The sequence below is a fragment of the Rummeliibacillus suwonensis genome (genome assembly GCF_007896435.1).
GTDB lineage: Bacteria > Bacillota > Bacilli > Bacillales_A > Planococcaceae > Rummeliibacillus > Rummeliibacillus suwonensis.
The window spans coordinates 2,564,120-2,621,790 of the sequence record NZ_VCBL01000001.1; the positions used below are offsets into that span (position 1 = coordinate 2,564,120).

Consider the following 57,671-nt stretch of genomic DNA (forward strand, 5'->3'; position numbering starts at 1 on the left):
CATAAATATGCTTGCAGCAGATAAACAATAGGTAAGCGGCCCCAATCGCCTGTACCCACCACCAGTTAACCAAAAATGTGATCAAGAACAGCGCTCCGAAGCGCAATACAAACGCACCTAATAAACCATAAAACAACGCCTTTTTCTGTTCTGTTCGTGGTAAATGTTTTACCATAACTGCCATAACTACAGCATTATCAGCGGCTAATAATCCTTCCAAAACAATAAGTACTAATAATACCCAACCATATTCCAATAATATCGTTTCCATCCATTTTCCTCCTTTTTATTCAAAAAATAAAAGACCTCTGCCTATAAAGGCAAAGGTCTCGCTTAGCAATTGTTAAAAGTAATCTTGCTCTCATAACCGATGACAGTTAAGCCATGTAATGACGATTATGAGGTAGGTTTCCCTATAGCTACTCCCCTTTGACAACCATGTCAAAAGTATTTATCTGTAAACCTAGTATATCGGATAATAACCTAAAAGTAAACTAAAATATCAGGCACTTTGATTAGAAAAAAATCAGGATGACCATAATAATTTCCTATTGTTCATTTATATGGCCGGAAGCAAAGGGTGCTCGAATCCTCTAAAATATATACCCATTGTGTAAAATTTTACTTTATTTCGATTTGATGATTCTTGTCATTTTTATATTCCTTATAATACTTGACAATAGTCGGAATGATGCTGATAAAATCTGGACACTTAATGCCTGAACCTTTTAACAAAGTAGTTGCAACTGTTGTGTCGAAGCTAGCATTCCATGTTAGATAGTCTAACGCCTCATGTTCCACACCCAGTCTTTTACGGATCGTATATATACTTAGCGATGCTTGCGCAAGATTTAAGGGAATACGTCCTTTCGGTGTTCTACCTGTAATTTCTTTCACAAATGCACGATACACTTCTTGTACTGGATGAGGATTTGGATCTGTTAGATGTAAGGTTGCCCCTCTCGCTTCCTCTAACTCACTTAAATATAGGGATGCACGATATATATAATCCACAGGAACTATGTTGATTCGGGCATCTGATTGGCCTATATAAGGTAATATAGGTAGCTTTTTCAGTCTATCGATCATATTAAGTAGAAAATAAGGTCCATCAAATTTAATCGTTTCCCCCGTTTGTGAATCTCCACAAACGATACCTGGTCGAATAATCGTTACTGGTAGATGATCTTTCAGCTTATCAACCAATAATTCTGCTTCGAACTTTGTTTCCTCATAGAAGTTTTTAAAATTGTCTGGAGCAGTAAGTTCTGTTTCCAACAAATTTCCTTTACGAGTTCCCGCAACATATGCAGTACTAAAATAAATATACCGTTTTAAATGTGGTAAATCTTCAACAAAAAGATTCATCATCTCCGTACCATGGACATTGACTTTCCAGGCAATTGGCCGTGGTACCGCTAAATCATAAATAGCCGCTAAATGCCACACAACCTCCACCTGATCTTGTAACATAATAACCGTCTCATCATTTAAATCTAATTGTGGTAAAGTAATATCCCCCTCTATTATTACAATCTCTTTATCCGGAAATTGCGATAGAATTTCTTCCTTTTCCTGTTCCGCTTTTTCCAATTGAGTGGCTAAAACAATCGTATAAACTCGCTCATAATGATCATTTGTAAACCCCTCGCTGATAATTCTGCTTGCAATAAACCCCGGAAACCCTGTCAAAAAAGCTGTTGTCATTCATTTACCTTCTTTCTATCTATTTGAAATCAGAATGGCGACATATTTACATCCGTTTATCATAATTTTATCAATATATATGCGTTGTTATATGGTTTTAACTTAATCTTTACAAATCTTCAATAAAGCTTAATGAAAAAAGAGCACAAAATACTGCAATAGTTTAACAGCATTCTGTGCTCCTCACATAGGGATGGTATTTCTTTGAGATTTTCAACAGAGTTTATTCCATAAGTCACTTTTTCTTAAGAAACAACAAATATTTTTATGGTTTATATTTTGTTGAAGAGCCTAAGAAAAGGATAGTTACCCTTTATAGTTTCTCTTCAAACGCTTAGATGATTAAAGTAAACTATACAATTTAATATCTGGATTTTTATCATGGAACCAGCGCATTGCAAATTCATTTTCAAATAGGAATACAAGATTATCAAATCGGTCATGCACTAGTACGCTTCGTTGACTTGACATGGATTCCTTGACATCTTCCTCATTTTCGACCCAACGAGCTATCTTATTGCCGATTGGCTCCATGCGTACTTCAACATTGTATTCGTTTTTCATACGATTTTCGAACACTTCAAATTGTAATTGACCAACAGCACCAAGAATAATATCTTCGGTGTGCAATGTTTTGTAATATTGAATTGCCCCTTCTTGTACAAGCTGCTCGATTCCTTTATGAAAGTGTTTTGATTTCATTACATTTTTCGCTGTTACTCGAACAAATAATTCAGGTGTAAACTGTGGCAACTTTTCAAATTGGAATGTTTTCTTACCACCCACAATAGTGTCCCCGATTTGATAGTTACCAGTATCATATAACCCAATAATATCGCCTGCAACAGCTTCATCCACTGTTTCACGATCATCCGCTAAAAATCTTGTCGATTGCGTAACTTTAAAGGACTTGTTGGTACGTGTTAAAGTCACATTCATACCCCGCTCAAATTTACCTGAAACAATACGTACAAAAGCGATACGATCACGGTGTGCTGGATTCATATTGGCTTGGATTTTAAACACGAACCCTGAAAATTCATCTTCTAAAGGGTCTACCGTATTCCCATCTTCTGTTAAACGTGGTTGCGGTGTTGGCGCAAATTGTAAATACGTTTCTAAAAATGTTTGAACACCAAAGTTTGTTAAAGCAGAACCAAAGAAGACAGGTGTAAGTTTTCCTTCAATAATCTGTTCCCTTGAAAAGTCATTTCCAGCTTCATTTAAAAGTGCAATATCATCCATTGCTTGTGAATAATAAGATGTTTTTTTCATATCATGCTCAACAGCAAGTTCCCCATTTTCATCTAACGGCAAGAAACGATTTTCCTCTTCTGTACGGAATTGTTCGATACGATGATTGTATCGATCATAAATGCCAAGGAACTCTTTTCCCATACCGATTGGCCAATTCATCGCATAGGCTTGAATCCCCAAAACTTCTTCTAATTCTTCAATTAGCTCTAACGGTTCTTTCCCTTGGCGGTCTAATTTGTTGATAAAAGTGAAAATAGGTATGCCACGCATACTACAAACTTTAAATAGTTTTAGTGTTTGTGCTTCAATCCCCTTTGCAGCATCGATAATCATGACTGCACTATCTACAGCCATCAAGGTACGATACGTATCTTCGGAGAAATCTTGGTGTCCAGGTGTATCTAAAATATTGACGCGACAGCCATTATAGTCAAATTGCATAACAGATGACGTTACAGAAATCCCACGTTGCTTTTCGATTTCCATCCAGTCAGATGTTGCAAATTTCCCGGTTTTTTTGGCTTTTACAGTACCCGCATCACGAATGGCACCACCAAAGTATAATAATTTTTCAGTCATTGTCGTTTTACCAGCATCCGGGTGAGAAATGATGGCAAACGTACGACGTGTTAATATATCTTGTTCTAGCTTCGAGCTCATGTTTTTTCTAACTCCTCTATAAAATTCTGATTTTATATAAGTAAAACTTCATACAATGGTAAATCATCTTCCTCTCCCACTGTATGTTCGTTAAACCATTTGGCATCTACAGGCAGTCGATCTCGCTGTTTGATTCTCTTTCTTACTAAAAGCTCTTAAAAGGATCTTATTGTCTGTTCATGCGATATAAAATATCTAACTGGTAGCTTTTTCTACACTGGCTATCACATTCCTCACTATTTTAAATGTCGATTTATCTATTTTGAACAATTATTTTCAACTTCAAAACTTAACCTTTCAATTATAACAAAAAAAGTGGGGATCGTAATACCCCCACTTTCTAAGAATACTATTTTTTTACGATAAGTTTTTGCCCGACATAAATCAAATCGGATTTTAAGTTATTCCATGTTTTTAGATTGGCTACTGATACACCATATACTTTGCCAATAACTGATAAAGAATCACCACTTTTAACAGTATAATTCTTTGCCCCTGTCGATTTTGTTGTAACCGTTGAAGCAGTTACAACCTTTTTCTTGTTTTCGATTTTTATTTTTTGCCCAATGTAAATCGTGTCTGTTTTTAAATGATTCCATGTTTTTAAATCAGCAATCGAGACATTGTATACTTTTGCGATAACATACAATGAATCACCCTGTTGAACTTTATAAGTAATGGTTGAGCTAGTTGAACTAGATGACACAGGCGTACTGGTTTTACTTTTCGTTGTTGTCTTTGTAGTGGATGCAGTTTTACTTACATATAATTTTTGGCCTACATAGATCAGATCGGATTTTAAGTTATTCCATTTTTTTAAATTGGATACAGTCGTTTTGTACTTTTGAGCTATCCCAGATAGTGTATCACCTTTTACCACTTTGTATGTTTTGCTATTTGTTGTAGTGGATACGCTTGCTGTTTTTACAGGCGTTTTTGTATTATTGGTTGTTGTCGTTGTTTTACTTACATATAATTTTTGGCCTACATAGATCAAGTCGGATTTTAAGTTATTCCACTTCTTTAAATTAGCCACGGTCGTTTTGTATTTTTGGGCTATCCCAGATAGTGTATCACCTTTTACCACTTTATATGTTTTGCTACTTGTTGTAGTGGATGAACCAGATGTTTTTACAGGCGTTTTTGTATTATTAGTTGTTGTCGTTGTTTTAGTTACGTATAATTTTTGGCCTACATAGATCAAGTCGGATTTTAAGTTATTCCACTTCTTTAAATTAGCCACGGTCGTTTTGTATTTTTGGGCTATCCCAGATAGTGTATCACCTTTTACCACTTTATATGTTTTGCTACTTGTTGTAGTGGATGAACCAGATGTTTTTACAGGCGTTTTTGTATTATTAGTTGTTGTCGTTGTTTTAGTTACGTATAATTTTTGGCCTACATAGATCAGATCGGATTTTAAGTTATTCCACTTCTTTAAATTAGCCACGGTCGTTTTATATTTTTGGGCTATCTCAGATAATGTATCACCTTTTACCACTTTGTATGTTTTGCTACTTGTTGTATTGGTTGTAATAGGTGTATTGTTGGATGTCGGCACTACCACTTGAGAGGATTTGCTGACTATTATCTTTTGTCCTACATAGATCAAATCAGATGTTAAACCATTCCATGCCTTCAAATTTGACACAGTCGTATTGAACTTTTGAGCGATTTTGGATAATGTATCTCCAGAAACAATTATGTAAGTATTTTTGGATGTATCATTCGAACTAGTTGATGGTTTAGTTGAACCTGTAGGAGTTTCATCACCAGATGTATCAGTTTCAGGATTACCAGTATCGTACTTCGTTAAATTATAGGTTTCGATTAAATTGTTCAACTTTGTCGCATAAAGCGTATCAGTAGCATATGTACCTGTTAATGCAGCTGTGGCATCTCGATAAGATCTTGTATTAACGACCCAAACGTTTTTATAAAAAGCATGATTCCAAGAAAGGCCATTCTTTATGAGATTCACATAATCCTGTAATGATTGTTGATAGGATGGATACTTTCTAAATTTAGCATTTATTTGAGAATAATGCCCTGTACCATCGTCCTCTAAAGTAGGCATCAGAACATAATTTCCGTTATATGTACCTTTCATACCAAACAAATTATAATTAGGTGCTGATGCTAAACTACTTGTCCCATAAGCGCTCTCTAAAGTTGCCTGTGCAATCATTACTGATGCATATAAGCCATTTTGAGAGGCTAAAGTACGAGCAATCGGCGCTATCCCGTTAATAAAAGAATTGACAGAAAAAGTCCCCACACTCGTTACTTTTGCTAAAACTTTAACACTTTGCTGTGGTGCAGAAACTTCTTTTTCTTCTACATTTTGCTTATAAATAGATGTAGGTTGAAGATTGGGTTGTTGGATTGTTGGATCTGAATCTGCTTGTTTTTCTGTGCTATTAGAAGCATTATTCGGATCAACTATACTTTCTTCTTTTGGATCATCTTTAGCAGTTGGTGTTGGTGTTTTCTGTTCCTCAACTGCATTTTCATCTTTGGGAACTGGTGTTCCAGCTTCTGATTCCATCTCTGAACTAGTATCTGATTGCTTCTGCTCTACATTCGTTATTTCCTGTTTATGAATAGTATCATTTTCAGCAGCTAAGGAAATAGTAGGAATGGTAGTAGTCGTAATTACCGCTGACATACCTGCGATTAATAGTTTATTGGTTTTATTTTTCTTTTCCATATTAAAGTTACTATAAACTAATAGTTTCATTTTTCTCCCTTCTTTTTCTATGATACTTGTATCATATCACTTTCCTATTAACTATTAATCTATATCCTCTAAAAAACATAAAAAAATACTAAAAATGTAAAACAGCCGTAATGTTTGTAGCATTTGAAATAATTATTTATTAGGAATATTGAACTTTTTCTTTGCTGCTTCTAGTGCAATTTCAGCATCACTATGTGGGTATTTAGTATTCTCTATAATTTGATAATCTTCATGTCCCTTACCAGCGAAAATAATCATATCCCCCTGCTCAGCTACTTTGACTGCATAACGTACTGCCTCTGCACGGTCACCAATACATTTATATTGATCATGTTGCATTCCCTTTTCAAGGTCATTCATAATACTCTCGTAATCTTCGTAGCGTGGATCATCTGTTGTTAGAACGACATAATCTGCACGCGAAGCTTCTTTTGCCATATCTGGGCGTTTTGATTTGTCACGGTTACCCCCTGTACCAATTAGGAAAATCAATTTATTTTTTTTATAAGGCATGGCTGCTGTAATAGCTTTTTCAATAGCATCTGGTGTATGGGCATAATCGATAAAAATACTAATTGGAAAATCTTTTGGTGAAACCTGTTGCATACGTCCTTTTACCGGTTCCATCGCTTCTAATTGCTCAATAATATCCTTAATACCATAGCCTTTACAATATAGTGCCGCCGTTGCAGCTAAGGCATTATATACATTAAATTCTCCCAATAAATGCAGTTGTACTGGAAATGTCCCTTCTGGCGTTACCATATCAAAATAGGTCATATGATCATGATATTGACAATTTACTCCTCTGAACATTGCTTCTTCACTGTTAATACCATACGTCCAAATTGGGAAGGGAGTTAATCCAGCATATTTTTTAGACCAAGGATCATCCGCATTTAATACAGCATGCTTATCTTTTTCTAAATCTTGTCCAAGCTGAGAGAATAAAAGACCTTTTGCATTTCCGTAGTTCTCCATAGTACCATGGAAATCTAAATGATCATGTGTTAAGTTCGTAAAGATAGCTACATCAAAATCAACGCCTGCTACTCTTCCTAGTACAAGCCCATGTGAGGAAACTTCCATAACCATTCCTCGGCAACCTTCTGCTCTTGCCCGGAAAATCATTTGTTGTGTCGATAATGCGTCACTTGTCGTATTACCTGAGGCATACATAATACCATTAAGATTAAAGCCAATCGTACCTTTCAAAGCCGAGCGGATCCCGAAGCCTAGCAAAATCCTTTCAATCATTGTTGCCACACTCGTTTTACCATTTGTACCGGTTACTCCGAACATCGTCATATCCTTTGACGGATAATCAAAAAATTTAGCCGCCAATAATCCAAGTGCTCTATTTGTATCTCTAACAATGACTTGGGTAACTTCACCTTGTAAATCTAGTGGTCGTTCTGTAACCACAACAATCGCACCATTATCCACGGCTTTTTGCGCAAAGTCATGACCGTCTACTGTATAACCTTTTATACAGACAAAGATACTTTTTGGTTGAACACTGCGAGAATCGATCGCAATATCTTTAATATTGTCAGGTAAATTACCAATAACTTTTTTCATTGGTAAACATTGTAGTAATTGTGTTGCTTGCATAGTAATTGTTCCTCCTATTATTCATCAATCATAGATGATGTGACGTACGCAAGCAGTAATGCAGCTGTGTTGCGTAGCGAATCTACATGAGTTCTTTCATAGGCATGAGATGACTCAATACCAGCACCAAACAAAGCATGGCGTACATCATAACCAGCTCGAATAGCAGCAGACGCGTCCGAGCCATAATACGGATAGATATCAAGTTTATAATCTATTCCATTTGCTTTTGCGAGTGAAACTAATTGATGTGTCAATGCATAATGATATGGACCGCTCGAGTCTTTTGCGCAAATTGAAACCGTATACTCATCAGAGGCTTGTCCATCGCCAATTGCCCCCATGTCAACCGCAATATATTCTACAACCTGATCAGGAATACTTGCATTGCCACCATAACCTATTTCCTCGTTATTTGAGATATAGAAATGAGTCGTATACGGTAATTCTATTTTTTCTTTTTTTAAGGTCTTTAACAATTGAAGTAATAAAGCGGTACTTGCTTTGTCATCAAGATGACGAGATTTGACAAATCCTGTTTCTGTTACTTCAAATCTTGGATCAAATGATACAAAATCGCCTACTTCAATGCCAATGTTTCTCGTATCATTAGCATTTAAAACTTTTTCATCTACTCTTACCTCTATATGTTCATCATTTCGAGGTAGTTCTCCTGCCTTTTTGTAGACATGTACAGAAGTTTCGTGCATCAAGATAGTGCCCCGAACTTTTTTTCCGGATGCAGTATGAATGGTACAATATTCCCCCTCAACCGCATTCCAATTAAATCCACCAACCATCGATAATTTTAGTCGTCCACTTGGTTTAATATCTTTGACTATTGCACCAAGCGTATCCACATGTGCCGTTAGCAATCGATGACGCTCATCGTTTTTACCTGGAATCGTCACGATTAGTGCCCCTTTGTTGGTTTGTTTAAATTGTACACCCAATTCTTTTAAGAAACCTGATATAAATTTCATAATATCCATTGTGTAACCTGATGGACTCGCGATATTCGCTAATTTTCCCAATAATTTGACTGTTTCTTCTTCATTAGAAATGCTTGTCATTCTATAAGCCCCCCAACTATTCTTTTCATAATATCAAACTATGACAATTTACGACAACAGTAATTCATATATGATGGTATTAGTATACTATCCGAGGTGTCTTTGTGGAGCATTCTTACTTAAGAAAAAGTCAATTTTGCTATCGATCCTAACAGCTATTGTTTCAATCAACACAATCAATCATTTATTAAGATCAATAGCCAGTAACATATCTTAAATGGCGCTATTATCTGCATACTTATCAACATACTTTATTGGTTAATAAAGATGATTGATTCCTTTAGCTGTAGGATTAAACGGTATTGATTTATGATTACTTTACAATCCGATGATACACACCGTTTAATATTCTTTATTTTACTACTTTTTTATCAGCTTTATATTAGTCATTTTGTTTTGGTTAAATTTTATCATGCTGATTGTAACAGTGGGAGGATTTTTCTTACTTTTAAAGTATGATGACGAAACCTGCGAAGAAATGAAGATGCCCTTTACAGAATGGATTCATGATTACAATCACCAAAGAATTAAAAAATCGGTAGCAAGAATCCTATTCCATACAGGATTCTCACCACCGAGAAAAATGATTGGTTCAACTAACACCTAATAAAGGATAAAGTTCCCATTAGGTGAAAGTCTGCTTCAACGTAGAATTGTCTTGACCAGCTTTACTTTTTGCTTATATGGTGGAAATAAAAGATTGTTCGAAAGCTTTGTTGATTTTTTTAGAATCGATTTAGGATGTGTAAAACATTCAAAGCTTGCTTTGCCATGATAATTATGGACACCAGATTGTCCTACACCACCAAATGGTAGATGGACACTTGCAACATGAGTAATGGTATCATTAATACATCCACCTCCGAATGGTAATTCATCTAAGAAAAATTGAATCGCCTTATCCGTTTCTGAAAAGAAATAAGCTGCAAGTGGTTTCGGTTTTTGCCGAATTTGATGGATGACCTGACGTAAATCTTCATAAACTAATATTGGCATGATCGGACCGAAAATTTCATCTTCCATAATGGGACTATCCCAAAAAATATCTTGTAAAACTGTCGGCTCGATATATAAATCCTCACGATCTGTATAGCCTCCGAATAATATATGATCATATTCCTTTTCTAACAAGCTCGCTAAACGATCAAATTGTTTGGTGTTTATAATCCGCCCAAAATCTGGACTCTCCTGAGGGTTCTTTCCATAAAATTTTTGCAAGGCCTTTTTTAAATGACGGATAAACGGAACTTTTACGGACTCATGGACAAGTACATAATCTGGTGCAACACAAGTTTGACCTGCATTCGTAAATTTCCCCCAAACAATTCGTTTCACAGCTACTTCAATATTCGCTGTTTGGTCAACAATTGCTGGACTTTTTCCACCAAGTTCTAATGTATAGGGTGTTAAACGTTCAGCACAAGCACTTGCGACAATTTTCCCTACAGCTACACTTCCTGTAAAGAAAATATAGTCGAATGATGCATGAATAAGCGCTGTCGTTTCTTCTACTTCTCCCTCTACCAATCGGACATATTTCTCTTCAAATGTTTCTTGAATAATTTTCTTTACAATGGCAGCCGTATGCGGAGCTGATTCAGAAGGTTTTACAATCGCCGTATTTCCTCCAATAATAGCACCCACTAGTGGCTCCATAACAAGTTGAAATGGATAATTATAAGGTCCAATTATTAACGTAACGCCATAAGGTTCCCTAACAACAAAGCTTTTTGCGGGTTGAAAATGGAGAGGTGTAGCTACTGCTACTGGATGCATCCATTCTTCCAAATACTTTTGCATATAACTAATGCTTTCTAATACTAATCCTACTTCTGTAGAGTAAGCTTCAAACTCGCTTTTACGCAGATCATCATGAAGAGCCTGCATAATCTCTTTTTCATAACGGCTAATCGCCGCCTTTAATTTTCTTAACTGTTCTTTACGAAAATCGATCTTTTTTGTAGCGCTTGAAAAAAAATAATTTCGTTGTTCAGCTATCATCAGCTCTACATCTTGCCCTGAAAAATTCGACATATTGATCCCCCTTCAACGTATAAAAAAGATATAGTCATCCATACTATTTTCAGCTACATAGCATGTTGATTTGCCAGCACGTACTGTCTTTTTCAAATTGTACCATTTGTGAATTTTGAATTCTACTCGCGAAGGGAGAACAGATCATGTTAAAAACAGAAACTTGGTGGGAATCACTCTTTACTGGAGATTTGTCAATTGGTATTGCTTTAGATCGTCAACAGGAATTAGAGGATGAGGAATTTTTGTATTTACGTCATTTTAATGAAATGGATAATAATGATGAAGGCTTATCACAGTAATAAAATCTTTATAGTGGTTCAAATATAGGATTGGCAAACAATCCTTTATCTATTCTTATATGGCAAAAATCAACTATCCCCTTTATGGGCAAGGAGTACAAGTTGCATCGCTCACACAAACTTTTTACTGGCTTGTATTCTTGCTCTTTGAAAACGCAACAAATTGGTCGAATGCTAATTTATCAGTATTTTTTAACAAAATTAACATATGTGAATCAATTTCATAATGCAGAATGCAGATGAAATTGATTCATGTATCTAAAAAAATAATAGAACAGAACACCTTTTAGCATACTATTTCCCCTTTCAAAACGGTCCATACTTTTATCCATATCGAAAGGTGGTGTACTTATGAAAAATGGCTGGAGAATTTACTTAGAAGATTTAAAAAATATCGGTACAAACTGGGTATCCGCCATTATAATATTAGGTCTTATTATTTTACCATCTCTATATGCATGGCTAAATATTGCTGCCTCCTGGGATCCTTATAGCCAGACAAACCAAATTCCAGTAGGGATTGTCAACGAAGATAGTGGTGCAACAGTACAAGGCCATACTTTTAATGCTGGAGATGAATTAGTTCATGAACTAAAAAATAACCATGATATGAACTGGCAATTTACCGATCAAAAAAAAGCGCTCAGTCACCTAGAAAACGGTGATTATTTTTCTGTTATCATTATTCCTCCCAATTTTTCTCAGGATTTAGCAACCGTTGTAACAGATTACCCTCAAAAAGCTCAACTTAAATATTATGTCAACGAAAAGATTAATTCGATTGCTCCTAAGATTACGAGCAAGGGCGCTAGTGTTCTAGTCGATTCCATGAGTAGTCAGTTTATCGGTATTGTCAATGGAACTATTTTTGATATTTTTAATCGCATCGGCATTACGATGCAACAAGATTTACCTGATATTGAAAAATTCGAGGATTTCGTTTTTACCCTTGAAAAAGATTTGCCAACCATTTATAACAAATTAAAGACTGCATATCACGATGTGGATGAAGCTAGTCAAATTATTCAATACGCCAAACAAAGTGTACCCCAAGCAAAGGCATTGACCTCAGAGGGATTAACTACGGTTAACAATACCCTTACTTTTATCAATCAAGCGGAAAGTACACTAAACACCATTAGCCCTCAGGTGAAAAAAGACATACAAACTGTCAAACAGATTGCTTCAGATACGAATGATCTACTAACACAGCTCCAACAATCACCCATTAGTTTTACAGATATAGAATTGGTAAAAAATCAATTGAATCAGAATGTAACGAATGCCACCAATAAAATTTCAAACATTCAACAACTTTTGCTATCATTGAAACAATTCAATGCAGAGAATAATATGACTACAGATATTCAAATTTTAGACAGGGCTATCAGCCAAACAGACGCCATTCAAAATATATTAAATCAAGCACAAGCAAATGGACGTGATTTTGATCAATCTCTTAACAATAAAGAAGGCAAAATAACCAATTTTCTTCAACAACTACAACAGCTGTCATCTAACATATCTGTTGGGTTAGATCGTTTTACAAATGAATATCAAGAAACCATTGAACCAACCATTTATTCACAAATCAACAAAGTACAACAAACATTGACAGAAGCCAAAAGTATTCTTACTACGGTTCAAGGAACAATCCCTAAGGTAGAGAACATTCTAAATAATGCAAGCAGCTTCATAAATGATACGAAAAAAGGAATGGAAATTATTATCGGGGAATACCCACAAATAAATGATCGCGTGCATCGATTAGCAGATCAAATTCGTAGTTTTGAAAAAGAGACAGATTTAAAAAGTATTATCCAGCTCCTTATGAATAATCCTACTGCTGAAAAATCATTTTTTGAGGAACCTATTCAAATGAATGAGCATCGAGTTTTCCCAATTGAAAATTATGGTACAGGGATGACTCCGTTTTACTCAGTATTAGCCATATGGGTCGGCTGTCTTTTACTTATTTCTTTGTTAGCAGTCGATACAAAAGAAGATGAGCATTATGAAATTCGAGAAGTTTACTTTGGAAAGCTTCTTACTTTCTGTACAATCGGACTCTTTCAAACGGCTATCATTGTGTTAGGAGATCTTTTTATTTTGAATGTATCAGCAAAATCCCCTATTTGGTTCATCCTATTCTGTTTGTTTATAAGCCTTGTTTTTATGACCATTGTTTATACACTTGTATCCGTTTTTGGGGACGTAGGAAAAGCGCTATCAATTGTTCTACTTGTTTTACAGATTGCCGGTTCAGGCGGAACATATCCAATCGAATTACTACCAAAGTTTTTCCAATACATTAACCCCTATCTTCCTTTTACCTATGCTATTTCATTGATACGAGAAACACTTGGAGGAATTATTTGGTATAAAGTAATCATTGATATTCTTTTCTTGTCTCTTGTTTTACTATTCGTTTTACTATTCGGCGGTATTTTTAAAAAGCAGCTTCGTGATTTAACTCAAAAAATGTTACAAAAATCTAGGAAATCTGGGCTTTTTCATTAAAGCTCTGTTCCATTGCTTCATCATGTTTGTTGCTGCGCATAAGTGAGCGTCTTTACGTTGATCATAAATACCACTGAAACAGTCAATCCATCTCCTTAAAAACATGGAAAAAGCGACTACACTAAAGGATGTAGTCGCTTTCATTTTTAAAATAATTTCAAGGATATATTGACATTTGTAAAATAGAAAATTATGATTAACTAGGATTCTTACATAAGTAAGACTCAATAATCTCAGACAAAAGCCTTGCACAAATTTCTATTGTGCAAGGCTTTTGTTTTTTTTAATATTCTGTATCGCCCAAAATACTAAAAACTGTTGTGTTCAGAATCATCATAGCAACGATTGAAATAATTTCTATTGCCATCTAATTTCACTTCCTTGTTATCTGCAATACTCTATTTTATAAAACCTTTAAAATATGTTTCCTAATAATATGTTTATAACCGTATAAAGTGAAGCTCCATCCGTGGGGGTTTTCTTCATCCCCCACTGAACTAGAGGAACTCAGGTTAAGAACGCCACGTCCTGTGGCAACACCTGAGTGACCAACATCCTGCCCGCCCCAACCAATCGGACTTTTACGGGCAGTTGTTCCCCCACCTATCTTTCTCGTTTCTCTCCAAATCTTGAGACGGGGGTCTTACTGCCCGTTAAAGCGGGATAAATAATAATAACGATTCATAGATTCTGATAAAAAGCATATTGTTCATATCTATTCTCCCGCAAGTCAACACTTTTCGTAAACAAATTGCTTGCTCCTCATTCCCCATCTTTCCTACTGCTTGTGACTGGAGTCTTATAGTGGAGGATTCCTGCTGTTCCAGAGTAATTTTTATATAATTTGGAGCATATTTTTTAAGAAAAGGCTCTTTCAAAATCTATTAAATTATTATAATCAAAATCATACTTTTCTGCAAAGATTTTTTACTATGTTGCACTCCATGATCATTTTTTTATTTCAAAAAGACTTGCCTTTTTTATAATTCCCTGTATAATAATATTTTAGGTGCCAAACCTATGTGATTATTTACTTGTAAATAATCACGAAAAGAACGCCATAAACGGCACGGATTGCCGGGCGTTCTTTTTTATGAGCAGGCAAGATGAGCGCCTGCTTTTTTATTTTGTCTTAATTCCTCTTACCCTTCTTTTTTCCAAAAACATTCCTAAAGTGGCTTCCATTTTGATTTTGACATATTCCTGACATATTCCTTATTTAACATAAGGTTGAGGCATTTGATACATAATACCTAATCATTATTTATGGAGGGATTTTTATGTCTATTAATATCAATTCATTATTATCGTCTTCAGCTATTGATTGGCTGAATAACACTTCTAGTACTTCAACAACATCTACTTCCAGTAATTCAGATGACTATAGTTCCTTATTATCGAGTTTAGAAAGTACTGACTCTACTTCTATTAGTGATTTAGCAAGCCTATTGTCAGATTCATCATCATCTACAAGCACTTTGGAATCATTATTGAACAAAAGAACAGAGATACTCCAACAAAAGTATGAACTTGTGAATAGTGATTCTCAGACAGAAGATACGACTTCTCAGTTAAAATCATTACAAGAACAATTAGATGACATCAATGAACAATTGTCGTCTGCTCTTCTAGAACAAGAAAGTTCTTCAAATATAAGTTCCTATTTAACAAGTGATAGTGTAACAAATTCTAATTCTTATGATGATCTATCAAGTCTATTCGAACAAACTTCAGCATTAACACAATTAAAAATGTTAACAACGGCTAAAACCAATTTAGAAAATCAATCTAAGCTATTGCAAAGCGAAGTGGATGAGGAGGGGGACTCAAGTTTAGCCTATAGTCGTTTACAAAAGGTAAACGCAAATCTAGAGTTATTAACTAACCAAATTATGAGTTCATTGAGCTCTAGCAATACAAATAGTAGTCTATGGTCATCGCTTAACGCCTCAGCAGCTCTAACACAATATCAAATAGCCAATAACACAACGACTGATTCGGAAAACACCTCAGAAGATACAACATCAAAAGAAGAAAATACTACTGAATCATTATAGATTGAAACTTCACCTAATAGAGGGTTTCCCCCTCTACAGGGTGTTAGCTGAAACACTTGGCGGCTCTCTACTAGCATACATAGGCACCAATCAACACTTCATTAAAACCATAGGTCGAAAATATAGATGTTTTAATTCATGAATCACCAATTTGAATTTCAATATAATCATCCTGGTTCTATCATATGTATTCATATGTGACTAATTAAAGGAACTTAGATGATCTAAATCCCTTTAAATTCAATCATTCAATAATAATCTCTTGTCACCTATTTTCTCCTATTCAACACTCCTGTAATGCCATAAAAATATTTATGTAGAAACAAATTTTTTAGGCTTACAAATAGCTTTTGATCAGAAACCATGATTATCCTTTATAAAGCCGCTCTATTTAAATCAAATAAAAAACTGTCAAAAGCTATAAGCTAATCGACAGTTTTAAAATGAATATTAGAATATCAAATCTAACATAAAGTAACATATTGCTGCTAAAATCGCAGCTATCGGCATTGTAATGATCCAAGTGATGACGATTTTACGTGCTACGCCCCATTTAACACCTTTTATGCGCTGAGCAGATCCTACCCCCATAATCGCTGAAGAGATGACATGTGTGGTACTAACAGGCAAGTGAATTAATGTTGCACCGAAAATAACAGATGCTGACGCTAAATCGGATGCCGCACCATTTATAGGACGTAGCTTCATAATCTTGCCACCTACTGTTTTGATGATTTTATAACCACCAATTGAAGTTCCTAACCCCATAGCAGTAGCTGCTGCTATACGTACCCATAATGGAATATCTCCACCAGCTTGCCAGCCAGCAGCAATTAATGCCATCGTAATGATCCCCATAGCCTTTTGCGCATCATTCGTACCATGCGTAAAGGATTGAAGTGCTGCCGTACAAATTTGTAAAAGCCTTATACCCTTATTTGTCTTATAAAGACTCGCCTTTTTGAATATCACTTTAAATAGTGACATCACTAAAAAGCCAGCTAAAATAGCGATAAATGGAGATAATAGTAAAGCTTCTAAAATTTTGATAAAGCCACTATAATTCAAGATATCAAATCCTGCCGCTGCAATAGCTGCACCTGCTATAGAACCGATAATTGCATGTGAAGAACTAGATGGGATGCCGTAATACCAAGTCAGCAGATTCCAAATAATCGCAGCTATTAATGCCGCTAAAATGACAAGCGAACCGTTCGATAAAGCGAAAGGATCTACAATATCTTTTGTAATGGCTTTTGCTACACCAGTAAAAGTAATAGCCCCTATAAAGTTCATAACCGCTGCCATTATCACCGCTATTTTAGGTGGTAAAGCTCTTGTTGAAACGGACGTTGCAATAGCATTAGCTGTATCATGAAAACCATTAATAAAATCAAAAACAAGTGCGAAAATGACGACTAACACGGTTAATATAACTATTGAATCCATTCGTTATTTTTCGCTCCTTAAACATTACGCATAATAATTGTTTCCATCGTGTTCGCCACGTTTTGACAATCATCTGCGATTTCTTCTAGTTGTTCATAAATATCTCTTAATTGAATAATACGGATTGGATCTTTTTCATGTAAGAATAATTGCTTGATGGAAGTACGTAAGACTTCATCACATTTACTTTCGTAATCTTTTATTAAAATAGCATTTTCGCGCATGCTAGGTAAATTTTTATTTGCTAATTTCTCCATTGCTTTTACAACTTCATCTGCACTTTTGACAATATAACCAACAAATGTAGTCACAGACTGATTCGTCTCAGTTAATGCAAACATATCAAAATGTGCGACACATTCTTCCATACCGTCAAGAACATCATCCATACTATTTGCTAAAGCAAGGATATCTTCTCTTTCAATAGGCGTCATAAACGACTTATTAAGCATGACAATTAATTCATGAATGAGTGAATCACCATCTGTTTCATATCTCTTCATCCGCGTACTAATTTTGTGTAAATCCTCTAAATTGTGAATTTGAAAGTCATTGACATAATGTACTGCCTCTTGAACGTTGACTGAAATTTTTTGTAATATTTCGAAGAATGGATCTTCTTTTTTTCGACTAAACATAAATTCCTCCCGAAAAAAGTTAGTGTCTAAATTTGTCGTTCTAAACGCAAAAAATATCTTAACAATAAATTCACAAAAATTCTCGAAAATTTACACTAATTAACGCAAGATTTACATTCCTGTAATATTAGCGTTCACAAAATTGAAAAAAACATGCACTTTTTTAGAAAAAATTCTTGTATTTATAGTCTGAAATTAATGTAAAAAGAATATTTTGATGGAATTTTGCTTGATTTTCTAGTACTAAAGCTCTTTCAGACATACATGCACATGTCAAGTTCAACTTTCCTTCTTCAAACTATTTATGAGAGAGTTCAATTTACAAAAGAAAAGGGTTTAAAAAGCAAAAAGGTACCATTCAGATTGACTGAATGATACTCTTTTGCTTTTCATGATTGATTGACGAAATCTTTTAGAATAACTAAATGATTTCATCCGAATGATTGTTCAAATGGTGAATTTCATTATACTTATCTAACCACCATTTTCCGTCAGCGTTGTAAATAGTACTGACACCGCCATTTGACAGACGAACGCTTGGAGGAAAAATCGAAGCATTTTCTACCATCGTAAAAAGTGTATGTATAACAGCGCCATGCGTCACTAAGATCACGTTTCCATCAGAATATCGATTATCGATTATTTGTAATCCACTGACTATCCTTTTTTTCAATTCTTCTATGGTTTCTTGATTTGGATATTCTTTATGGGGATATGCCTTTCTTCTTTCTTCATAAGTCATCCCTTCGGCTTCACCATATGTGCGCTCAGCAAATTCCTTTAAAGCATGAAATGGCAACTGTAATGTTTCATTCATAATAGTTGCTGTATGGGATGCCCTATTCAAGGTACTTGTAACTATTGCATCACATTTTATTTTTTCAAAATAACTTCTACATGCAATCGCTTGTTTTTCTCCTCTTTTGTTTAATGCTGTATTTCTTCCACCTTGAAGTCTGCCTTCACGATTCCAATCCGTTTCGCCATGACGTACAATATATATTTTTGTCATATATACACCCCCTTATTAACTATGTGTACCATCGTACCATAATAATTGAAATACATTCTATATCTTCATGGAAGATTTTTAATATTATCCAGCCGCTTTTATAAAACCTGCTTTTTGTGCTGCTTCTTCTGTGCAGAAAACCTTTTCCGCTTTGACCGCATCATAATTATTCATACCAGGTAGATGATATATTTTTTTACCCTTATAATTGATATTTCCTTTGATATTGCATGCCGCCCCTGGCTGAGTATTTGTATGATCCTTTTGAGATTGTTTTGTAGTAGAAGTTGTATTTGTTGAAATCCCCTTTGTTGAGTCTTCACCAGGATGCCAATTTTTGACAACCGCTTTCACAAAACCTCTATCTGTGACGTAGCCATCATATTGCCAGATACCTTTTTTCTCGCTTTCGGCTTTTTCTTGGATCTCCTTATACTCATTTACGTGTTTGGTATTAGGCTCATAAATGTACCCAACACGAACAAGGCCTTCCCGAATCAATTGCTCTTGCACACTTTTGCCATCTGCATAAACATAGGCCAGTAAACGACCATACTTGTCTTCTTTATCTCCAACATCAAATTCCAATGTAACATTTTTTGCATGATTTAATATCTCCCGATTTCGAGCTTGCGCTTCACGTCCAAAAGGTTGTTCTCCTAATGTTTTATGATACATTTCAGGTGCATCTACTAATAAATAGCGTACTTTTTTTATTTCACCTTTATCTTTTACTTTTATCGTATCACCATCCATTACGCTAATAACTTCCACTTTCTCTTGATTTGAATCCTTTGTGTTTTGGGATGTATCCTCTAAAGTACAACCTGCTAGGATCACTATAGCAATGCTGCATAGTACCTTCATCCATATTTTCAATTCTGTCACCATCATTCTTTACTTATTTATTTCTTTTGTTATCCCATTCAACATACCAGACCCTTCTCCCATTTTGTAGCTCAACCAAGCGAAAGTTACCAAAACACTTTCGATCTGACTTCACAATGGGATTCGGATCTGGATAGGTGAGACTTGGTTATTGCTAGATTGTTTCTTTATCCGTAATTATTTCACCCGCTTCTTCTAGATCACGGATACGATGAGCCAATCGAGAAGCCGCTGATGCTGCAATACTGCCCACCAAATCATCTAAAAATGTATGCACATTTTGTCCGCTCTTTGCATCAAGTCGTTGGATGATACCTGTTTTCTTTTTGTCTAAATGACCATATGTTGTGACAGCAATACTGCCATACGTAAGAACAGATCCTATTGCTAACGTTTCATCAACCCCGAATAGACTTTCATCAGATTCGATCAACTGTTGCAATGGTTGGGACAACATCCCTTTCTCTGCTAACTCATCTAATTCAACTCCAACAAGAAGTGCATGTTGGACTTCTCTTTTATTTAAAACACGTTCAACAGATCCTATACAATGTTTTATCGTTAAACCATTATTATAAGGATATTGCATTTCATAGACAATTTCTGCAATATCATTGATTGTTACACCTCGACGTTTTAGTGCACCTTTTGCCGCTTTCGCTACAATATCTGAAGACACTGATTTCATTTTTTCATTGTACATGGATAAACCTCATTTCTGCTAAATAATTCAGTCTATCTACCATTATACCTTTCCAAATTCATATGTTACAATTTCCCTACATACACATAAATCGATTTCATCATTCAAAACATTGATAAAACACGAACATGCAATAGAGATCATTGTTAACTATCAGAACGATTAAAACATCATCTATATGAAGTGAAAGATGGCAATTCCTCAAAATGCATACGCATTCCCTTCGCGCTGTGTCTAGTCAGTGAAGCTTATTCAAATTTCTGTGAAAAAACGAGACAGAAGAGAACTCACAGTAAGATCCAACATGAGTTTCCGAGGAGACTAAACACTTGCCCGCAGAAAGCGCTATCTAAAGTAGCATACTAAGCAAATGCTAGGATATTATCCGAATGATTGAATGGTTAAATGAAAATAAAAGGATTATAGAATGAAGTCATATTAAAGGAGTGTTCGATGTGGAACAAGGTACGATTAGGGATTTAGAATTTTATAGTGAAGCATTGCAAGAACCATTGGAGTTACTGATTTATCTCCCAGCAAACTATTCTCCGCTTTATAAATATTCATTATTAATCGCCTCAGATGGCAAAGACTATTTTCAACTAGGCCGGATAAGCCGTGTTGCCGATGAATATTTAGCAAATGGAGAAATTGAAAATCTAATCATTGTTGGTGTACCTTATAAAAGTATTGAAGATCGCAGACGAAAATACTTGCCAAACGGAGATTTACATGAAGCCTATTTACGCTTTTTGGCGCATGAACTTGTGCCATATATAGACAAACATTATTCAACTTATCAAATGGGTATGGGGCGTGCGCTTATCGGAGATTCACAAGCAGCAACTGTTTCTTTGCTTGCAGCAATCGCTTATCCCAACATTTTCGGTAAAGTTCTTTTACAGTCACCTTATGTTGACGATGCTGTATTAAACAAAGTTCGTGAAGTGAAAAATCCACATGCATTTTCTATCTATCATGTTGTAGGACTCGGTGAAACCCAAGTAGTGACAACAAGTAAGACGATCAAAGATTTTCTGACACCCAATCGTAAACTTCATGAATTATTTTTGGAAAAAGGGATCACTACTTTTTATGAAGAGTTTGATGGTCAGCATTCCTGGAAATATTGGCAATCCGATTTAAAAAGAGCCATTAAGCAAAAATTTGGCCTATAAAATGGCAATATCATCCCACGAATAAATTTTTCTGCTATACTGAAAATTGAGAACAATTAACTCCAAGGAGGTCATCCATAATGAAATATGGTATTGTTGCTTTCCCTTCTAAGCAACTTCAAGACTTTGCAAATTCTTATCGTAAAAGATACGACTCTCATTATACTAAAATTACACCACATATCACATTAAAAGGTGTAACTGAAGTAAAGGATTCACAAATTGACAGTATTTCAGGAGCTGTTAAAGAGATTTGCAATCATTTTAGTCCTCTTAAGATTCATGTATCAAAAATCAATTCATTTGCACCTGTAAATAACGCCATTTATTTAAAAATTGATCCCACAGAGGAACTTTTAGATTTACATGACGCATTGCATACAGATCCATTAGGCGGAAAAGCCGAATACAAATTTGTTCCTCATATTACCATTGCCCAAGATATGAGCTCCGGTGAACATGACGATATTTTCGGACAATTACGTATGACAAACATTGACTTTAGTGAAAACATCAATCGTATTCATTTATTATATCAACTTGAGGATGGCTCTTGGACAGTTTATGAAACATATCGACTAACGGGAGAAATATAGTCATTGGTATTCGCAAAAATTGTTGAAACTGAAAAAGAATTACAAGATGCCTTCTTCGTTCGAGAAGAAGTTTTCGTCAAAGAGTTAGGCATTCCTCTTCCTTTAGAAAAAGATGAATATGATGAAATCGCTACACATTTTGTTGCTTACTTTGAGAAACAACCAATCGCTGCGGGGCGAGTTCGCTTCCTAGAGGACCATACAGCCACTGTTGACCGAGTTTGTGTACTGCCTCCTTTTCGCAGAAAGCAAATCGGTGTTTTAATGATGCAGAATCTTGAACAATATATTCAAGGGTCCCGCATTAAAAAGGTCAAACTAAATGCGCAAACTCACGCTATTCCATTTTACGAAAAGCAAAACTATTACATCACTTCTCCGGAATTTTTAGATGCTGGAATTCCTTACCGTGCGATGGAAAAAACTTTTGATGTTTAAAAAAGCTACGATGTATTATGAAGAAAATCATAATACATCGTAGCTCTTTACATGGAAGTAAATTCTACTACAAGCTAGTTCGTCCATTGCTATCCATAATTGATCGCATGCAAGATCAAGCTCACAATATAACTGTCTCATCTATACATAAAAGTCAAAGTACAATCCTTTACCCGTAATATTCGCAACCTTCAAATCATCGGAAGAATTATGAGGGGATTTATTTAAATAGTGTTTCTTTACGTTCAATTGCTTCCGAAATTGTATCTCAGCATTTTTATTTCTTCGTCTCCATTCTCCACCAAAATGACTTTGCTTTTTGACATGTTGAATTTGGTGAATATATGAAAAATGTTCTTCCTTTTGCAATGAACGCATCATATATTGATATGATTGTAAATTAGGAAACGGTAAAATATAACCCACTTGAATCACCCCCTGTAATATACTTTTACTTATATGCATAAACAGCATTCGTTATTACAGGGAAATGATTTGAATTATATCATTTTTTGAATTTTATTTAGGTCTAAGGATTCTCCATTTTTAAGAATAGACGCCACAATCTGTTCTTCTAGCTCTTTTGTTACTGGCTTATTTGCGAGTTTAGCAACTTTGCGAACAATTTTACGAACTTGTCGTGCATCTTGAAAATTGGCATTTTGAATAGCATTAGCTAGCGCAAAGACTTCTTCCATTGGAACTCCTGTTTTCTCTTCGATTCTTCGAAAAAAAGATGGATTCATCTAAACGCCTCCTTAGTAAATAAAGCTAGTGCCAACAATAATTAACAAGATGAATAATACAACGATCAAAATGAATGTTGAACCGCCGTAGCCACCGCCACCATAGCCGCCGCCGTAGCCGCCGCCAGATGGATATCCACAACCGTATCCTCCCCATCCTGACATTGCAATCCCTCCTCTCTTTTCTCCCCTATCTTATGCGAAGGTGAAAAGAAGAATCGGGCTTTTAACTAAGGGTGCTGTCCTTTTGAATGAAAAATTAATGCACCGATCATACCAAACAAAATGGCCGCACTAATACCTGAACTTGTCACTTCAAACATACCTGTTAAAACACCAATCCAGCCATGTTTTTCTGCCTCAGCTATTGCTCCATGTGTTAATGAATTACCAAAGGATGTAATGGGAATTGTTGCCCCTGCTCCTGCAAAATCAATAAGTGGTTCATAGAGATTAAAGCCATCTAATATAGCACCCGCCACAACCAAAATCGTTAAAGTATGTGCAGGAGTCAGTTTACCGATATCCATTAGTAATTGTCCGATTACACAGATCAAACCACCGACAATAAAAGCCATTATTAAAGAAGAAAGCATTTTTATTCCTCATTTCATTGAGATTTCAACTGCATGTGCAGTACATGGAATTGATTCGTTCTGTTGTACAGTTAATGGAGAAAGCAATGCACCTGTTGCAATGGCAAGTACACGCTCCATTTTCTTTTCATTTAATTGCTTCAAAATGTAGCTAAAAAAAACAGACGCAGAGCAACCAGCACCGCTAGCACCCGCTAGAAAGGACTCATCATCGCCATAATATTCTGCACCAGCATCCCTTATTTTTTGCACATCTTGCTTCGCCATACCTTCTTTTATCAGCATTTCTTTTAAAATAGGAAGCCCTATTTTACCGAGATCTCCGGTCATGATCAAATCATAATCCGATAATTTTTGTCCTCTTCCCTTTAGATGACGAGTAATCGTATCACATGCTGCTGGAGCCATCGCTGCCCCCATATGAAATGGATCTGTTTGTTGCAAATCAATTACCTTACCGACTGTAGCTGCCTCTACAACAGGACTATTCATCTGTCCTTTTGCGATTAACACATAGCCAGCAGCTGTCACCGTCCATTGTGCAGTACCTGGTTTTTGGCCTCCATATTCAACCGGATAGCGAAACTGTCGTTCAACTGAATTATGTTGACTACCCGCTCCAGCTAACGCATAACGGCTCCCACCTAATTCTGTTAATAAAGACGCAATAATAACACTTGATACGGCAGTCGCACAAGCAGAAAACAGTCCAATATAGGGTATTTGCAAAGTTGCTGCTGCAAAATTAGAAGGTGTCATCTGATTGACTAGATCTCCACTCATTAAAAAATCTACATCGTTTTGTTTTATCTTTGCCTTTTGTAGGGCAATTTGACATGCTTGTTCGGCCATTGTTTGATGGCCTTTTTCATTGCTATCCTCTTCTGCTCTTTCATCGTCATAAAACTTATCGAAATCTTTTGCAAATACACTCTTTTTTTCCACTGGTCCAGCTACAACACCTGATGCAATAATTGCTGGTTTTGAAGGAAAATATATAACACCTTGATCCATTACCAATTCGCTACCCCCATTGTCACTAAAATGAGCTTTACAAGCGCTACTACAAAAGCAGCTGTAACACCAAATACAATAACCGAACCAGCTAATTTAAAAATATTCCCTCCGACTCCTAAAACAAAGCCTTCTGTTTTATGTTCAATGGCCGCAGAAATAACGGAATTACCAAATCCGGTTACAGGTACAGCTGAACCCGCTCCAGCAAATTGTCCAATTTTTTTGTAAACGCCAAATCCCGTCAATAGCATAGTTAAGAAAATAATAGTAGCAACTGTTGGATTCCCTGCTGTTTTCTCCGTGAAATTAAAATAAGTAATATAAAAGAATGTAATAAGCTGACCAATTGTGCAAATGATACCTCCAACTAGAAAAGCTTTTAGACAATTCTTCAAGATCGATGGTTTCGGTGAAAGTGATTGTTGTAAATGATCGTATTGTTTTGCATCCATTAGGTTTCCTCCTCAGATAGCTCTTTAAGCTCTTTGATTTTCTTATCTAGCTCTTTCTCACCCATTTGTTTTTTGGCTAACTTATCCGTTTCGATCATAATTTTCAAATCTGTACTCACTAAAACATCTTTTTGGGGTAAAGCCTTTTCAATTTCTTTCTGCCATTCCTTTTCGTATTGTCGCTTTTTCCATTTCGAGAATGGTTTTACTTCTATCCCCACAATGGCAGCATTATCTGTCAACAGAGCAGTGACTCTTTTTATATGTTGATCATCCTTGACGATTTGCTCTATTTCTTGGCGCTGATCCTTATGTGAACTGTCTTTATTGGTTGTAAAAAAAGACGTTTGTCCATTATTACAGCCTACCAGTATCAGGGTCACTAGCAATAGAAGCCCTTTTTTCATGTACATCTCATCCTTTTTGGAATTAGTATGTTGCTTTTTAGATAAAAATATTCAAGCTAGTGACAACAGCCCGACTCTATAATTATTAAACTCATATGGTATAGAGAGTTAAAAAGAGGAGGTGAAATTGATGGGCTGTTGTGGAAAAGAAGAAAGTTCAGGAGTAAGTCCAATCAATTCTAAAAACTGTGTATGTGATGTTGTACGTGCTATTTTAGACATCCAAACACAAGGGGCTACTGACGATTGTGATTGTCCTACTAATTGTTTTTTAGAACCACTTGGGGGCTTAGTAAATCCAACTAGAACAAACGCAGATACTCGCGTATTCATGCTTCTAACAAAAGACGGAACACCATTTAAAGCTTTCTTTAGAGATCTTATTGGTAACACAGGAACAGATTGTAGATGTTTTTCTGTATACTTCCGAGTGGAAGATGTATTTGATGGCTGCTGTGCTACTCTACGTGTACTAGAGCCATTAGACAGAAACAGAGCTGAAGTTGACATTCTAAATGAAAAAGGAACAGATGTGGATTTGCACAAACTTTGTAAAGTAAGAAACTTTAATCGTACAAATAGTTGTATTACAGTAGATTTAAATTGCTTCTGCGCCGTGCAATGTATTGCTGACGTAGATTTAAATGTTTGCTAAGATGATCTTAAGGTGAGGCAGCGTCGGAATGTAGAAGTGATTGGTTGATATTCATTTCAGCCAATCTCTTCTTCTTAGATTAACCCATTTATCTAAATTTCACTCCCATTTTATAGATAATGTTGAAAGATAACATCAGTGCTCGTTGTTCTGTATGCTTTTAGCGTGCTGGCACAGTGGATACAGGCTCAACTATCTTTTAGCCATATAGCAAAAAAACGAGTTCAGAATAAGAACATCTGAAACTCGCTTTTTTCCTATAATATAGGGCACTATCCAATTTATTGATCCATCATGACATAACCTATTCGTATATGAAATAGGTATTCATCAACAAAGCTGGTGTAACAACATTTGCATTTTACGTGCTAGCACCCTTTGGAAAACCATCCATATACCTGAGCTTCCCTATTTAAAAAATGATCTTCCACGCCAAAGCAAATCTTTTATTTTAGCGATAGCAATGGGATGAACGACATTATTAGCTGTCCTAATCATCACTTCCTGCGTTTCAACATTGACTTTATAAACCTCTCCTGAAATTTCTTGCCCATCGTTTATAACAAATACAAGCGGTTGATAAGCTTTCTGCTGAAATGGATTCGATAAGAACAACAGCTTTTCTTTTCGTTTTCGTAACTCAACATCTTCTTCTAATACAGGCTTACTTTCTGATACATCCTCCAATGATTCAATATTTTCTTCAATTTCTTTAAAATAAGCTGGTGGACTTTTAACGAAAAGAAGTGGGCGATTTCCCACATTTACACATCCTTTTTTATTTTCATACTATGCGAAATTGGCGAAATTGGTTCACATTAGATGATTAATAAAGGCTGTAGCAATGCCAAGGTAGATCAATATACTTGTGATATCGTTTAAAGTCGTGATAAACGGACCTGATGCAACGGCAGGATCAATATTTAAACGATGCATCAATAATGGAATAAAAGAACCTGCCAGAGTAGCCACTACAATAGAACAGCAAATGGCCACGCCAACTAATAAACCTAATAAGAATGTATGTTGCCAAAAGTAAACAATCCCAAGCGCAATGGCACCACAAACGAGTCCCATAATAAGACCTGTGATCAGTTCTCTAAACATCATTTGCAACTTGCTTTGCTCTTCAACATCCCCTGTGGCAATGCCTCGAACAGCTACTGCTAATGCCTGTGTTCCACTATTACCTGACGTACCACCTATTAACGGGATAAACGCTGCAAGTAATGCCACTTTTTCAAGTGTACCCGTAAACAAATCTACTAAATTAGCTGTTAACATTCCTAAAAATAAAAGAACGACTAGCCAGGGCAATCTTTTCTTTGCCGCTGCAAATGGATTCGTATCAAGACTGTCCATATCAGAAACCCCTGCTAATTTAGAATAGTCTTCAGATGCTTCTTCATCGATGACATCAATAATATCGTCGACGGTAATAATCCCCAACATTTCATTTTTCGAATTAATGACTGGAACTGCCAAGAAATTATAATCTTTCATAATTTGAGCAACATCTTCTTGGTCATCCGTTACATTTACACTCACAACACGTTCATTCATAATATCTCGGATCAGCGTGTCTTCTTCAGCAATAATGAGATCTCGTAATGAGATAACACCTGTTAAATGGTTTGTGTTATCCACCACAAAAATATAGTAAATCGTTTCTGCATCAGGAGCTGCATTGCGTAATATGGTCATAGCAGAACGTACCGTTGAATTTTCAGGGATAGCGACATACTCTGTCGTCATAATAGATCCCGCAGTATATTCTTCATAATGCAGCAAATCTCTAATTTCCTGTGCAGATTCATTGTCCATTATTTGAAGGAAATGACTAATTTGATCTTTATCTAATTCATTTAAGACATCGACCGCATCATCCGTATACATCTCTGCGATCATTTTAGCAGCATATGCCGGCGCCATTTCTTCTAAGAAACCTTTATATTCGTTATCATCCAGTTCAAGAGCTTCAAAAATCTCTGCCATCTCTTTTGGGGACAAATACTGATAGATAACCTGTCGTATGTCAGGTCCCACCTTCTCATAAAACTGTGCCTGATCGTACGGATGAAGCGCCAAATATTCATCTCTAAAAGTTGTTGGAGCTTCGTTTTGTAATAACCATCGTAAATGCTCCTCGTTAAATTGAACTTCATCTTTTTCCATTGTTTCGTCTTTCATGCATTGTCCCCTCCTCTCGACTGTTTTTCTTTACATAACACCTTATTATAATAATTCGAACATTCAATAAGGACAATTATTTTTTGCAAATTTCGCGGAACAAATTTAATAGTAACACGAGATGTTCTATATACTCAAATTGGATTTCCTTAATTTTCTAATATAAGAACACCACATCCTGTGGCAACAACTCCGTGACCAACATCCTGTTATCCTCAGCGTTCGCCCGCATGAGTCATGCGAGCCGGAGCGGAAATCAACGAATCTCCCTATTTTTGTGGATTAAACTGGATAATCAACATACCTGATCTTTCCTAGACAATGAGAAAAAAAGACATTGTCCAAAACTTCTTTTAGACAACGTCCTTATGGAATTTCATTCATTGAAAATAATCATACTAAATCCAATATTTAGCTTTTTAATTCATCAAACAAAAGATAAGGGATTTTTATCAATTGCATTGAAAAACTGCATTAATCACTAAAATGCCTTCTATAATTTGGACTCCCTTACATCATAATATGTCGCATATCCTCAGGAAGTTCACTGTTCCATACCATAGCCTTGTGAGTCAGAGGATGTTGGAGTTCAAGTTTTACACAATGTAAAGCCTGTCTGTCTATCAATTTCCTGCTTCCTCCATATAAATCATCTCCCAATAAAGGATGCCCTATGAAAGACATATGGACGCGGATCTGATGCGTACGACCCGTATGTAGTGTTAATTTTACGTGACTTATTTTTTCACCATGGATACAATATCGATCCAGCACTTGCACATCCGTATGAGCAAACTGTCCGTCTTGGCGTACCTCTCTCTCAATGATACTGCCATCCTTCCGTCCAATGGGGGCGACGATTTGCTGAAAATCTTCTAATACATGCCCATGAACCAGCGCTTCATAAGTTCTGTGAATCGTACGTCTTTTTTGTGCTTCGCTCATAAGATGATGAACATGGCGATGTTTGGCTATACACATTAATCCAGATGTATTACGATCCAATCTAGTGACTACATGAACGGTAGAAGCTACTTTTTGTGCCTGTAAATAAGCGACTACCACATTGGCGATACTGCCGGTAGGATGGTCATGCGAGGGAATGGTACTTTGATATGGTGGTTTGTCCACAATCAGCAATGCATCATCTTCATACTTTATCAGTAATTCTCCTCTTTCAGGTAATAATCCACCGCTTATTTCTTCTATAGGAAAAATGACTGTGACCTCATCGCCTATCTCTAAAGAATGACGTACATTTTGTTCTTTTCCATTCACCAATAATGCCCCACCTTGAAATTTAATCGCTGTTAGTGCTCGTTTGGAAATCCCTATTTCTCTCAAAGCCTCACGTAATAGCTGCTGATCCTTTTGGGCAGTAAAGGTTAAATGATATCGTAAATCCTCCATCATTCTTTCAAATCACTATCAATAAAAGATTCATGAACACGTTGCCAGAATGGGAAAGCTTTAAAACGAGCAAAGCGGATCTTCTCTTTTGCCACACGATATTGAATGGACTTTACATTTTTATGCAACAATTGAACGTGATCCACTGTAACTGTAAAATCCTCTGCTTTGACAGGTTTTAAAATGCATTTATGATGAGCAGGTAGAACAAGCGACGATCCGACTGTTCGAAAAACGCGGTTATTGATCGAAGCCATTTCCGTTAGTTGGAATGCCTGCAAGGAAGGATGTAAAATCGCACCACCTAGTGCTTTATTATAGGCTGTACTTCCAGATGGTGTGGATATACAAAGTCCATCACCACGGAATCGTTCGAATGGTCGGCCATTTAACTCTACGTCCATCACTAAAGTCACTTCAGGCGATTTAACAGTAGACTCATTTAAAGCCAGATAAGTATAGCACTCCTCGCTATTTTGATAATTAATCGTCACCTCTAAAAGCGGATATTCAATAACTTTAAATTCATCCTTTGCTATCGAAATAACCAGTTTTTCGATTTCACTCGGTTTCCAATCAGCATAGAAGCCTAAATGCCCCGTATGGATGCCGACAAACGCAACCTCAGACAGCATATGTGTATAACGATGGAACGCGTGTAATAATGTTCCGTCACCACCAATAGACAAGACAATTTCCGGTCTTTCCTCATCTACTACTAATCCAAAATTAGTTAAATAATTAATCGCACGCTCCATTAGTTCATTTGACTGTGGATCATTGCGAGATTGGATAGCGAATCTCATATGCTCTCTTGACCTCCTTTTTGATGCTCATGGCGTACTTTCGGTTTTGATGCTTCCTTAAACTCTGTGAAATATTGCTGTGCCTCCCTGATTTCTTCACGGATTTCGGACATTTCTTCATCAAGTTTAAATGCCGCTTCTGCTGCACTTTGCAGACGATTTTTGATCTCCTCTGGAAAAACGCCTTTGTATTTATAATTTAAAGAATGTTCGATTGATGCCCAGAAATTCATCGCAAGGGTCCGAATTTGAATCTCTGCTAATATTGTTTTCTCTCCTTGAATAGTACCAACAGGATACTCAATAATCATATGATAAGAACGATACCCACTCTTCTTGACATTTGTGATGTAATCTTTTTCTTCAATAATATGTAAATCATTTCTTTGCCTTAATAATTCAATAACAGTTGGGATGTCATCTACAAACTGACACATGATACGAACACCAGCGATATCTTGTAGTTCATGTGCAAGTGTATCTGATGGTTCAAAAACTAGTCCCTTTTCTAATGTCTTATCATAAATACTCGCAAGGGGCTTTACACGTCCAGTCACAAATTCAATCGGTGATGTCGTGTTTGATTTTTCAAATTGCGTACGTATCCCTTTTAACTTTATTTTTAGTTCATCTACTGCTTGCTTATAGGGTTGTAAAAAGCGATCCCATTGTCCCATCATAAGTCCCCCCTAACAAATTTAGGTTTCACTCAATAGCTTTGCAAAGGTTTCTTCAACAGCGGTTGTAAAAACCTTTCCATAATTATAGTTACCCTCAATATTATAGATAAGCGATTGTAATTCATCCTGAAAGTTGGACAATTCAATCTTCCCAGTTTCCCATTTTAACACAGGAGCGACTTTTGATTGTAACGTTTCGGCTAATAATGGCCAAACTGATTGTGGAAATTTCACATAACTATATCCATCTTCTTCATCCATTAAATAAACAAAGGCCATTTCATCTGAATCCGTGATCATTTGACCTGTCGCATGCCATTTTAAATCATTTACTGGATTTTGTAACTCAAAGCAGATATGTGAATCTTCTAATATACCTTTTTCGACTATATAAGTTTTACGCAAAGTCAATCTTCCCTTCTGTGAATCTGCTATCTATTTTATCATAGGCTTGACCCAATCCCCCCATTTTTCTGGATCATTGTCAGGCTTTTCATTCATTATTTTACATTGCAATCTGTTATAAAATTCCTTTATAATTCATAAGTAGAAAGGGTGTCTTGAAATGACCCAACAATTAGAAATTGAATTTAAAAATATGTTAACACAAGCGGAATTTACACATCTTTGCACTTGTTTTAAAATAACAGATCAAAATTTTCATGCGCAAACGAACCATTACTTTGATACGCAAAATTTTGATCTTAAAAAATTACAATCTGGTTTACGGATCCGAGAAGTACAAAATCGTTTTGAATGCACTCTAAAAGAGCCAGCAACTGGGATTGGTTTGATCGAAACGACTGATATACTTTCAAAAAGCCACGTTCAATCTATTTTAGACGGTCATTCTGTTTTTCATGCAAATGAAGTATCCAAAAGACTTCAGTCACTGAAAATAGATCCCAACGATTTACGAATTTTGGGTACACTATTGACAGAACGTGCCGAAATAGAATATGAAGGTGGTCTATTAGTATTTGATCATTCACACTATGCGGACACGGATGATTACGAGTTAGAATACGAGGTTTCGAATGAAGAAGAGGGCAAGGCGATCTTTGAAAGTTTTCTAACACAATATTCTATACCACGCAGACCAGCTGATAAAAAAATTGCTCGTTTTATGAGCACAGTCAATAAGAAATGAGGACAATAGATGAACATTCAATCGTTACAAACATTAGCTCAACTTCAATCACTGCAAGGCACGGATTCAAATGGTACTAGTTCTCTAAGCAATTCTACATCTTCAACATCTGACCTATTCGCTCAAATGTTATCACAGTTGACTTCATCATCTAGTACATCTGATGCCTCTCAAATGCTTGGACTTACGAATTCTCTATCAAGTGATAATACGTCTTATTTATTGCAGCTTTTAGGAAATAGTTCATATAGCAACGTGCTCAACAATGATTCTTCAAGCAACTATAGTCAATCTCTTGGATATGAAAATGCGACATCCACTGATTATAGTCAGCTTTTAAATGGTTTAAGCAATGCTTCAAGTAGCACCAATAACTCTCTTTATTACAATGGAACTTTACCCGTTTATATACCTACTTCTATTATGAATGGGTTAGATAATCGTTACAGCCAAACAGTAAGCAATCTTCAAAACCCACAAGCTGGCTCTACAAATGTGTCATCTAATACGAATTATGATGCGATTATAAAAAAAGCATCAGAAACATATGGCATTCCAGAAAAAATGATTAAATCTGTTATTAAGCAAGAATCTGGTTTTAATAATTACGCAACGAGCTCAGCTGGTGCTGGCGGCTTGATGCAATTAATGCCTGGAACAGCACAATATTTAGGTGTTTCTAACGTGTATGATGCTGAGCAGAATATTATGGGTGGCACTAAATATTTAAAACAACTGTATGATAAATTTAGTGGAAACTATAATTTGATGCTAGCTGCCTATAATGCTGGTCCTGGTAACGTCACAAAATATGGCGGTATTCCACCATTTAAAGAAACCGAAAATTACGTCACGAATATTATGAATACATACAAAGCATAATTTAAAATATCATTTGACAAAATGCCAATAATTTCGCTACTATTCAACCATCCCTTATTTGATGAATGGCTTTAGAATGCGACAATTATTGGCTTTTTTCATCAAAAAATATGAAATTTGAAGTAGAGAGCGAGTCATTTGTTTGAGAAAATGCAGCGAGATTGATAAAATAGAATTACAGCTAAAGCAAAGGAGAATCATCTATGACGCAAAAACCTATCATTCCTTACGAGGAAATTGGTAAAGAAAAACTCTATAAAATGATTGACATTTTCTATTCCAAAGTTGCTAAAAATCCAAAGCTAAAGCCTATATTCCCAGATGATCTATCTGAAACAGCTCGTAAACAAAAACAATTTCAGACACAGTATTTAGGTGGTCCGAATATTTATACAGAAGAACATGGGCATCCTATGCTAAAGGCTCGTCATATGCCTTTTAAAGTTACTCCTGAACGTGCACAAGCTTGGTTAGAATGTATGGCGGAAGCAATGGATGAGGTAGGTTTCGAAGGCAAACTTCGTGACATATATTATCAACGCCTTGTCCTTACAGCGCATCATATGATTAACTCTCCAGATGAGGAGGAGGTTTTAGAGTGAACAATATTTACTATTTAGCCGAAAAGCCTGCTGTATCATCGACAACTGCCTTAAGCAAACCGATTGAGCTATACGTTTTTATGGATTTGTTGTCACCGAGTAGTTGGGAGCTTCAATCACTGATTCGCCAATTGCAGGTAAATTATGGTCAATATTTTTCACTACGAATTATTTTGAGCACTGAATTGAATTCACTAAATACTGCTTGTCAACGAATTCACAGTTGTGAATCGAGTGAGGAACTTGTTGATGTTTCTCACCCTGTACTTCCTTCCATTGCTGTCAAAGCGGCCGAACTACAAGGAAAAAAAGCAGGATATCGTTATTTAATGAAACTACAGGAATACGCTTTATTAAAGACGAAAAATGTTTGTCAATGCAATATATTACAAGAAATTGCACAAGAAATCGATTTAGACATAGAAGAATTCCAATCTGATTTTTTATCAATGGAAGCAACTCGTGCCTTTCAAAGCGATTTATGTATTACTCGTGAAATGGAAATAGATGAAGTCCCATGCTTTGTATTCTTCAATGAAAATATAGAAGATGAAGGTTTAAAAGTTTGTGGTTCTTATTCCTATGAAGTTTATGAAAAAATACTAGAAGAATTACTTGATGAAAAACTAGTTTGTCAGCAACCGCCTTCAGTAGAGGAGTTATTCCATCGCTATCATATATTAACGACAAAAGAAGTTGCAGCTATTTATCATATTTCTCTGAATGCAGCCGAGCGCGAACTCAAGAAAAAAATGCTCCAACAAAAACTAGATCGAGTCATTTGTGATGAATTATCACTTTGGCGTTTAAAATAAAGCAGCGAAACTAAATGATTTAGTTCAAATGACAAATATCATACATGATACAATCCCCTCAGATCAACCAATTAAAAATAGGATCTGAGGGGAGATTTTTTTATGGCTAAAAGAAAACATATTAAAGTTAGGTTTTAAGTTATTCAATTAACCAATATTAACAATAATGTTATGACGAATACAGGCAGTCCTACAATGAAAGAGAGGACAGCAATAGCTGATTTGGTTTTTTCTTCTGTCTGAAATATCTTTTTGCATAATAGATAGATGAATATGCCTATAAGTCCTCCTAACACATTTAAAATAATATCATCAATATCCGTTGCACCTAATGCAAAAGTATATTGTATCACTTCGATTAGTAAGCTTCCCAACAAAATCAAAAGAAGGTTCTTCACTAGCGATTTATTCTTATTATGAAGAATAGTATATATTCCCGCTGGCACAAACATTAAAATATTTGCCCAAATGTTCATATCGACAAGTCGATAGTGTCCAAATCCATTATCGACCATTACATATTCCTTTATGGAGTCGAATGGAATGAGATTGACACTTCTTAAGTGATCTCGTGAGATAAACACTGTATCGATTAGTAAAACTATATAAAATATTAAAATAAACCAATAAAAAATTTTCAACCATTTTTTCATCTAAAAACCTCCTCTGAAGATGTTTTAATCATATAATTCAATTCTTAAAAATTGAGCACTGCATTTCTTAAAAAAATATGAAGCCTTTATAAAACTCTCAAGTGAAACATCACTGAGAAGGGTTTTCTTCATGCCACACCGGGTCTTAGTTGGGCTATTAGCAATTGTCTCCACTTATCTGCTGCTTGTTATTTGAATCTTGAATTCGAGGACGTGCTTGCCTGTGTTATTGTAGGATAAATTTTTGTGCTATCCTAAAATGTTTAACCTTATTAAGTGGTAAGAAGTTTCATACCGATGGCAGTTTCACTTTATAATGATACCGTTTTGCACACTTTTCCTTTATATTTCAGAACAACTTTTCGACTTATATCGACATATAATGTCAGTTGTATTCGCTGTTTTTTGACAAAAATAAAAGAAGTACCTCTATAAGAGATACTTCTTTTCACAAAGGGGATGGGAGAAATGTTCACGTTCAAACAAAGGGGTGTATGTTTGTTTGTGATTTATTTCACACCTAAACTTTAGCACGAAAAAGTTTACATATCAATGTTTCAGCTTCATATTCACAAAGTTGTCATATAGTAAGCGTTTACAATTCAATTTCTATTTTTTTATGTATACGATGACATGAAAATGTCGATGATAATAAATTACAGGATGAAATTCCCATGAAAAAATAGAACTATTTTTTAGAATTATGTCGATTTTTGCTATCAAATATTCTGATCGACGACATATAAAGCATACCTTTTAAGAAGTATGACAAATTGAAACTTCACACGGTGAGGTCTTTTTTTCATCCTCTACTGGATATTAGTTGAAAGCGATCGGTCTTATATAGGCAGTTGATCCCCTTTCTTTCCTTATTCTCCTGCTTGTTACTTACGTCTTGATGTAGGTGTGGCTTACTTTGCCTGTTCGTGTAGAAAAAAGACACTGGACTGAACTTGATCCGTTTCTCTACAATAAGCCAGGCAAATCTAAATCTTCCTCGAATTATTTATATTCTGCGGGGGATGGTCTGCTTCCATTTATCACATTATGAGCCATGGCTTTTCACTATATTGACTAGCTGAAAAAGTATCACTAAAAAGATGCTATACAAAAAGCACAGAATGTTGTTGATCACACTCTGTGCTCATTTTGTTTTACATACTATAGAGTTAAATCTCTACTTTTCAGACAAATCCCTTGAATTTCACTTCACTATATTAGATTATTTCACTAACAATTTTTCAAGTTCACCTAAATTACGTTCAAACACTTTGCATGCTTCCTCAATTGGAGATGCTGATTCCATATCAACACCAGCTGCTTTTAAAACGTTGATAGGATAGTCAGAGCAGCCTGCTTTTAGGAATTTATTGATATATCGTTCAACCGCTGTATCGCCTTCAGAAAGGATTTGAGAGCTTAAAGCAATAGCGGCACTTTTACCTGTTGCATATTGGTAAACATAGTAATTGTAGTAGAAGTGAGGAATACGTGCCCACTCTAACCCAATCTCTTCGTCGATGACCATATCTTCTCCGAAGTATTGCTTATTTAGATCATAGTATACTTTCGTCATACTTTCCGCCGTAAGTGCTTCACCTTTTTGATCCAATTCATGAACAATGTGTTCAAACTCAGCAAACATGGTTTGACGAATAATCGTACCACGGAAACCTTCCAACCAATGATTTAAAATATATATCCTTGTTTTCGGATCATCAATTGTCTTCAATAGATAGTTGTTTAATAATTCTTCATTACAAGTAGAAGCTACTTCAGCAACGAAAATAGAATAATCACCATAGACAAATGGTTGGTTATTACGTGTATAGTAGCTGTGAACGCTATGTCCAAATTCATGTACAAGTGTAAATAGATTATCTAAATTGTTTTGCCAATTCAACAAAATATATGGATTTGTACCATATGAACCTGATGAGTAAGCACCACTGCGTTTACCTTTGCTTTCTACTACATCCACCCAGCGGTCTTTTAAGGCCTTTTGGAGGATTCCAACGTATTCATCGCCCATTACGCTTAAAGCCTTTAGCATATGTGTTTTGGCTTCCTCGTAAGTCATATTGATTTTAGATTCTGGTACAAGCGGCGTGTAAATATCCCACATATGCAATTCGTCAATACCAAGAATTTTCTTACGCAATGAAATATAACGATGCATTAATGGCAAATATTTATGGATCGTATCGATTAATTGATCATATACTTTTTCAGGAATGCTATTGGCAGACATTGCTGCTTGACGTGCAGAATCATAGTGGCGAATACGTGCACTCACATTATGAGCTTTCACATTTCCTGATAATGTAGCAGCGAATGTGTTTTTGAAATTTCCATATGTGCTGTACATGGCATGGAACGCTGTTTCCCTTACTGAGCGATCTTTACTTTCTAGGAAGTGAACATAATTGCCATGTGTTAATGGAACTTCATTGCCGTCTTCATCTTTGATCGTCGGGAACTCTAAATCAGCATTGTTTAACATACTAAATGTATTTGCTGAAGAACCTGTCACTTCTGACAGCTGAGAAAGGATGGCTTCTTGTTCTGCTGGCAAAATATGAGGACGTTCTTTATTGATTTCTTCGATTTCTTGTTTATATAATTGAAGATCTTCGTTTTCTTTCAAGTACCCTTCAATAACCGCTTCATCTAAAGATAGAATTTCAGGTGTTAGGAAAGAGAGACTTGTTGAGATTTGGGCATATAATGTTTTAGCACGACTATCGGTTGCTTGATAAGTGGCATTCGTTGTATCTTGATCATTACGCATGTGAGCATATGCATAGAGCTTGCCCAACTTATAATACACATCATCTCGGAAACGTAAAACCTTTAACAATGCTTCAGCACCATCTTTAATGGTACCTTGATAGCTTGCAGCTTGTTTCCCGAGTTCACTAATTTCTTTAAATGCTTCTTCCCATGCAGCATCTGTCGCAAAAATATCCTCTAGTTTCCAAGTTAGCTCGGTCGGTACCTCTTCTCTTGTCAGTACTTTTGTTTGTTGATTTTCAGCCATGATATGACCCCCTAATTTAATTTGTTCCTGAAAAACGAAGTACTATCATATTTTCTCAATTTTCTCAACGCTTTGCAAGAAATTGGGCATATATAGATTGCCATAGCATTTTTTCATCAAATTGACTATTGATGCACGTTATCCCTAATCTTCTCAATATGAAATGATAATTTTCTAATGATACGACTGCTTGTTGATCTAGGCATATTGCAGGATACCTTTTACAAAATTCATTGATGCTTCTTGACGAAGGATGAGTAAAATTTTCACCCTGTTCGATTAGAAACATAAGCCAGAGCATTTGCCATTCCACTTCAAACACAGAAAAGTGCATGTGCTTTGTAACAGGAATGCCTATAAATAAAGGCAGCTTCTCTACCGGATAGTTCATAAAATAACAAGCACGTAAAAATGAGTCTTGTACACCTTTTCTACTCATCAATACTCTTCTTCTTAAAAAAAGGAATCGTTCTTTTTTCCAGAGCTGCCAATAGATTTGAAAATCAGATTCGGAGGGTACTAGCACATTTAAAAAAGGAAAGTGCTGCGCCTCTAATGGTAAATGCTGTACCTTTCCAATAAAACGATACCCTCCTCCTATTGGGAGTAAATAAGAAAAATAAACAAAGGTCGCAGATTCAGGATCAAAAGTGATTAGATGAAGATGATTTTGGATGTATGTGATAAATTGCTGTTTAAATGGGGATAGTTTAATTTGTTGAATACCATCTGGATAGGGGTGCCTGTCCTTTGGAGTTTTTAAAATCCAAATTGGCTGTATATTGGCTCGCAGATAGCCCTCTGTACGAGTTTCCATTTGGGGGATTGGAATCGTACTACATTGAAATTCAATGGCAAACCGTTGATAATTGCTCTCAACTAGCAGATCAGGTCGCTGAGATATTTCCTTGAAATAAGGCTCGATTTGAACATTTAGCTGCAGTTTCTGAAACATTTCATATAACTGATGCTTTCCCAATAAATGGGCAGCTGTTTCTCCTTCTGAAAACAAGCCTTGACACTGACTCTTTTTTAGATGAGCAAAGTGTGGAATCATCACTTGTCCGATTTTCATCAGTAAAGGTTCCTGACATTGTGGACAATAAAACTGCTCTTTTTTTCGCAATTTCTCTAGATGGTCTCTTTTCAAATTTCTTGTTAGCGTGATCAACTCATTCTGCTCATTGAACGCTGTTAAAATAATATCACCTCCTATTAAATTTTATGAATATTCTGTCCCATTTGCAAATAAAATGAAATGTTACACATCGTGAGCTTGTTGCCTGTTCTGGCGGGGTAAAGTGAAACTTCTCTCAGAGGTGATTTTCCTCCTCTGGGAGTTAGTTGAACCAATCGGGTTTTTCAGGCAGTTGCGCACCTTTTACCTACTTTTTTACTCGCACCCTAATGCGGAGGACTTCCTACCTGTTCTGGTGGGATAAAGTGAAACTTCTCTTAAGGAAGTTTTCTTCATCCTCTTGCGAAGATTCACTAAAAAATGGAGATATCTTCAAATGATTTCATCACTCTTAGATATCCCCATTGTTATACATTTTGTCGAAAAATCTGCAAGATATGTCTGGATGATCAGTCAATAAAGTATGATAATCTTGCAAATCATTCTTTAAGTGAGCTGTGCTTTTCGTACTAAAAATATTTTCGAACTGTTTCAAAACAGTTGTCTTTCATGATCACTTTTCCGTATTCTTCTAATAAATGAATGGTTGTATCTGCTTCCTCAGCACATTCAGAAATGACACTCAAGTAATTCTCTAGGTCGCCCATCGTACTGTCTTCATCAAATTTGACATGTAAGTAATACTTACCTTCCATTTCAAATAATGAATTTTCAAAATTGGCTTCTTCTGGCATTCTATAAGCAATGTCGATAATATCATCGAATTCTTTTAGAACAAATGTATAGCCATCCAAAAATTCATCCGAATCATTGAAAAATTCCTCAAATTCATGAGGCTTGATATCCATGCCATTAAAGGCACTTTCAAAAAACTTTCTTTTCTCTTCCAAACTTGAAGGTAGGTCTAATAATCCATCCGAGTTGAATTTGGCAGTAGTGACAGTTAACTCAAGCCCATTTTCTTTTGCTACAACTTGAATCCATAATGGACCATCCATTTCAAAATCTATATCGTCATTAAGCTCTTCCATCATTACCCAAAAGAGTTCTTCGCCTTTTTCTCGGTTATACCATATTTCATCTTTCGTGAAACCGCGTTCTTCAATGTCAAGATAAGAAATGAAGAGTTTTAGTGTATTCTCATTAATGCGTTCCATATCCATATTACACAACTCCCTCCGGTCACTACTTCTAAAAAAGATTTGACTGTTAGCCAGATTCTTGAAGGTGTAGCACATAAACAGCGTCTCTTACTATTGTATGACGAGATGGCGAAAAATGAAAAGAATAAATCTCAAGAAATAACAATAGTATATGAAATATAATAGAGTATGTTAACAATTGCAATAATAATTCGCAAATTGTAACTACCTTTATTATAATACTATATTCCTGCATAAAGTGAAACTTCACTCAAATGTAGGTTTTTCTTCGGTTTTCCACTGTGTCATCGCTAAATCGATTACGTTCTTTATAGGCAATTACTCTTGGTTGCACACTGATTTTATGCCATATATTTTTCGTCTCGATATGGAGAACTTACTGCCTATTTATCCCGCGTCAACGGGCAGTAAGACCCCCACCTCAAGTTTTAGAGGAAAGCGAGAAAGATAGGTGGGGGATCAACTGCCGCATGCGCCCGATTGGTTCGGGCGGGCAGGATGTTGGTCACTCAGGTGTTGCCGCTTTTAACCTGAGTTCTTCTATTTCAGTGGGGGATGAAGAACCCCCCACTGATGGAAGCTTCACTTTATGTGGGATCAAGAAGCTTTTCATCCTATTATGTTCCAAGATTCAAATCAAATCCAAATAAAAAAGCTAAAACTCCAATTTTTCGGGGAGCTCTAGCTTAGCTTGTACATATGTTCTCCAACTATGCGATTAATTCACCATTTTTTGTGCTTCCTGTAATTGGAATGCACGTACTTTACGTGGTAAGAAACGTCGAATTTCATCTTCATTATATCCGACTTGAAGACGTTTCTCATCTAAAATAATTGGACGACGCAAAAGCCCTGGGTTTTCTTGGATCAATTCATATAATCTTTGTAAAGGTAAAGATTCTAAATCCACTTTTAATTTTTGGAAGATCTTAGAACGTGTTGAGATAATTTCATCTGTTCCATCTTCAGTCATTCGTAAAATTTCTTTAATTTCACTAATGCTAAGTGGTTCTGCAAAAATATTGCGTTCTTTGTACGGAATTTCATGTTCTTCCAACCATGCTTTTGCTTTTCTACATGAAGTACAACTTGGTGATGTAAATAAAGTGACCATCATATCAAACACACCCTTTCAAAATGTATATTATATAAACATCTAGCTATTTTTAAATTAGAATTACTCTAATAAAGAAGTCTAACATCATTATACAACATATTTTCTCATTTGGATATACACAAAAAAGAAATAATTTTAATTGATTTATGTTTAATTATTCTATTATTTTAAGCATTTTAGATTATACATTTCGAGCAATTCTCACTTATGTTATTACTATAGCCAAAAATAAAAATCTTTAAACAGAAAAAAACAATAAAAATATTCTCATTTAGAAATGGAAATTGAAAATGATAACCTCCTAGTATTACTACGAATTCATCTTTCAAAAGGTTTCACTTTTTATATTTTTTTACAAAAAATTTTTATTTTTTTCCTAATCAACTCGCAGGATATTATATTCTAAAGATTGAAAGAAAAGAAGGTGACCCAAAGCTAAGAATCTTGGGCACCTTCTTTACATATTCTCTTAAAATCGATTTCCACTCGAATAGATATAACTAAGTATCGTGCGGCTCTTTTCGTTTTAAGTTTAGACTCGCGATTTTTTGCTACTCCCTAAGAATTTTTTCTCCTAGAAAAGAAAATCAACTGAGCTAAAAATGAGAAAGCAACAAAACTTCCGCTATCATTAAAATCCTATATCAACATAATTCAAAAAGTTATCAATTCAATGAACTTTAAGATGATTCTCTTTTTTCGTGTGATCCAGCTATAGATGTTCTGCTTTTAAGGCTTCCAATTCTTTTTCAGAGCAATAGACGAAATGATTTGGTCGTACTTCATGCATTTTCACTTCTTCGTCTGGTTGATAATTATGAACTTTGGGATCATATATTTTACGAACGCGCGTACGTTCATAATTTGGATCTGGAAATGGGATTGCTGATAGCAAAGATTGTGTATAAGGATGCATAGCATGCGTATACAAATCTTCAGCTGGAGCTAATTCTACTAATTTTCCAAAATACATAACACCAATACGATCTGAAATATATTTAACCATTGACAAATCATGCGCGATGAATAAGTATGTCAAACCTTTTTCTTCCTGTAATTCTTTTAACAAGTTAACGACTTGCGCTTGGATCGAAACATCTAATGCTGAAATCGGTTCGTCTGCAATAATAAATTCTGGTTCAACCGCCAATGCTCTTGCAATCCCAATACGTTGTCGTTGACCGCCTGAGAATTCATGCGGGTAGCGGTTGGCATGCTCCTTGTTTAAACCAACCGTTTCAAGCAAGTCATATACGCGCTTTTTTCGTTCCTTATCGTTCTTTGCCAGGCCATGTATATCTATGCCTTCCGCAATGATATCCATTACTTTCATACGTGGATTTAAGGAGGCATATGGATCTTGGAAAATCATTTGCATTTTACGGTTCAAATCTTTTAATTCTTTTTTAGATTTTTTACTATGAACACTGATACCATCGTATAATACCTCTCCATCAGTTGCATCATACAAACGAATAATTGTCCGGCCAGTAGTGGATTTACCACAACCTGATTCACCAACAAGTCCTAGTGTTTCCCCTTTGTAAATATCAAATGAAACATCATCAACAGCTCTTACTTCATTGGCCTTGCCTTCATTAAAGTATTGTTTTAAGTGTTTAATCTGTAATAATTTTTCAGTTGGTTTCATTGATGGTTCCCCCCATTCTCAGCTTCATAATAGCGGCTCCCTGGGAAACGTTTCATTCGTTCAATGATAATGGCTGGCGGCTCTACTGTTGGAGCATCAGGATGCAACAACCAAGTAGCTGCATAATGCGTATCACTTACTTTAAAGAATGGTGGGGCCTCCTCAAGATCAATTTGCATAGCATATTCGCTACGTAAAGCAAATGCATCTCCTTTTGGAGGAGACAATAAATCTGGTGGTGTACCAGGAATTGCATACAGTTTTTCATCTTTTGCATCTAAGGATGGCATCGAACTTAATAATCCCCATGTATACGGATGTTGTGGATTGTAAAAAATTTCGTCTACATTTCCAATTTCAACAATTTTCCCACCATACATAACAGCTACACGATCAGCCACATTGGCGACAACGCCAAGATCGTGCGTGATGAAGATGATAGATGTATTGATTTTCTTTTGTAATGATTTCATCAATTCTAGAATTTGTGCCTGAATGGTTACATCTAGCGCCGTTGTTGGTTCATCTGCAATAAGAATATGCGGATTACATGCAAGTGCAATCGCAATTACAATCCGTTGACGTTGACCACCTGAAAATTGATGCGGATACTGCTTAATGCGTAATTCTGGTTTGGGCATTCCAACTAATTGTAATAATTCAATTGCCTTTTTCTTTGCTTCAGCTTTAGAGACATTTTGGTGTTTTAAAATAGGCTCCATGATTTGTTTGCCAACTGTCATGGTAGGATTTAAAGATGTCATTGGATCTTGGAAGATCATTGAAATATCTTTACCACGGATTTTCTGCATTTCTTTTTCGGATAGTTTTAATATGTCCTTACCATCAAAAAGAATTTGCCCATTTTTATATTCTGTATTATTTTCAGGTAGTAGACGCATGATTGCTTTAGTAGTAACGGATTTACCTGAACCAGATTCACCTACTATCGCTAAGGTTTCACCCTTTTTTAAATCAAAGTCAACACCACGAATTGCTTTCACTTCACCAGCGAATGTGTGGAAGGAAAGCTCAAGATCTTTTACTTCAAGAATTTTTTCCATTATGCTTTCCCTCCCATTAATCTTTCATTTTCGGGTCAAATGCATCACGTAACCCATCACCAAGTAGATTGAATGCAATCATCAGGATACTTAAAACAACTGCAGGAGCAGCTAAAATGTATGGTTGGAACTGAATATTTTTGTAACCATCATTAATCAGTGTACCAAGCGACGCATTTGGTGCTTGTAAACCTAAACCAATAAAACTTAAGAAAGCTTCAAAGAAAATAGCCGTAGGAACAGTGAACATTGTATTAATCACAATAATTGCCAAAATATTCGGCAATAAATGTTTGAAAATAATACGTATATTACTAGCTCCTAATGTACGCGCCGCTAAGATAAACTCTTGATTTTTAAATTTCAATACTTGTCCACGAACGATACGAGACATTCCGATCCAGCCAGTTAAGGCAATCGCAATAATAATCGCTGTAATCCCCGGTTCCATGACCATAATCATCAAAATCACAATGACTAAATTAGGGATACCATATAATATTTCAACTATTCGTTGCATGATATCATCTACCCTACCACCATAGTAGGCTGAAATACCACCATACGCAACACCAATGACCACATCAATCAAGGCAGCGACTACTGCAATCAAAAGAGAAATTTGAGTCCCTTTCCATACTCGAGTAAACATATCTCGACCAAGTCCATCAGTACCGAACCAATAATTTTCTTTTACATTTTTTTGAGCATAAAGGTCGACATCCTTCCCCCCAACCTTCGCATGCCCGTCTGCAATACCTATTGGTGCAAGCCATGAAATCTTCGGTGGTAGATTTGCTCTTGATAACTCTTGTTCATCGACACCATGTGAAGTAAGATGAGTCCCTACAAACGCCATTATTACAAGTAAAAATAATACAAATATACTAACAACGGCTGCTTTGTTTTTTCTTAATCGCAGCCATGCATCTTGCCAGAAGTTGAGAGATGGTTTAGCAATTTGCTCCGCTTCCTTATTATTGACTTTTACAGGTTTAAAAGCATCAGGCGATAACTTATCATATTGTTGAGTCATTATTTATTACCCCCTGTCAGACGAATACGTGGATCGATAATACCATATAAAATATCGACAATTAGAATGATTGTAATTAATAAAATAGAGTAGAACATAGTCGTTCCCATTATTACAGGGAAATCGTTCATATTAATGGATTTAACGAATTGCTCCCCAATTCCTGGAATAGAAAATATTCTTTCCACTACTAGAGAACCTGTTACGAGTGCTGCTGCTAAAGGTCCTAAAACCGTAATTAATGGGATTAAAGCATTTCGAAAAGCATGTTTAAAAGCAATCTCAAAGCGACTCGCACCTTTAGCTTTTGCTAACATGATATAATCTGAGCCTAATACTTCGATCATTTCTGTACGGACGAAACGTGCTGCTGTAGCAAGTGGCCCAATCGCTAAGGCAATGGTTGGCATTATGCTTGAGGCAAAACCATCTTTCCAAAGTGCTACAGGTAGAAGTTCCCATTTCACACCAACCCAATATTGTAAAACAGCTGCAAATACAAAGGATGGTATGGAAAGACCGAAAATAGCAATTAAAGTACTGCCATAATCCCAGACAGTGTTTTGTTTCAATGCAGCGACCATTCCTAAAATAATCCCTAAAATTGTACCAAGTACTAAAGCTTGCATACCTAATTGGAAGGATGGACCTGCGCGGTCAATAATTAACTGCGTAACATCAGCACCTTTGAATTGGAACGATACACCAAAATCTAGTTTCAACATATTACCTAAATACTGTACATACTGCTCTGGTAATGGTTTATCCAATCCGTATTTTGCTTCAACCACAGCTAATTGTTCAGGAGAAAGTTTAGGTGCAGAAGAGATAGGAGAACCTGGAAGCATCTTCATTAAGAAGAATGTAAATGATGCGATCAGGAATAACGTGATGATCATATAAATAATTCGTTTTGTAATATATTTAGCCATACTTGCACCTCCGATTATAATGCCTCTAACGAAGCATCTGAATGTAAAATGAGAATTTTTTGTTAATTTCGTTAATTTTAAAAAGAGAGTATATGGAAGTAACTCTTCCATACACTCCCTAATGATAAACTTAACTTACTTTCCTTGGTATAAAATTATTATTCTTTACCAGAAATATAAGCCCATTTGTAAGAGAAATCAGGTCCAAAGTTATGTTGTACAAGATCTTTAACATAAGGTTGTTGTAATGATACTCTAGCACGTTGATAAACTGGTGCGATGGCAGCATCTTTTTCTACAACAAGTTTTTCAGCATCAGCAAGTGCTTGCCAACGTTTTTCAGGATCAGTTGCATAAGTGGTGCTTGCTTCTTTTACTAATTTATCGTATTCATCAGAAGCATAGCCCATTTTGTTTTGAGCACTATCAGATGTCCATAAACTGATGAATGTCAATGGATCTTGATAGTCAGGACCCCATCCTGCAAATTGGATATCATAATCTTGGTTAGTGTCTAGATCAATACGGTTTTGGAATGGAACTTCTTTTAGTTTGATCGTTAAACCAGGTAGATTTTTTTCTAATTGGTTTTTCATATATTCATCCATTTTCTTGGCTAAATCTGTATCATCACCTAAGAATTCCAATGTAAGTTTTTTCACACCAAGTTCTTTTAAGCCTTTTTCCCATGCATCTTTGGCAGCAGTAGCATCGAATTTCGTCAAGTCACCATTGATATCACGGAAGTCTTTTTTATTTTCATCGAAAGTGAAGTTTTTAGGTACTAAATAGTTTGCGGGTTCAGAACCATTAGCAAGTACTGTTTTCGTTAATTCTTCTTTGTTGAAAGCTTGAGAAAGCGCTTCACGGATATTAAGATTTGCTAACGGCGTATTTGTTTTGCCATTACGTTTTTGGTTAAATTTCAAGTAGAATACTGTTGCTTCCTCAAATTTTACAAGGTTTTTATCATTTGCATATTGTGCAGCGAAATCACCATCAAGACCTGCGCGATCTTTTTCACCAGAGTTGTAAAGGTTAACAGCTGTAGAAGTTTCCTTTACAACGTCGACATTGATTGTATCAAGTTTGACATTGTCTTTATCCCAATAGCTTTCGTTCTTTTTGTATGTCCATTTTAAGCCTGTGCCATCCCAGTCGTTAAGTGTAAATGGACCATTGTATAATAAATTATCAGAACTTTTAGCATATTGTTTGCCTTTTTCTTTTACAAATTCTTCTTTTGCAGGTAAAAAAGTAGGGAATGCCATCAATGATAAGAAGTACGGAATTGGTTTTTCCAAAGTAACTTCTAACGTTTTGTCATCAACAGCTTTAACACCTAGAGTATCGGGTTTTGCCTTGCCTGTAGAAATTTTTTCAGCATTTTTAAGTACACCATTCATCATATACGGACCATATTCAGAACCTGTTTTAGGATCAATCGCACGTTTCCAAGCGAATTCAAAATCATTAGCAGTTACTTGAGAACCGTCAGACCATTTTGCATCACGTAGCTTAAATGTGTAAACAGTACCATCTTCGCTAACTTTTGGTTCTTCAGCAGCAATAGCTGGTTCAGCCACATTATCTTTATTTAAGCGATATAATCCTTCGCTTATATTGTTTAATACTGTGAAACCAACTGTATCTGTAGCTAATGCAGAGTCTGCTGTCGGAATTTCAGCACTTTCATTAAGATTTAATTCTTGTTTTGCATCAAGTTTACTTGATGAATCTTCTGAGCTGTTGTTATTGTCTTTATCTTTGTCGTCTCCGCCACCACATGCGGCTAAGAAAACGCTCAGCACTAATACAAGACTTAACAGCCATACTAGTTTACTTTTCTTCATAAGTAAATAACCCCCTTTAATGTTTTGAAAAAATTTTTACAATTTTGATTATACCTAAACTTGTGAAGATGTACATACCTTTTTTTGAAAATTCCCTTCATTCCGTTTTATCAAAATTATGAAAACCCTGTAATATCAATGATTCACAAGAATTATTTCAGAAATAAAAATTTTTGGTTTCCAAAGATTTTTTTGATTTTTTAATAGATTCGAATTAATATATTAATAAATTGGAGGGAATTTTATTGAAAAAACAGACTTTTTCCTTTTTAATATTACAACTTATGATTTTCATAACCATGTGGTGTTACTATAAAGAGTGGTCTCTTCTTGGCTATATTAATGTATCATTTATATTTGGAGCCATTCTCTTATTCACCGGATTGACCAGTTATATACTGGCTTCAGGTTTTTTTGATTTATTTTATGTTACTTCCAGGAAAATTATATCTTCAAAAAGAAAATTATCTGAAATAACTCATATGAGGAAACCCTCTGAAATTATTCATTATAATTTTAAGTTTGTTCTGCTATTAGGATTGGAAATACTCTTGTGCATGGGAATCGCACTGATTGCATATTAGAGAAACTTGTATTTTGCATATAACTATATTATAATTTTCAGCATAACATTTAGAACGATGACGAAGATTAGTACTTAAAGTCAGTATGTCCAAGAGAGTCTGTGGCAGGTGCGAACAGATCATACACTTTAAGGAATGGGCTTCCGAGTTAGCTTTATGAACCTTTGCGCAGTAGTGAAGCTCGGGTTTCTCACGTTACGAGAGAGAGTGGTCGATTTTCGACAAGCTTGGGTGGTACCGCGGATTCAAAACATCATTCGTCCCTATTTGGGATGCATGATGTTTTTTTATTTTGGACTGTTGATTTTGATTTACCGCGAAAACTGTCTATTTGTAGCGAAATCAAGTGAATATCAACGACATTATTAACAGAGAGAGCCTATTTCTAAGGAGGAGTTTCAACATGAAAAGAATTTTTTCTGGTGTTCAACCAACAGGTGTTATTACATTAGGCAACTATATTGGTGCCTTCCGTCAATTTGTCACTATGCAAAATGACTATGACTGCATTTTTAGTATTGTAGACGAGCATGCCATCACTGTACCACAAGATAGTGATGAGCTAAGCAAAAACATCCGCACCTTAGCAGCAACTTATCTAGCAACTGGTATTGACCCCGATAAGGCAATATTATTTATCCAATCTGAAGTTCCTGCACATGCACAAGCTGGATGGATGCTAACTTGTACATCTTACATCGGAGAATTAGAACGTATGACCCAATTCAAAGATAAAGCGAAAGGAAGAGATGCTGTATCAGCTGGTTTACTAACTTACCCACCTTTAATGGCAGCAGATATTTTGCTCTATAATACGGATATCGTGCCAGTCGGAGAAGATCAAAAACAACATCTCGAAATTACTCGCGACTTAGCAGAACGCTTTAATAACCGTTATGGAGAAACATTCAAAATCCCAGAAATTCAATTACCTAAAAACGGTGCACGTATTAAATCATTACAAGATCCATTGAAAAAAATGAGCAAATCAGATGACAACAAAAAAGCAACTATCCGCATACTTGATTCTGCAAAAGACATTGAGAAAAAAGTAAAATCTGCTGTGACAGATTCTGAAGGAATTGTAAGATTCGATCTAGAAAATAAGCCAGGTGTTTCTAACCTCCTAACGATCGAAGCTTCTTTAACAGATATTTCTATTGATAACCTCGTTGCCAAATATGAAGGTCTAGGCTATGGTGCATTCAAAGCAGGTGTTGCTGAAAGTATTATCAAGCATTTAACACCTATTCAAGAACGATTCGCTGAACTAATCAATTCATCTGAACTAGATCACATCCTCGATGATGGTGCAGAAAAAGCCAATGCTATTGCTAGCGAAACGGTTTCGAAGATGGAGATTGCGATGGGGCTGGGTAGAAAAAGACGATAAGCATTCCTATCCAAGAACCAACGAATATTTTAAAATCCATTGTGTTCAAGATAAATGTAAAAACTGACATCCACGTGTATCCTAATGCGTGATAGTTTAAATAAAGAATCATATGGGTGGATGTTAACACAATCAACCCATAACAAATTAGAAAAATGAGTATTCTCATATGCATGAATCCTTTACTATTTTTTATATTCTATGAACAAAAGTCCTTCTCTATTCATGAGAAGGACTTTTAATATGATTAAAAATAATAGAGTTTCTTCCTATTATATATAGCATTATTAAAGTTTAGTATGCTACTATGTTAAAGTTTATATTCTTTAAAATTTTGAATAGTTATAATTATAAGTTTTAAATAAAAAATATACGAAAAAGCACAGGGAGTCCATCCCTGTGCTGAACGTTTTTGAATATTAGATTTTCTTAAATAATAAGGAAGCATTATGGCCTCCAAAACCTAATGAATTACTTAAGACATAAGAAACTTCTTGCTCACGTAAAGTGTTCGGTACATAATCTAAATCACACTCTTCATCAGGTGTTTCAAGATTCATTGTTGGTGGTAATATACCTTCTTTTATAGCTAAAACGGAGAAGATTGCTTCAACACCACCCGCCGCTCCAAGTAAGTGGCCAGTCATTGATTTTGTTGAACTGATTGCTAGCTTATAAGCATGTTCTCCAAAAACTGTTTTTACTGCTTTTGTTTCATATAAATCATTATAGTAAGTACTTGTTCCATGTGCATTAATATAATCAACCACTTCTGGTGATACTTCTGCATCATCGATTGCTTGTTGCATAGAACGAGCGGCACCTTCCCCATCTGGTGCTGGCGCTGTAATATGGAATGCATCGCCAGTTGAGCCATAGCCCACTACTTCTGCATAGATTTTTGCATCACGCGCAACCGCATGTTCATATTCTTCTAAAATGACAATCCCTGCACCTTCCCCGATAACAAAGCCATCGCGATTTTTATCAAATGGTCGAGATGCAGTTTGTGGATCAGGATTTAATGATAATGCAGTATTAGAACAGAATCCTGCTACTGCCATGTTCGTGATCGGTGCTTCAGCCCCGCCAGCAATCATCACATCAGCATCGCCACGTTCAATTACTTTAAAAGCATCGCCAATAGAATTTGTACCTGAAGCACATGCAGTTACTGTACAAGAGTTAATAGCCTTCGCTCCAAAATGAATAGAAACTTGACCCGCAGCCATATCGGGAATCATCATTGGCACAAAGAAAGGACTTACACGTCGTTGTCCTTTTTCAAGGAAATTCCTGAATTGTTGCTCATATGTTTCCATTCCGCCGATACCTGATCCAATCCAAACACCCGTGCGTAGACCTAACTCAGGCGTAATTTCGAGTTTTGCATCTTCCACTGCCATGATAGAAGCAGCTAATCCAAATTGAGTGAAACGATCCATTTTACGTGCATCTTTTCTAGAAACATATTTCTCCATATCAAAGTCTTTTACTTCTGCAGCAACATGGACTGGAAATTTTTCTTGATCCAATCTAGTCAAAGGACCAATTCCAACTTTCCCTGCCTTAATATTTTCCCAAGTTGTTGAAATATCGTTTCCTAGTGGTGTTACTGCTCCAATACCAGTCACTACTACTCGACGTTTTGTCATGATTTTATTCCTCTCTTTCTTTTATATTATCTTCCCCATTTTATGGCTACTGCGCCCCAAGTAAGACCTCCTCCGAATCCTACTAGAACGATCAGATCATCATCATGAATTTTACCATTTTCTAGTTCCTCTACTAAAGCATTACCGATTGAAGCTGCTGAGGTATTGCCATATTTTTTAATAACAGCTGCCATTTTTTCAGATGGCAAATCTAAACGTTGTCTTGCTGATTCCATTATACGAATATTGGCTTGGTGCGGGATTAAATAATCCACATCATTTTTCGTGTAACCTGCTTTTTCAATGACATTGATAGCTGATTGCCCCATTTGACGGACCGCAAATTTAAATACTTCGCGACCATTCATGGTAATATAATTTTTTTCATTTTGGTAAAGATATTTGCCGCCAGTTCCATCAGCGCCCAATTCGTAAGTAAGAATCCCACGTCCTTCTGAAACTTTTCCCACGATTGCAGCAGCTGCACCATCGCCAAATAACACAGCTGTATTTCTATCTTCCCAATCAGTAATTTTTGAAAGTTTTTCTACACCAACTACTAATATATAATCATAAGCATTGTTCTCAATAAATTGTTTTGCTGTTACAAGTCCATATATATATCCTGAACATGCTGCTGAGATATCCATCGCCGCAGCATTTACTGCACCTAATTGTTCTTGGATCATACAAGAAACACTTGGAAATGGCTGATCTGGTGTAACTGTTGCCACTAAAATCAGGCCAAGTTGTTCAGCGGTGATCCCTGCGTTTTTTAATGCATTTTTTGCTGCGTTAAACGCCATATCTGATGTATCTTCGTCATCCGCTGCAATATGACGTTCTTCTATCCCCGTTCTTGTGCGTATCCATTCATCAGAAGTATCCATTACTTTTTCAAGGTCCAAATTTGTGACAACCTTTTCAGGAACATATCTTCCTACTCCAACAATTCCAGCATTCATGAGGTAGCCCCTCTCTTCTTATTATCAATTATTAGTATCTGGTCTTAATTATAACGAATAATTTTTTACTTTTCAACATTCCGTCATCATTTTGCCATTTTATCTTGTATGAATAGGCAAAAAATCCATACTTCAGGATTAAAAAAGGATTAATGGCTTAAAATAAGTCCGATCATTCAATGAATATACAAAAAAAGATTACTCCACTGCGTAAAGTTTCACTTTATCCCGCTTTAACAGGCAGTAAGACCCCCATCTCAAGATTTAAAGAGAAACGAAAAGATAGATGGTGGATCAACTGCCCGTAAAAGTCCGATTGGTTCGGGCGGGCAGGATGTTGGTCACTCAGGTGTTGCCACAGGACGTGGCGTTTTTCACTTCCGTTCCTCTAGTTCAGTGGGGGATGCAGAAAACCCCCACTGATAGAGTTTCACTTTATTGCATAAACTATTTGAAAAGTTTCTTTTAAATAAATGGGCACATATGATATGATAGGATAAGTAGATAAGTTAGTTTAGAGGTGAAATAGAGATGAGATATATTATTTTAGTCATTTGGTCTGCCCTACTAGTTACAGTATTAAACTATGTAGTCAGCTCGATCAATAATGTCGCATTCGATGGTCCAGCATTTACAAAAGGCTTATGGATCTCACTTGTATTTGCTGCGTTACTTCTTGTCATCGATGCAGTGATTCCAAAAGATTCACCAAAAGAAATCGGTCATCAAGAATAATAAAAAAATCCTGCCGTTTGGCAGGATTTTTATTTTGCAGAAATACCACATGTTGCAAAGCCACTAATTAAGTTATCTCATTAATAACTAAGATCGAATCGCTTCAACATTTCGCTTAGTTTTCTTTATGAATAACTACCTTACCATCTTCCATAGACACTACTAATTTTGTTCCTGCAGTTGCTTCCCCTTTTAACAATTCTTGAGCAACTAATGTTTCGATATGACGTTGAACAAAGCGGCGTAAAGGTCTAGCACCAAAAGCAGGATCTACTCCTTCTTTCGCAACCCATTGTAAAACATCCTCGTTCACTTGTAATTCAATTTCTTGTTCAGCCACTCGTTTTTGCAATAATTGAATATATTTCTTAGCAATTTCAAAGTATTGCTCATTCGTTAATGAGTGGAACATAATGATGTCATCTAAACGGTTTAGTAATTCAGGTTTGAAGTGTTGTTTTAAAGCCGCCATGACTAAATCTTCCACTGCATGTTCATTTTCTTGGTCTTTCAAATCCATTAAATAATTAGAACCAATATTTGAAGTTAAGATAACGACAGTATTTGTAAAGTTCACTGTACGCCCTTGACTATCGGTAATACGGCCATCATCTAAGATTTGAAGTAAAATATTTGCTACATCTGGATGAGCTTTTTCGATTTCATCTAATAGTACAACTGAGTATGGATTACGACGAACAGCTTCTGTTAATTGACCGCCTTCTTCGTAACCAATATATCCTGGAGGTGCTCCGACTAAACGAGAAACACTGTGTTTTTCCATATATTCGGACATATCAATTCGGATAAAATGATCCTCAGAATCGAATAACTGAGCAGCTAAAGCTTTCGCCAATTCCGTTTTCCCAACACCAGTTGGTCCTAAAAATAGGAATGATCCGATTGGCTTGTTTGGATCTTGAATGCCAGCTCTTGCTCTCCAAACAGCTTCTGTTACTAGGCGTACTGCATCATCTTGACCAACTACACGTTCATGTAATGTGTCTTTCAAATGCAATAATTTTTCGCGTTCGCCTTCTACTAACTTTGTTACTGGAATACCTGTCCATCTAGAAACAATGGATGCAATTTCATCTGCTGTAACATCTTCACGTAATAATCGAGTTTCGTTTCCATCTTGTAAAGATTTTTCTAATTGTTTCAATTCTTTTTCAAGTTCTGGAATTTTACCGTGACGGAGTACGGCAGCTTTGTTTAAATCATATTGATTTTCTGCTTCTTCTAATTCACGGCGATAACGATTTAAAATTTCACGTTTTTCTTGAATTTTATGCAATGATGCTTTTTCTGATTCCCATTGTTCCTTCATAGCTTTAGAAGATTCTTTTAGTTTTTCTAATTCTTCGCGTAATGCAACTAAACGTTTTTGACTTGCATCGTCTTTTTCCTTCATCAATGCTTGTTCTTCAATTTCAAGTTGCATTTGTCGACGTGTTACTTCATCTAATTCTTGTGGCATAGAGTCAATTTCTGTACGAATCATCGCACAAGCTTCATCGATCAAATCGATCGCTTTATCTGGTAAGAATCGTTCTGTTAGATAACGATTGGAAAGTTCTGCAGCAGCTACAATTGCGCGGTCATGAATTTTAACTGCATGATGCAATTCAAATCTTTCTTTTAGACCACGTAAAATGGAAATAGTATCTTCTACAGATGGTTCACGTACTAATACTTGTTGGAAACGACGTTCAAGTGCAGGATCTTTTTCGATATACATACGGTATTCATCTAAAGTTGTTGCACCGATACAATGTAATTCACCACGTGCTAACATTGGTTTCAACATATTACCTGCATCCATCGCACCATCTGTTTTACCAGCTCCCACGATCGTGTGGATTTCGTCGATGAATAAAATGATACGTCCTTCACTTTCTTTTACTTCTTTTAATACCCCTTTTAAACGTTCTTCAAATTGGCCACGGTAACTTGCACCTGCAATCAATGCACTCATATCTAATTCATAAATAAGATGATCTTTTAATCCTTCAGGCACATCTTTTTTGACAATACGTTGTGCCAATCCTTCCACAATAGCTGTCTTACCAACACCAGGTTCACCGATTAATACAGGGTTATTTTTGGTTTTACGAGATAAGATTCGGATGACATTTCGAATTTCTTGGTCACGCCCAATAACGGGGTCCATTTTACCTTTCTTTACTTCTTCTACTAAATTTCGTCCAAATTGTTCCAATGGACTTTTTTGTTCTTCATTGTTCATTTGCATTTGCATAAAGATCCAGCTCCTTTGTTTGACCTTTTTTGACCTTTTGATTAATTACATTATAATTCCATTATTACGAATTGTAAAGATAAATGTTTGACCTTTTTTGACCTTTATAATCCTTTTTTATACATTGTTGATTTTCTGCCATATTCTTCGTTTTGTTATATGGCATTATTGATTTTCCATACCAAATGTATTGATTATTTAATTTTATCCATTATATCAGATGTGTTGATGATCCAATTTTTCTAAAAATATAGTGTATTTGCTGATTTAATATTTAGTTGCTCTATCAGAGGCTTTCTACTCTTTCCGAGGGCTTTATTCGCTCTCTTTGATAATTTATTTGCTCTTTCGGAGACTTTATTCGCTCTCTCCTTTGATTTATTTGCTCTTTCGAAGGCTTTATTCGCTCTCTCCTTTGATTTATTCGCTCTTTCGAAGGCTTTATTCGCTCTCTCATGATTTATTCGCTCTTTCGAAGGCTTTATTCGCTCTCTCCTTTGATTTATTCGCTCTTTCGGAGACTTTATTCGCTCTCTCCTTTGATTTATTTGCTCTTTCGAAGGCTTTATTCGCTCTCTCCTTTGATTTATTCGCTCTTTCGAAGGCTTTATTCGCTCTCTCCTTTGATTTATTTGCTCTTTCAAAGGTTTTATTCGCTCTCCTATTTCTTTTGTAAAAACATCTTTTCCTTGTAGCATAATTGATGAATATCAACAGTATTGTTAAACAAAGCCTAATTTTAAAAGAAATGTGACAGTTTAAAAGTATCTAAATAATCCTAAATTCCTATGTTATAATGAAGAAAAATGAATGAAGGTTGTAGATGATATGGTAAATTCTTATAAGATAGATCCACTTCCTACTAATATTTCTAAAATATTCAAAGAAAATGGTTCCCTACTTAAGATTTCAAAAGGTAGTCATCTATGCTTAGAAGGTGAACCGGTCAAAGATATTTTTTATGTCGTATCGGGAAAAGTCATTTTGTCTAAAGAAACTGTTAGTGGAAAAGAATTGACACTTCGAATTTGTGGTAGCAATGACTGTATTGGTGAGGGTATTATTTTTAGTAAAACAGGGTTTTATCCTTTAAGTGCTAAAGTTATGGAATCAGCTACGATCATTACTCTTGATAAAAATCTTTTTGAAATGTGTTTA

The 57,671-nt window shown here is 35.8% G+C and carries 55 protein-coding genes and 1 other annotated feature (2 of these 56 running past the window's edge); of the genes, 16 read left to right on the forward strand and 39 right to left on the reverse strand.

Annotated features, from left to right (window positions below; translation table 11 throughout):
* The 7 genes from FEU33_RS11725 to FEU33_RS11755 all read right to left on the reverse strand — a co-directional run.
* Window positions 1–271 carry the 5' end (the start) of a TerC family protein gene (locus FEU33_RS11725; RefSeq protein WP_146549546.1) on the reverse strand. 515 nt of this gene lie to the left of the window's left edge, so 271 of the gene's 786 nt are visible here — the first part of the coding sequence; its start codon is at window positions 269–271; the stop codon falls past the left edge of the window.
* Window positions 272–621: 350 nt separating this feature from the next.
* Window positions 622–1,707 carry an SDR family oxidoreductase gene (locus FEU33_RS11730; RefSeq protein ID WP_146549547.1) on the reverse strand — a complete coding sequence of 362 codons (1,086 nt, stop codon included), beginning with the start codon at window positions 1,705–1,707 and terminating at the stop codon, window positions 622–624.
* A gap of 342 nt (window positions 1,708–2,049) precedes the next feature.
* Window positions 2,050–3,624 carry a peptide chain release factor 3 gene (locus tag FEU33_RS11735; protein ID WP_146549548.1) on the reverse strand — a complete coding sequence of 525 codons (1,575 nt, stop codon included), beginning with the start codon at window positions 3,622–3,624 and terminating at the stop codon, window positions 2,050–2,052.
* A gap of 349 nt (window positions 3,625–3,973) precedes the next feature.
* Window positions 3,974–6,364, reverse strand: a complete 2,391-nt coding sequence (locus FEU33_RS11740) for a LysM peptidoglycan-binding domain-containing protein (protein WP_146549549.1) — start codon at window positions 6,362–6,364, stop codon at window positions 3,974–3,976.
* A 132-nt stretch (window positions 6,365–6,496) separates the two neighbouring features.
* A complete protein-coding gene (locus FEU33_RS11745; protein ID WP_146549550.1) occupies window positions 6,497–7,978 on the reverse strand; it encodes a UDP-N-acetylmuramoyl-L-alanyl-D-glutamate--2,6-diaminopimelate ligase in 1,482 nt (493 codons plus the stop codon).
* Between the two features lie 17 nt (window positions 7,979–7,995).
* Window positions 7,996–9,051, reverse strand: coding sequence for a M42 family metallopeptidase (locus FEU33_RS11750; protein WP_146549551.1), 1,056 nt, complete (start codon window positions 9,049–9,051; stop codon window positions 7,996–7,998).
* Between the two features lie 642 nt (window positions 9,052–9,693).
* Window positions 9,694–11,085, reverse strand: a complete 1,392-nt coding sequence (locus FEU33_RS11755; protein WP_146549552.1) for an aldehyde dehydrogenase — start codon at window positions 11,083–11,085, stop codon at window positions 9,694–9,696.
* Window positions 11,086–11,231: 146 nt separating this feature from the next.
* Here FEU33_RS11755 and FEU33_RS18840 point away from each other — a divergent pair, with 146 nt between their 5' ends.
* The 3 genes from FEU33_RS18840 to FEU33_RS11765 all read left to right on the forward strand — a co-directional run bounded on the left by FEU33_RS18840 (window position 11,232) and on the right by FEU33_RS11765 (window position 15,964).
* A complete protein-coding gene (locus FEU33_RS18840) occupies window positions 11,232–11,387 on the forward strand; it encodes a hypothetical protein (RefSeq protein ID WP_186725824.1) in 156 nt (51 codons plus the stop codon).
* A 351-nt stretch (window positions 11,388–11,738) separates the two neighbouring features.
* Window positions 11,739–13,907 carry a YhgE/Pip domain-containing protein gene (locus FEU33_RS11760; protein WP_146549553.1) on the forward strand — a complete coding sequence of 723 codons (2,169 nt, stop codon included), beginning with the start codon at window positions 11,739–11,741 and terminating at the stop codon, window positions 13,905–13,907.
* Between the two features lie 1,280 nt (window positions 13,908–15,187).
* Complete coding sequence (locus FEU33_RS11765; RefSeq protein WP_146549554.1) at window positions 15,188–15,964, forward strand: hypothetical protein; 777 nt, start codon at window positions 15,188–15,190, stop codon at window positions 15,962–15,964.
* A 450-nt stretch (window positions 15,965–16,414) separates the two neighbouring features.
* Here the strand turns inward: FEU33_RS11765 and FEU33_RS11770 are convergent, their stop codons facing one another.
* From FEU33_RS11770 to FEU33_RS11790, 5 genes are all read right to left on the reverse strand, one after another.
* Window positions 16,415–17,413 (reverse strand): inorganic phosphate transporter, encoded by a 999-nt coding sequence (locus tag FEU33_RS11770; RefSeq protein ID WP_146549555.1) that lies wholly within the window; start codon window positions 17,411–17,413, stop codon window positions 16,415–16,417.
* A 17-nt stretch (window positions 17,414–17,430) separates the two neighbouring features.
* Complete coding sequence (locus FEU33_RS11775) at window positions 17,431–18,051, reverse strand: DUF47 domain-containing protein (protein ID WP_146549556.1); 621 nt, start codon at window positions 18,049–18,051, stop codon at window positions 17,431–17,433.
* 421 nt (window positions 18,052–18,472) lie between these two features.
* Window positions 18,473–19,063 (reverse strand): histidine phosphatase family protein, encoded by a 591-nt coding sequence (locus FEU33_RS11780; protein ID WP_146549557.1) that lies wholly within the window; start codon window positions 19,061–19,063, stop codon window positions 18,473–18,475.
* An 84-nt stretch (window positions 19,064–19,147) separates the two neighbouring features.
* Window positions 19,148–19,954 (reverse strand): thermonuclease family protein, encoded by an 807-nt coding sequence (locus FEU33_RS11785; RefSeq protein WP_146549558.1) that lies wholly within the window; start codon window positions 19,952–19,954, stop codon window positions 19,148–19,150.
* A gap of 151 nt (window positions 19,955–20,105) precedes the next feature.
* A complete protein-coding gene (locus FEU33_RS11790) occupies window positions 20,106–20,654 on the reverse strand; it encodes a phosphatidylglycerophosphatase A family protein (RefSeq protein ID WP_146549559.1) in 549 nt (182 codons plus the stop codon).
* A 455-nt stretch (window positions 20,655–21,109) separates the two neighbouring features.
* On the opposite strand from FEU33_RS11790, the gene FEU33_RS11795 reads away from it, so the two are divergent.
* From FEU33_RS11795 to FEU33_RS11805, 3 genes are all read left to right on the forward strand, one after another.
* Complete coding sequence (locus tag FEU33_RS11795; protein WP_146549560.1) at window positions 21,110–21,832, forward strand: alpha/beta hydrolase; 723 nt, start codon at window positions 21,110–21,112, stop codon at window positions 21,830–21,832.
* 80 nt (window positions 21,833–21,912) lie between these two features.
* Entirely contained in the window at window positions 21,913–22,428 is a 516-nt protein-coding gene (locus FEU33_RS11800; protein ID WP_146549561.1) for a YjcG family protein, read from the forward strand.
* Between the two features lie 3 nt (window positions 22,429–22,431).
* Window positions 22,432–22,866: a GNAT family N-acetyltransferase gene (locus FEU33_RS11805; RefSeq protein WP_146549562.1), complete on the forward strand. Its 435-nt coding sequence runs from the start codon at window positions 22,432–22,434 to the stop codon at window positions 22,864–22,866.
* A 141-nt stretch (window positions 22,867–23,007) separates the two neighbouring features.
* On the opposite strand, the gene FEU33_RS11810 is transcribed toward FEU33_RS11805, so the two are convergent.
* From FEU33_RS11810 to FEU33_RS11840, 7 genes are all read right to left on the reverse strand, one after another.
* Window positions 23,008–23,292, reverse strand: coding sequence for a hypothetical protein (locus FEU33_RS11810; protein ID WP_146549563.1), 285 nt, complete (start codon window positions 23,290–23,292; stop codon window positions 23,008–23,010).
* Between the two features lie 74 nt (window positions 23,293–23,366).
* Window positions 23,367–23,612, reverse strand: a complete 246-nt coding sequence (locus FEU33_RS11815; protein WP_146549564.1) for a stage VI sporulation protein F — start codon at window positions 23,610–23,612, stop codon at window positions 23,367–23,369.
* 12 nt (window positions 23,613–23,624) lie between these two features.
* Window positions 23,625–23,777: a YjcZ family sporulation protein gene (locus tag FEU33_RS11820; RefSeq protein ID WP_146549565.1), complete on the reverse strand. Its 153-nt coding sequence runs from the start codon at window positions 23,775–23,777 to the stop codon at window positions 23,625–23,627.
* A gap of 65 nt (window positions 23,778–23,842) precedes the next feature.
* Window positions 23,843–24,208 (reverse strand): stage V sporulation protein AE, encoded by a 366-nt coding sequence (gene spoVAE, locus FEU33_RS11825; RefSeq protein ID WP_146549566.1) that lies wholly within the window; start codon window positions 24,206–24,208, stop codon window positions 23,843–23,845.
* Window positions 24,209–24,217: 9 nt separating this feature from the next.
* Window positions 24,218–25,222 carry a stage V sporulation protein AD gene (locus tag FEU33_RS11830; RefSeq protein ID WP_146549983.1) on the reverse strand — a complete coding sequence of 335 codons (1,005 nt, stop codon included), beginning with the start codon at window positions 25,220–25,222 and terminating at the stop codon, window positions 24,218–24,220.
* Window positions 25,222–25,677, reverse strand: a complete 456-nt coding sequence (gene spoVAC / locus FEU33_RS11835) for a stage V sporulation protein AC (protein ID WP_146549567.1) — start codon at window positions 25,675–25,677, stop codon at window positions 25,222–25,224. Before spoVAC ends, FEU33_RS11830 begins: the two co-directional genes overlap by 1 nt.
* Window positions 25,677–26,084 carry a YhcN/YlaJ family sporulation lipoprotein gene (locus tag FEU33_RS11840; RefSeq protein ID WP_186725826.1) on the reverse strand — a complete coding sequence of 136 codons (408 nt, stop codon included), beginning with the start codon at window positions 26,082–26,084 and terminating at the stop codon, window positions 25,677–25,679. The genes spoVAC and FEU33_RS11840 overlap by 1 nt, the downstream gene beginning before the upstream one ends.
* A 130-nt stretch (window positions 26,085–26,214) precedes the next feature.
* Between FEU33_RS11840 and FEU33_RS11845 the strand changes: the two genes are divergently transcribed.
* A complete protein-coding gene (locus tag FEU33_RS11845) occupies window positions 26,215–26,739 on the forward strand; it encodes a CotY/CotZ family spore coat protein (RefSeq protein WP_146549569.1) in 525 nt (174 codons plus the stop codon).
* A 408-nt stretch (window positions 26,740–27,147) separates the two neighbouring features.
* On the opposite strand, the gene FEU33_RS11850 is transcribed toward FEU33_RS11845, so the two are convergent.
* From FEU33_RS11850 to FEU33_RS11875, 6 genes are all read right to left on the reverse strand, one after another.
* The gene (locus tag FEU33_RS11850) at window positions 27,148–27,501 is read right to left on the reverse strand and encodes a hypothetical protein (RefSeq protein WP_146549570.1); all 354 of its coding nucleotides are present in this window, start codon (window positions 27,499–27,501) and stop codon (window positions 27,148–27,150) included.
* Window positions 27,502–27,552: 51 nt separating this feature from the next.
* Window positions 27,553–28,929, reverse strand: coding sequence for a magnesium transporter (mgtE, locus tag FEU33_RS11855; RefSeq protein ID WP_146549571.1), 1,377 nt, complete (start codon window positions 28,927–28,929; stop codon window positions 27,553–27,555).
* Window positions 28,930–29,439: 510 nt separating this feature from the next.
* Window positions 29,440–30,339 (reverse strand): RluA family pseudouridine synthase, encoded by a 900-nt coding sequence (locus FEU33_RS11860; protein ID WP_146549984.1) that lies wholly within the window; start codon window positions 30,337–30,339, stop codon window positions 29,440–29,442.
* Entirely contained in the window at window positions 30,339–31,145 is an 807-nt protein-coding gene (locus FEU33_RS11865; RefSeq protein ID WP_146549572.1) for an NAD kinase, read from the reverse strand. Before FEU33_RS11865 ends, FEU33_RS11860 begins: the two co-directional genes overlap by 1 nt.
* A complete protein-coding gene (gene yjbM, locus FEU33_RS11870) occupies window positions 31,142–31,822 on the reverse strand; it encodes a GTP diphosphokinase (protein WP_146549573.1) in 681 nt (226 codons plus the stop codon). The genes FEU33_RS11865 and yjbM overlap by 4 nt, the downstream gene beginning before the upstream one ends.
* Window positions 31,823–31,843: 21 nt before the next feature.
* Window positions 31,844–32,230: a UPF0738 family protein gene (locus FEU33_RS11875; protein WP_146549574.1), complete on the reverse strand. Its 387-nt coding sequence runs from the start codon at window positions 32,228–32,230 to the stop codon at window positions 31,844–31,846.
* Window positions 32,231–32,390: 160 nt separating this feature from the next.
* On the opposite strand from FEU33_RS11875, the gene FEU33_RS11880 reads away from it, so the two are divergent.
* The 4 genes from FEU33_RS11880 (at window position 32,391) to FEU33_RS11895 (ending at window position 35,274) form a co-directional block, all read left to right on the forward strand.
* The gene (locus FEU33_RS11880; protein ID WP_146549575.1) at window positions 32,391–32,975 is read left to right on the forward strand and encodes a CYTH domain-containing protein; all 585 of its coding nucleotides are present in this window, start codon (window positions 32,391–32,393) and stop codon (window positions 32,973–32,975) included.
* A gap of 9 nt (window positions 32,976–32,984) precedes the next feature.
* Window positions 32,985–33,857, forward strand: a complete 873-nt coding sequence (locus FEU33_RS19300) for a lytic transglycosylase domain-containing protein (protein ID WP_146549576.1) — start codon at window positions 32,985–32,987, stop codon at window positions 33,855–33,857.
* A 203-nt stretch (window positions 33,858–34,060) separates the two neighbouring features.
* Window positions 34,061–34,459, forward strand: a complete 399-nt coding sequence (locus FEU33_RS11890) for a globin domain-containing protein (RefSeq protein WP_146549577.1) — start codon at window positions 34,061–34,063, stop codon at window positions 34,457–34,459.
* The gene (locus FEU33_RS11895) at window positions 34,456–35,274 is read left to right on the forward strand and encodes a DsbA family protein (protein ID WP_146549578.1); all 819 of its coding nucleotides are present in this window, start codon (window positions 34,456–34,458) and stop codon (window positions 35,272–35,274) included. The genes FEU33_RS11890 and FEU33_RS11895 overlap by 4 nt, the downstream gene beginning before the upstream one ends.
* Window positions 35,275–35,417: 143 nt before the next feature.
* Here FEU33_RS11895 and FEU33_RS11900 read toward each other — a convergent pair whose 3' ends face one another.
* The 4 genes from FEU33_RS11900 to mecA all read right to left on the reverse strand — a co-directional run bounded on the left by FEU33_RS11900 (window position 35,418) and on the right by mecA (window position 41,268).
* Window positions 35,418–35,927, reverse strand: a complete 510-nt coding sequence (locus FEU33_RS11900) for a VanZ family protein (protein WP_146549579.1) — start codon at window positions 35,925–35,927, stop codon at window positions 35,418–35,420.
* 1,222 nt (window positions 35,928–37,149) lie between these two features.
* Window positions 37,150–38,967: an oligoendopeptidase F gene (pepF, locus tag FEU33_RS11905; protein WP_146549580.1), complete on the reverse strand. Its 1,818-nt coding sequence runs from the start codon at window positions 38,965–38,967 to the stop codon at window positions 37,150–37,152.
* Between the two features lie 64 nt (window positions 38,968–39,031).
* Window positions 39,032–40,138: a competence protein CoiA family protein gene (locus tag FEU33_RS11910; protein WP_186731392.1), complete on the reverse strand. Its 1,107-nt coding sequence runs from the start codon at window positions 40,136–40,138 to the stop codon at window positions 39,032–39,034.
* A gap of 476 nt (window positions 40,139–40,614) precedes the next feature.
* Window positions 40,615–41,268, reverse strand: a complete 654-nt coding sequence (gene mecA / locus FEU33_RS11915) for an adaptor protein MecA (RefSeq protein ID WP_146549582.1) — start codon at window positions 41,266–41,268, stop codon at window positions 40,615–40,617.
* Between the two features lie 470 nt (window positions 41,269–41,738).
* Here mecA and FEU33_RS11920 point away from each other — a divergent pair, with 470 nt between their 5' ends.
* Window positions 41,739–41,918 (forward strand): hypothetical protein, encoded by a 180-nt coding sequence (locus tag FEU33_RS11920; protein ID WP_146549583.1) that lies wholly within the window; start codon window positions 41,739–41,741, stop codon window positions 41,916–41,918.
* 68 nt (window positions 41,919–41,986) lie between these two features.
* On the opposite strand, the gene spxA is transcribed toward FEU33_RS11920, so the two are convergent.
* The 6 genes from spxA to FEU33_RS11950 form a co-directional block, all read right to left on the reverse strand.
* On the reverse strand, window positions 41,987–42,382 hold the full coding sequence (spxA, locus tag FEU33_RS11925; RefSeq protein WP_146549985.1) for a transcriptional regulator SpxA: 396 nt from the start codon (window positions 42,380–42,382) through the stop codon (window positions 41,987–41,989).
* Window positions 42,383–43,097: 715 nt separating this feature from the next.
* Window positions 43,098–44,036, reverse strand: a complete 939-nt coding sequence (locus tag FEU33_RS11930; protein WP_146549584.1) for an ABC transporter ATP-binding protein — start codon at window positions 44,034–44,036, stop codon at window positions 43,098–43,100.
* Window positions 44,033–45,100: an ABC transporter ATP-binding protein gene (locus FEU33_RS11935; RefSeq protein ID WP_146549585.1), complete on the reverse strand. Its 1,068-nt coding sequence runs from the start codon at window positions 45,098–45,100 to the stop codon at window positions 44,033–44,035. The genes FEU33_RS11930 and FEU33_RS11935 overlap by 4 nt, the downstream gene beginning before the upstream one ends.
* Before the next feature lie 16 nt (window positions 45,101–45,116).
* Window positions 45,117–46,136 carry an oligopeptide ABC transporter permease gene (gene opp3C / locus FEU33_RS11940; RefSeq protein WP_146549586.1) on the reverse strand — a complete coding sequence of 340 codons (1,020 nt, stop codon included), beginning with the start codon at window positions 46,134–46,136 and terminating at the stop codon, window positions 45,117–45,119.
* Complete coding sequence (gene opp3b / locus FEU33_RS11945; protein WP_146549587.1) at window positions 46,136–47,068, reverse strand: oligopeptide ABC transporter permease; 933 nt, start codon at window positions 47,066–47,068, stop codon at window positions 46,136–46,138. The genes opp3C and opp3b overlap by 1 nt, the downstream gene beginning before the upstream one ends.
* Window positions 47,069–47,226: 158 nt before the next feature.
* On the reverse strand, window positions 47,227–48,921 hold the full coding sequence (locus FEU33_RS11950; protein WP_146549588.1) for a peptide ABC transporter substrate-binding protein: 1,695 nt from the start codon (window positions 48,919–48,921) through the stop codon (window positions 47,227–47,229).
* 299 nt (window positions 48,922–49,220) lie between these two features.
* Here FEU33_RS11950 and FEU33_RS19410 point away from each other — a divergent pair, with 299 nt between their 5' ends.
* Together FEU33_RS19410 and trpS are read left to right on the forward strand one after the other, a co-directional pair.
* Window positions 49,221–49,505: a DUF3899 domain-containing protein gene (locus tag FEU33_RS19410; RefSeq protein ID WP_425328610.1), complete on the forward strand. Its 285-nt coding sequence runs from the start codon at window positions 49,221–49,223 to the stop codon at window positions 49,503–49,505.
* 48 nt (window positions 49,506–49,553) lie between these two features.
* Window positions 49,554–49,773, forward strand: a binding site (T-box leader).
* Window positions 49,774–49,908: 135 nt separating this feature from the next.
* Entirely contained in the window at window positions 49,909–50,898 is a 990-nt protein-coding gene (trpS, locus tag FEU33_RS11960) for a tryptophan--tRNA ligase (protein ID WP_146549590.1), read from the forward strand.
* Here the strand turns inward: trpS and FEU33_RS19470 are convergent.
* From FEU33_RS19470 to FEU33_RS11970, 3 genes are all read right to left on the reverse strand, one after another.
* Window positions 50,840–51,073, reverse strand: coding sequence for a YuzI family membrane protein (locus tag FEU33_RS19470; protein ID WP_483314023.1), 234 nt, complete (start codon window positions 51,071–51,073; stop codon window positions 50,840–50,842). The two genes, trpS and FEU33_RS19470, sit on opposite strands and share 59 nt — an antisense overlap.
* Before the next feature lie 244 nt (window positions 51,074–51,317).
* Window positions 51,318–52,553, reverse strand: coding sequence for a beta-ketoacyl-ACP synthase II (gene fabF / locus FEU33_RS11965; RefSeq protein WP_146549591.1), 1,236 nt, complete (start codon window positions 52,551–52,553; stop codon window positions 51,318–51,320).
* A gap of 26 nt (window positions 52,554–52,579) precedes the next feature.
* The gene (locus FEU33_RS11970; protein ID WP_146549592.1) at window positions 52,580–53,518 is read right to left on the reverse strand and encodes a beta-ketoacyl-ACP synthase III; all 939 of its coding nucleotides are present in this window, start codon (window positions 53,516–53,518) and stop codon (window positions 52,580–52,582) included.
* A gap of 531 nt (window positions 53,519–54,049) precedes the next feature.
* On the opposite strand from FEU33_RS11970, the gene FEU33_RS11980 reads away from it, so the two are divergent.
* Window positions 54,050–54,253, forward strand: coding sequence for a YjzD family protein (locus tag FEU33_RS11980; protein ID WP_146549593.1), 204 nt, complete (start codon window positions 54,050–54,052; stop codon window positions 54,251–54,253).
* A gap of 115 nt (window positions 54,254–54,368) precedes the next feature.
* Here FEU33_RS11980 and FEU33_RS11985 read toward each other — a convergent pair whose 3' ends face one another.
* The gene (locus tag FEU33_RS11985) at window positions 54,369–56,513 is read right to left on the reverse strand and encodes an ATP-dependent Clp protease ATP-binding subunit (RefSeq protein ID WP_146549594.1); all 2,145 of its coding nucleotides are present in this window, start codon (window positions 56,511–56,513) and stop codon (window positions 54,369–54,371) included.
* Between the two features lie 810 nt (window positions 56,514–57,323).
* On the opposite strand from FEU33_RS11985, the gene FEU33_RS11995 reads away from it, so the two are divergent.
* Window positions 57,324–57,671 carry the beginning of a Crp/Fnr family transcriptional regulator gene (locus FEU33_RS11995; RefSeq protein ID WP_244951016.1) on the forward strand. 375 nt of this gene lie beyond the right edge of the window, so 348 of the gene's 723 nt are visible here — the first part of the coding sequence; it begins with the start codon at window positions 57,324–57,326; its stop codon lies off the right edge, out of view.

Bases quoted from the DNA above. Each gene is read 5' to 3' on its own strand.
- FEU33_RS11730 (WP_146549547.1), bottom strand. From the start codon at position 1,707: ATGACAACAGCTTTTTTGACAGGGTTTCCGGGGTTTATTGCAAGCAGA.
- FEU33_RS11735 (WP_146549548.1), bottom strand. From the start codon at position 3,624: ATGAGCTCGAAGCTAGAACAAGATATATTAACACGTCGTACGTTTGCC.
- FEU33_RS11740 (WP_146549549.1), bottom strand. From the start codon at position 6,364: ATGAAACTATTAGTTTATAGTAACTTTAATATGGAAAAGAAAAATAAA.
- FEU33_RS11745 (WP_146549550.1), bottom strand. From the start codon at position 7,978: ATGCAAGCAACACAATTACTACAATGTTTACCAATGAAAAAAGTTATT.
- FEU33_RS11750 (WP_146549551.1), bottom strand. From the start codon at position 9,051: ATGACAAGCATTTCTAATGAAGAAGAAACAGTCAAATTATTGGGAAAA.
- FEU33_RS11755 (WP_146549552.1), bottom strand. From the start codon at position 11,085: ATGTCGAATTTTTCAGGGCAAGATGTAGAGCTGATGATAGCTGAACAA.
- FEU33_RS18840 (WP_186725824.1), top strand. From the start codon at position 11,232: ATGTTAAAAACAGAAACTTGGTGGGAATCACTCTTTACTGGAGATTTG.
- FEU33_RS11760 (WP_146549553.1), top strand. From the start codon at position 11,739: ATGAAAAATGGCTGGAGAATTTACTTAGAAGATTTAAAAAATATCGGT.
- FEU33_RS11765 (WP_146549554.1), top strand. From the start codon at position 15,188: ATGTCTATTAATATCAATTCATTATTATCGTCTTCAGCTATTGATTGG.
- FEU33_RS11770 (WP_146549555.1), bottom strand. From the start codon at position 17,413: ATGGATTCAATAGTTATATTAACCGTGTTAGTCGTCATTTTCGCACTT.
- FEU33_RS11775 (WP_146549556.1), bottom strand. From the start codon at position 18,051: ATGTTTAGTCGAAAAAAAGAAGATCCATTCTTCGAAATATTACAAAAA.
- FEU33_RS11780 (WP_146549557.1), bottom strand. From the start codon at position 19,063: ATGACAAAAATATATATTGTACGTCATGGCGAAACGGATTGGAATCGT.
- FEU33_RS11785 (WP_146549558.1), bottom strand. From the start codon at position 19,954: ATGGTGACAGAATTGAAAATATGGATGAAGGTACTATGCAGCATTGCT.
- FEU33_RS11790 (WP_146549559.1), bottom strand. From the start codon at position 20,654: ATGTACAATGAAAAAATGAAATCAGTGTCTTCAGATATTGTAGCGAAA.
- FEU33_RS11800 (WP_146549561.1), top strand. From the start codon at position 21,913: ATGAAATATGGTATTGTTGCTTTCCCTTCTAAGCAACTTCAAGACTTT.
- FEU33_RS11815 (WP_146549564.1), bottom strand. From the start codon at position 23,612: ATGAATCCATCTTTTTTTCGAAGAATCGAAGAGAAAACAGGAGTTCCA.
- FEU33_RS11820 (WP_146549565.1), bottom strand. From the start codon at position 23,777: ATGTCAGGATGGGGAGGATACGGTTGTGGATATCCATCTGGCGGCGGC.
- spoVAE (WP_146549566.1), bottom strand. From the start codon at position 24,208: ATGCTTTCTTCTTTAATAATGGCTTTTATTGTCGGTGGTTTGATCTGT.
- FEU33_RS11830 (WP_146549983.1), bottom strand. From the start codon at position 25,222: ATGGATCAAGGTGTTATATATTTTCCTTCAAAACCAGCAATTATTGCA.
- spoVAC (WP_146549567.1), bottom strand. From the start codon at position 25,677: ATGGATGCAAAACAATACGATCATTTACAACAATCACTTTCACCGAAA.
- FEU33_RS11840 (WP_186725826.1), bottom strand. From the start codon at position 26,084: ATGAAAAAAGGGCTTCTATTGCTAGTGACCCTGATACTGGTAGGCTGT.
- FEU33_RS11845 (WP_146549569.1), top strand. From the start codon at position 26,215: ATGGGCTGTTGTGGAAAAGAAGAAAGTTCAGGAGTAAGTCCAATCAAT.
- mgtE (WP_146549571.1), bottom strand. From the start codon at position 28,929: ATGAAAGACGAAACAATGGAAAAAGATGAAGTTCAATTTAACGAGGAG.
- FEU33_RS11860 (WP_146549984.1), bottom strand. From the start codon at position 30,339: ATGGAGGATTTACGATATCATTTAACCTTTACTGCCCAAAAGGATCAG.
- FEU33_RS11865 (WP_146549572.1), bottom strand. From the start codon at position 31,145: ATGAGATTCGCTATCCAATCTCGCAATGATCCACAGTCAAATGAACTA.
- yjbM (WP_146549573.1), bottom strand. From the start codon at position 31,822: ATGGGACAATGGGATCGCTTTTTACAACCCTATAAGCAAGCAGTAGAT.
- FEU33_RS11880 (WP_146549575.1), top strand. From the start codon at position 32,391: ATGACCCAACAATTAGAAATTGAATTTAAAAATATGTTAACACAAGCG.
- FEU33_RS19300 (WP_146549576.1), top strand. From the start codon at position 32,985: ATGAACATTCAATCGTTACAAACATTAGCTCAACTTCAATCACTGCAA.
- FEU33_RS11890 (WP_146549577.1), top strand. From the start codon at position 34,061: ATGACGCAAAAACCTATCATTCCTTACGAGGAAATTGGTAAAGAAAAA.
- FEU33_RS11900 (WP_146549579.1), bottom strand. From the start codon at position 35,927: ATGAAAAAATGGTTGAAAATTTTTTATTGGTTTATTTTAATATTTTAT.
- pepF (WP_146549580.1), bottom strand. From the start codon at position 38,967: ATGGCTGAAAATCAACAAACAAAAGTACTGACAAGAGAAGAGGTACCG.
- mecA (WP_146549582.1), bottom strand. From the start codon at position 41,268: ATGGATATGGAACGCATTAATGAGAATACACTAAAACTCTTCATTTCT.
- FEU33_RS11920 (WP_146549583.1), top strand. From the start codon at position 41,739: ATGCGCCCGATTGGTTCGGGCGGGCAGGATGTTGGTCACTCAGGTGTT.
- spxA (WP_146549985.1), bottom strand. From the start codon at position 42,382: ATGGTCACTTTATTTACATCACCAAGTTGTACTTCATGTAGAAAAGCA.
- FEU33_RS11930 (WP_146549584.1), bottom strand. From the start codon at position 44,036: ATGAAACCAACTGAAAAATTATTACAGATTAAACACTTAAAACAATAC.
- FEU33_RS11935 (WP_146549585.1), bottom strand. From the start codon at position 45,100: ATGGAAAAAATTCTTGAAGTAAAAGATCTTGAGCTTTCCTTCCACACA.
- opp3C (WP_146549586.1), bottom strand. From the start codon at position 46,136: ATGACTCAACAATATGATAAGTTATCGCCTGATGCTTTTAAACCTGTA.
- opp3b (WP_146549587.1), bottom strand. From the start codon at position 47,068: ATGGCTAAATATATTACAAAACGAATTATTTATATGATCATCACGTTA.
- FEU33_RS11950 (WP_146549588.1), bottom strand. From the start codon at position 48,921: ATGAAGAAAAGTAAACTAGTATGGCTGTTAAGTCTTGTATTAGTGCTG.
- FEU33_RS19410 (WP_425328610.1), top strand. From the start codon at position 49,221: ATGTGGTGTTACTATAAAGAGTGGTCTCTTCTTGGCTATATTAATGTA.
- trpS (WP_146549590.1), top strand. From the start codon at position 49,909: ATGAAAAGAATTTTTTCTGGTGTTCAACCAACAGGTGTTATTACATTA.
- FEU33_RS19470 (WP_483314023.1), bottom strand. From the start codon at position 51,073: ATGCATATGAGAATACTCATTTTTCTAATTTGTTATGGGTTGATTGTG.
- fabF (WP_146549591.1), bottom strand. From the start codon at position 52,553: ATGACAAAACGTCGAGTAGTAGTGACTGGTATTGGAGCAGTAACACCA.
- FEU33_RS11970 (WP_146549592.1), bottom strand. From the start codon at position 53,518: ATGAATGCTGGAATTGTTGGAGTAGGAAGATATGTTCCTGAAAAGGTT.
- FEU33_RS11980 (WP_146549593.1), top strand. From the start codon at position 54,050: ATGAGATATATTATTTTAGTCATTTGGTCTGCCCTACTAGTTACAGTA.
- FEU33_RS11985 (WP_146549594.1), bottom strand. From the start codon at position 56,513: ATGCAAATGCAAATGAACAATGAAGAACAAAAAAGTCCATTGGAACAA.